This is a genomic window from Enterobacter sp. DN (assembly GCF_046054285.1).
Taxonomy (GTDB): domain Bacteria; phylum Pseudomonadota; class Gammaproteobacteria; order Enterobacterales; family Enterobacteriaceae; genus Enterobacter; species Enterobacter hormaechei_C.
In genome coordinates, this window is sequence record NZ_JBJJTG010000013.1 from 57,672 (window position 1) to 112,498 (window position 54,827).

A 54,827-nucleotide genomic window follows, 5' to 3' on the forward strand; every position below is an offset into this window, starting at 1 on the left:
GATATCAAAAATGGGCCGCTGCGTTGAGCGTAACGCCTGCGCCGCCAGCAGGAGCCTGCGCTGGCGAATGTAATCACCCAGCGTTTGATGCATTACGGTGCGGAACATTCTCTGTAAATACCATTTCGAATAGCCCGACTTCTTAGCGACCACATCAATGTTCAACGGCTGGTCGATATGTTCATCAATCCATTCAATAAGTGTCTGAATAATTTGCTGATGCGACATAAGGTTACCCCTCTGTGGAGACATCTGTCCTGGTTGATTCGTCGTTTTCTCTGCGGGGGAGTATAATTCCTCAAGTTAACTTGAGGTAAAGAGGTTTTATGGAAAAGAGATTACCGCGCATCAAAGCGCTGTTAACCCCCGGTGAAGTGGCTAAGCGAAGCGGTGTGGCGGTGTCGGCGCTCCACTTCTATGAAAGCAAAGGGTTAATAAAAAGTATCCGTAACGCCGGAAACCAGCGGCGCTATACCCGCGATGTGCTCCGCTACGTGGCGATCATCAAAATTGCGCAACGTATCGGCATTCCTCTGGCCACCATCGGTGACGCGTTCGGCGTATTGCCGGAAGGGCACTCGCTGAGCGCGAAGGAGTGGAAGCAGCTGTCGTCCCAGTGGCGAGAAGAGCTGGATCGTCGTATTCACACGCTGGTGGCCCTGCGCGATGAGCTGGACGGCTGCATTGGTTGCGGGTGTTTATCACGCAGCGATTGTCCGCTGCGTAACCCGGGTGACAGGCTGGGCGAGCAGGGAACGGGGGCGCGGTTGCTGGAGGAGGATTGAGAGGTGTTTGCCGGATGGCGCTTCGCTTACCCGGCCTACGCTCTCGGTTTTGCAGGTCGGGTAAGGCGCAGCCGCCACCCGGCAACAAGCATAAAGAACTAAAGCGCCACTAAGGGCGCTTTAGTTTTTTCCGGTCTTTGTCTTTCTCTCTATCCCGCTGGCTCACGGGAGGGTTTCCCCCGACATCAGTACCCCTCGTGTCGAGCTTGTGGAGGAGGTTCCGGTTTGTACTGACACTTTAATTCTATGCCCGGCCGCCGTTTTTGCCACCGGAGACGGTGAGATTTTAGCCAAATTTTTTTCGTGAAGTTGTTCAGTTTTCTATAGTTAAAAAGTATGAATCACCGGAGAACATCATGCTAACGGTCCACCACCTTAATCAGTCTCGTTCACATCGCGTCCTCTGGGCGCTGGAAGAGCTGGGTCTGACGTATGAGATTGTGCGCTACCAGCGCGAGAAATCCATGCTTGCACCGGATTCGCTCAAAAAAGTGCATCCGCTGGGGAAATCCCCGGTACTGGAAGATAACGGACTGGTGCTGGCCGAATCAGGCGCGATTCTGGAATATCTTCAGGAAACGTACGATTCGGCGTCACGATTCAAACCGTTAGATCCCGCCCATAAAGTGCAGTATCGCTTCTGGCTGCATTACGCCGAAGGGTCTTTGATGCCGCTCCTGTTAATGAAGCTGGTGTTTAACAGCCTCGGCAAACCACCCGTCCCGTTTGGCCTGCGCACGCTGGGTAAGGCGCTGGGGCAGGGGGTGCAAAAAGCGTATCTCAACCGCCAGCTGGAAACGCATGCGCGCTTTATTAACGATCATCTTGCCGAAAACAGCTGGTTTGCCGGCGACACGCTGACCATGGCTGATATCCAGATGAGTTTTCCCCTCTTCGCCCTGCTGGCGAGAGGCGGCATCGACAATCTCGACCACATAGCGGCGTGGAAACAGAGAGTGGAGGCACGTCCGGGCTGGCAGACAACGCTTGCGAAAGGCGGCCCGCTGACAATCCCCGGCGAGGGATGAAATGTAACGAAATTGCGCATGGACGATAACGTTTGCGCATCCTCTGCTTAATTCTTCATCGCCATGAGGCAATTTTAGCGAAAAACGAGAAAGTTCAGTTGAAAAGGGCGGGTATTAGGCTAGATAATCGTTTGCCTACATTTGACCACCCGTTTTGTAAGCGCGGAGCTAAACGTTTGCTTTTTTTGTGACGCCCCTTTCGTCGCAAACGCAGCACAAGGATTTGACGTTTCGCTGGCAGTGGAGTCTCCACCACGCTTACGGACTTTCAATAAAAATTTTCAGGGGATGTTTTCTATGTCTACGCCATCTGCGCGTACCGGCGGTTCACTTGACGCCATGTTTAAAATTTCTGCTCGCGGCAGCACCGTGCGCCAGGAAGTTGTTGCCGGTCTGACCACGTTTCTGGCGATGGTGTACTCCGTCATCGTGGTGCCAGGCATGCTCGGCAAAGCGGGCTTCCCGCCAGCGGCGGTCTTCGTTGCCACCTGCCTGGTTGCGGGTGTGGGTTCGATTGTGATGGGCCTGTGGGCGAACCTGCCGCTGGCGATCGGGTGCGCCATCTCCCTGACCGCGTTCACCGCTTTCAGCCTGGTGCTGGGCCAGCATATCAGCGTCCCGGTAGCGCTCGGCGCCGTGTTCCTCATGGGCGTGCTGTTCACCGTAATTTCAGCAACCGGTATTCGTAGCTGGATTTTGCGCAACCTGCCGCAGGGCGTGGCGCACGGCACCGGCATCGGTATTGGCCTGTTCCTGCTGCTGATCGCTGCCAACGGCGTGGGTCTGGTCATCAAGAACCCGCTGGACGGCCTGCCGGTTGCGCTGGGTAACTTCGCGAGCTTCCCGGTGATCATGTCGCTGGTGGGTCTGGCGGTGATCATTGGCCTGGAAAAACTGAAAGTGCCGGGCGGCATTCTGCTGACCATTATCGGCGTGTCCATCGTCGGCCTAATCTTCGACCCGACCGTTCATTTCTCCGGGATTTTCGCCATGCCGTCGCTGAGCGATGACAAAGGTAACTCCCTGATTGGCAGCCTGGATATTGTGGGCGCGCTGAACCCGGTGATCCTGCCAAGCGTGCTGGCGCTGGTAATGACCGCGGTGTTTGACGCCACGGGCACCATCCGCGCGGTGGCCGGTCAGGCCAACCTGCTGGATAAAGACGGACAGATTATTGACGGCGGCAAAGCGCTGACCACCGACTCCCTGAGCAGCGTTTTCTCTGGCCTGGTAGGTGCGGCGCCTGCGGCGGTGTACATTGAGTCCGCAGCGGGTACGGCGGCAGGCGGTAAAACCGGCCTGACGGCCATCACCGCTGGCGTGCTGTTCCTGCTGATCCTGTTCCTCTCTCCGCTCTCTTATCTGGTGCCGGCTTACGCGACCGCACCTGCGCTGATGTACGTCGGCCTGCTGATGCTGAGCAACGTGGCGAAAATCGATTTCGCGGATTTTGTTGATGCCATGTCAGGCCTGATCACTGCGGTATTCATCGTGCTGACCTGTAACATCGTGACTGGCATTATGATCGGTTTCGCCTCGCTGGTGATTGGGCGTCTGGTCTCCGGTGAGTGGCGTAAGCTGAACATCGGTACCGTGGTCATCGCCGTTGCGCTGGTTGCGTTCTACGCGGGTGGCTGGGCCATCTGAATTGACTTTTTATGCGAAAACGGGTGGCTCAGGCCGCCCGTTTTTATTTTCAGGACTCATCCTGTTGCCTTTTACGTTACTCTGGAGAGGATAGAATAAGAGGCACGACGCCTCAGGTTTGGCATATAAGAAACACAGCAAACAGGGAACGCATGGAAATTTTCTTCACAATACTCATCATGACCCTTGTGGTCTCATTATCCGGGGTGGTTACACGCGTACTGCCCTTCCAGGTCCCCCTGCCTTTAATGCAAATAGCTATCGGTGCGCTGCTGGCGTGGCCGACGTTCGGTCTGCACGTGGAGTTCGATCCGGAACTGTTCCTCGTGCTGTTCATCCCGCCGCTGCTGTTTGCCGATGGCTGGAAAACGCCGACGCGCGAATTTCTGGAGCACGGGCGAGAGATCTTCGGCCTGGCGCTGGCGCTGGTGGTGGTCACCGTGGTCGGGATTGGTTTTCTGATCTACTGGGCCGTACCGGGGATCCCGCTCATACCCGCCTTTGCGCTGGCCGCCGTGCTGTCGCCTACCGACGCCGTGGCGCTGTCCGGCATTGTGGGCGAAGGGCGCATTCCAAAGAAAATCATGGGCATTTTGCAGGGCGAGGCGCTGATGAACGACGCCTCTGGCCTGGTCGCCCTGAAGTTTGCCGTGGCGGTTGCCATGGGCACCATGGTCTTTACCGTCGGCGGCGCGACCCTGGAATTCTTCAAGGTGGCGATTGGCGGTATCCTCGCGGGCTTCGTAGTGAGCTGGCTGTACGGACGCTCGCTGCGCTTCCTTAGCCGCTGGGGTGGTGATGAACCGGCGACGCAGATCGTCCTGCTGTTCCTGCTGCCGTTTGCCTCTTACCTGATTGCCGAACACATCGGCGTGTCGGGCATTCTGGCGGCGGTAGCCGCGGGGATGACCATCACCCGCTCCGGCGTTATGCGGCGCGCGCCGCTGGCGATGCGCCTGCGCGCGAACAGTACCTGGGCCATGCTCGAGTTTGTGTTTAACGGCATGGTGTTCCTGCTGTTGGGTCTGCAACTGCCGGGCATTATGGAATCCTCGCTGATTGCGGCCGAAGCGGATCCAAACGTTGAAGTCTGGATGCTGTTTACCGATATCGTGCTCATCTACCTTGCGCTGATGCTGGTGCGTTTCGGCTGGCTGTGGACGATGAAGAAATTCAGCGTTCGCTTCCTGACCAAAAAGCCGATGGAGTTCGGCTCGTGGACCACGCGCGAGCTGCTGATTGCCTCTTTCGCGGGCGTGCGCGGGGCGATCACCCTTGCTGGTGTGCTCTCCATTCCTCTGCTGCTGCCGACGGGTGACGTCTTCCCGGCGCGCTACGAGCTGGTGTTCCTGGCGGCGGGCGTGATCCTCTTCTCCCTGTTTGTCGGCGTGATTATGCTGCCGATTCTGCTGCAACATATTGACGCAGGGGACTCCTCGCAACAGCACAAAGAAGAGCGGATTGCCCGTGCGGCGACGGCGGAAGTGGCGATTGTCGCCATCGAGAAGATGGAGGAGCGTCTGGCCGCCGATGCCGAAGAGAACATTGATAACCAGCTGCTGAAGGAAGTCAGTTCACGCGTGATCGGTAATTTGCGTCGCCGTGCTGACGGACGTAACGACGTGGAAAGTTCGTTGCAGGAAGAGAACCTCGAACGCCGTTTCCGCCTGGCGGCGCTGCGCTCCGAGCGTGCCGAGCTGTATCACCTGCGCGCCACGCGGCAGATCAGCAACGAGACGCTGCAAAAGCTGCTGCACGATCTGGATCTGCTGGAAGCGTTGTTGATAGAGAATCAGTAGCGCTGTAATTGCCCGGTGGCGCTGCGCTTACCGGGCCTACGTGCTCGATCGGTTCCCTCTCCCTGTGGGAGAGGGTTAGGGTGAGGGTACCCAAAACCCCTCACAGCATTGCAACCACGCCTGCGCGCTGTGCGACAGATAGACCCCTTCACGCCAGATCATCCCCAGCTGCCAGTGCAGGTCGCTCTCCAGCGGGATCCAGCGCAGCGTATTTTTATCCAGCCGCTCGCAGATCGGCTGCGGCAGAATGGCAATCCCCACGCCCGCCTGTACCATCGCCGCCAGAAAATCCCACTGGCCGCTGCGCACCGCAATGCGCGGCTTCACGTTATGCTGGTTAAACAGCGCCATCAGCTGGCGGCTTAAGGCAAAATCTTCGTTGTAAATCAGCAGCGGGTGTTCGCCGAGCAGCTCGGGTTTTACTGACTCAATCTTCAGCCAGTCGCCGGAGCGCGGCACCAGCACGCACAGCGGGTGGCTGAACAGAGGCAGCGTCGCCAGGCCGCTTTCCTCCTCCACGGGAAGGGCCGTCATGGCCACGTCCAGTTCACCGTTCATCACCGCCTGCTGCACGGTCAGGCCGCCAAATTCAGAAATTTTTAGCTCAACGCCGGGATAGCGCTGACGAAACAGGCTTATCGGACCGGCCATCATCATGCCGACCATCGGCGGAATACCGAGCCGCAGCAGCCCTTTTGTCAGATGGTTGATGTCCCCAAGCTCGGCCTCCAGCTGGCGGAACTCCGCCAGAATTGCCAGCCCGCGCTCGAACACCACGCGACCGGTATCGGTCAGCAGCAGCTTGCGCCCGTCGCGGATCAGCAGGGTACAGTTCAGCTCATCTTCGAGGTTTTTCAGCATCTTGCTGATGGTTGGCTGGGTTACGAATAACTTCTCCGCTGCGCGGGTAAAACTTTGCTGGCGAACCACCTCGACAAAATAGCGCAGCGTTCTTATGTCCATGATTATTCCTCGAAACTATACCTTCGATGATTTTAATTCATTTCAGTCGATACCGTACGCTCACTATACTGGCGCCTCGTCTCATTTCTGAGGAAAACCCCCATGGCCGTGGCGTTAAGCCGTGTTACGCCTGCCGTTGTTCAACGACTCCAGGTACCGGTTCAGGTACTGCTTTACGCGGGACTGTTTGTTTTCGCGGAATATCTTGTCGACTGGCTGCATCTGCCTTTACCCGCCAACCTGGTGGGGATGGTGCTGTTGCTGACGCTGATCCTCTGTCGCGCGTTGCCCCTTAGCTGGGTGCGGGCCGGCGCACGCTGGTTGCTGGCGGAGATGCTGCTGTTCTTTGTGCCGGCCGTGGTGGCGGTGGTGAACTATGCCCAGCTGCTGATGGTCGACGGCTGGCGCATCTTTGCGGTTATCGCCCTGAGCACGATGATGGTGCTGGGCGCCACCGCCTGGGTGGTGGATAAAGTGTATCGCTTTGAAATCAGCAGGCAGAAGCATGACTAACTTTCAGATAAGCGTGCTGTGCCTGATTGCGACAGTCGTCATCTACTTTGCCAACAAGCGCCTGTATCGCCGCTTTCGCGCGCTGCCGCTGATGCCGCTGGTATTTACGCCGATCCTGCTGGTGCTGATGCTGGTCTTCGGCCATATCTCCTGGCAGAACTACATTGGCGAATCCCACTGGCTGCTGTGGCTGCTCGGCCCGGCGACCATTGCCTTCGCCGTACCCGTTTATGACAACCTCGCCATTATCAAACGCCACTGGATGTCGCTCAGCGCGGGCGTCGTCACCGCGACGGTGGTGGCGGTGTGCAGCTCGGTCTGGCTGGCGCGGCTGTTTACGCTGCCTGATGAAATCCAGCGCAGCCTGGCGGTGCGTTCGGTGACCACGCCGTTTGCGCTGGCAGCCGCCAAACCGCTCGGTGGCCAGCCGGATCTGGTGGCGCTGTTTGTGGTGGTGACAGGCGTCTTCGGCATGGCTGTGGGGGATGTGCTGTTTCTGCGGCTTTCCATTCGCGAAGGGATGGCGAAAGGGGCGGGGTTTGGCGCGGCGTCGCACGGGGCGGGGACGGCACGTTCGTATGAGCTGGGACAGCAGGAGGGCGTTGTTGCGAGCCTGGTGATGATGCTTTCGGGCGTCACGATGGTGCTGATTGCGCCGCTGGTGGCGTGGGTGATGTTTTAAGCTCCCCGGCCAGAGCGACCGGGGAGAAAAGGCTTAGTGCGCGCGGCCCTGCTCAACGCCCAGGCCGGTTTGCGAGCGGATAAACTGGGCGCGGAATTTTTCACGCTCCAGGTTACCCTCCGGTGAATTATCGGTGGCAGAGAAGATCCAGATCCCGATAAACGCCACGGCAATGGAGAACAGCGCCGGGTATTCATACGGGAAGATAGCGCTTTCGTGACCGAGGATCTGCACCCAGATGGTCGGGCCGAGGATCATCAGAATCACCGCCGTCAGCAGGCCCAGCCAGCCGCCGATCATCGCCCCACGGGTGGTCAGTTTTGACCAGTACATGGAGAGCAGAATGATCGGGAAGTTACAGCTTGCCGCAATCGAGAAGGCCAGCCCGACCATAAAGGCGATGTTCTGTTTCTCGAACAAAATCCCCAGCAGGATGGCGACGACGCCCAGCACCAGCACGGTGATTTTGGAGACTTTCAGCTCATCGCGCTCGCTTGCGCCTTTGCGGAAGACGTTGGCGTAGAGGTCATGCGAAACCGCCGACGCGCCGGCCAGCGTCAGCCCTGCAACCACCGCGAGGATGGTGGCAAAGGCCACGGCAGAGATAAAGCCGAGGAACAGGTTGCCGCCCACCGCGTCGGCCAGATGCACCGCCGCCATGTTGTTACCGCCGATAAGCGCGCCCGCCGCGTCTTTAAACGCCGGGTTTGCCCCCACCAGCATGATTGCGCCGAAGCCGATGATAAAGGTCAGAATGTAGAAGTAGCCCATAAACCCGGTAGCGTAGAACACGCTTTTACGCGCTTCACGCGCATCTGACACCGTGAAGAAACGCATCAGGATATGCGGCAGGCCAGCGGTACCGAACATCAGGCCGAGACCGAGCGAGAGCGCGGATATCGGATCTTTCACCAGCCCGCCCGGGCTCATGATCGCTTCCCCTTTCGGGTGGACCGCCATCGCTTCGGTAAACAGATTATTGAAGCTGAACCCGACGTGCTTCATCACCATAAAGGCCATAAAGCTGGCGCCGAACAGCAGCAGTACCGCTTTGATGATCTGTACCCAGGTGGTGGCCAGCATGCCGCCGAACAGGACGTACATCACCATCAGCACGCCGACCAGCACCACCGCGACGTGGTAGTTCAGGCCGAACAGCAGCTCGATCAGTTTGCCCGCGCCGACCATCTGGGCGATCAGATAGAGTGCCACCACCACCAGCGAACCGCAGGCGGAGAGGGTACGAATCGGCCCCTGCTTCAGGCGATAGGAAGCGACGTCAGCAAAGGTATAGCGTCCCAGGTTACGCAGGCGCTCGGCAATCAGGAACAGAATGATTGGCCAGCCCACCAGGAACCCGAGGGAGTAGATCAGGCCGTCATACCCTGAGGTATACACCAGCGCGGAGATCCCAAGGAACGAGGCGGCGGACATAAAGTCCCCCGCTATCGCCAGCCCGTTCTGGAAGCCGGTAATGTTGCCGCCCGCGGTGTAGTAATCGTTACGGGAGCGTACGCGTTTCGACGCCCAGTAGGTGATGTACAGCGTCAGCACCACGAAAATCAGGAACATGATAATCGCCTGCCAGTTGGTTGGCTGGCGCTGAACCTCGCCGGTAAGGGCATCTGCCGCATGGGCAGCAAAGGGAAGTGTGGCGGCTAGCGCCGTCAGGACTCGCTTCATGATGCTTTTACCTCGCGCAGAACTTCTCTGTTAAGACGATCGAATTCACCGTTCGCACGCCAGACGTACACACCCGTGAGCACAAACGAAATGATGATCACGCCAATCCCAATCGGAATACCGCGCGTGACGCTTGTACCCTCATGCAGCGGGGTGCCCAGCCAGTGCGGCGCAAAGGCGATCAGCAGAATAAAGCCGACGTAGATAATCAGCATGATGATGGAAAGGATGAAGGCAAACCGTTGCCGTTTTTCGACGAGCTCCCTGTAGTGCGCACTATTCTCTATCTGCTGACAAATATCGTTATTCATCACAGAGTCTCCAGAAGTAAGGTTGGTTTGTTTTTATCCCCTCTCCCCTGTGGGGAGAGGGTGAGGGGAGGAAGGTGCGGTCTGATGCCCTCACCCCGGCCCTCTCCCACGGGGAGAGGGAGAAAACACTAGGAAGGCATTGCGATGGCCTGCTTCTCTTCGAGCAGTTTGTCCACCACGCCAGGATCGGCCAGCGTTGAGGTATCACCGAGGTTACTGGTGTCGCCCGCCGCGATTTTGCGCAGGATACGGCGCATAATCTTGCCGGAACGGGTTTTCGGCAGCGAGTCGGTCCAGTGCAGCACGTCCGGCGTGGCAAGCGGGCCGATCTCTTTACGCACCCAGTTGCGCACCTCGGTATACAGCTCTGGCGACGGCTCTTCGCCGTGGTTCAGAGTGACGTAGGCGTAGATCGCCTGGCCTTTGATGTTGTGAGGAATGCCGACAACCGCCGCTTCGGCAATTTTCGGATGCGACACCAGCGCAGACTCAATCTCCGCCGTGCCCAGACGGTGGCCGGAGACGTTCAGCACGTCGTCCACGCGTCCGGTGATCCAGTAATAACCGTCTTCATCCCGGCGCGCGCCGTCGCCGCTGAAGTACATGTTTTTGAAGGTCGAGAAGTAGGTCTGCTCGAAGCGCTCATGGTCGCCGAACAGGGTACGCGCCTGGCCAGGCCAGGAATCGACGATCACCAGGTTGCCCTCGGTAGCGCCTTCCTGCGGATTGCCTTCGTTGTCCACCAGCGCAGGCTGCACGCCGAAGAACGGACGGGTGGCCGAACCGGCTTTCAGCTGCGTGGCACCCGGCATCGGGGTGATCATGAAGCCGCCGGTTTCGGTCTGCCACCAGGTATCCATCACCGGGCACTTCTCGTTGCCGATCTTCTTCCAGTACCACTCCCAGGCTTCGGGGTTGATCGGCTCGCCCACGGAGCCGAGGATACGCAGGGAAGAGCGGTCGGTCCCTTCGATGGCTTTATCGCCTTCCGCCATCAGCGCGCGGATCGCCGTTGGCGCGGTGTAGAGAATGTTGACCTGATGCTTATCAACCACCTGGCACATACGCGCCGGGGTCGGCCAGTTCGGTACGCCTTCAAACATCAGCGTCGTTGCGCCGCAGGCCAGCGGGCCGTACAGCAGGTAGCTATGACCGGTCACCCAGCCCACGTCGGCGGTACACCAGTAGATGTCGCCCGGATGGTAGTCGAAAACGTATTTAAAGGTGGTGGCCGCGTAAACCAGATAGCCGCCGGTGGTATGCAGCACGCCTTTCGGCTTACCGGTGGAGCCGGAGGTATAAAGAATAAACAGCGGATCTTCCGCGTTCATCTCTTCAGGCTGATGCTGGTCGCTCGCGTTTTCAATCAGATCGCTCCACCACAGGTCGCGCCCCTCGTGCCAGTCGATTTTGCCGCCCGTGCGTTTGAAGACAATGACGTTACTGATGGATTTCACGTTCGGGTTTTTCAGCGCTTCATCAACGTTTTTCTTCAGCGGAATACCGCGCCCGGCGCGCACGCCCTCGTCAGCGGTGATCACCAGCTTCGAATTTGAGTCGACAATACGCCCGGCAACCGCCTCCGGCGAGAAACCGCCGAAGATAACGGAGTGGATCGCACCGATGCGCGCGCAGGCCAGCATAGCCACGGCGGCTTCCGGCACCATTGGCATATAGATCGCCACCACATCGCCTTTTTTAATGCCCTGGGCCAGCAGCACGTTGGCAAAGCGGCACACGTCGCGATGAAGTTCTTTATACGAGATGTGTTTACTCTGAGAGGCATCGTCGCCTTCCCAGATGATGGCCGTTTCGTTGCCGCGTTCAGCAAGATGGCGGTCCAGGCAGTTCGCCGCCAGGTTCAGCGTGCCGTCTTCATACCATTTAATGGAGACGTTGCCCGGCGCGAAAGAGGTGTTCTTTACCTTCTGATAAGGTTTGATCCAGTCGAGGATGTGACCCTGCTCACCCCAGAACGCGTCAGGGCTGGAAACGGACTGCTGGTATTTCTCCTGGTATTGCTCCGGGCTTATCAGGCAACGGTCCGCAATGTTTGCGGGAATGTCGTGTTTGTGTATTTGGCTCATGGCTTTTTTTCTCCTTGTAAGATGTTAATAATATGTCGCAAAAACGTTAATAGTAGGGGCTTTACAAGCTTTGTTTAGTATTTGGGCGACAGATCACGCAATGTCTGAAGAGTATGAAAATTGAGCGAATGAAACTTTGAAGGGAAATAATTCACCTGAAGAATTATTCACTTTTTTGAAGTGAAAATATTTTGTATAACAAATGGTTATTTATGCGAATTGCTATAAATTGCCGTCAATGACACTTTTTGCAGTGAAATGCCTTGTTCTTTAAGGCTTGCGCAGCATGCCGTGCAAATGATACTCATACGGCGCGTTAAAAAATCCCATAAACCAACGCAACACAATTCATACCCTTTCAGTATGTCTCCATATTCATGCAGTTTTGATGGTACGGAGATTTCATTGAGGAAGTCAGTTTCTATGAAAAATTTGAAAGTCAGCCTGGCCTGGCAGATCCTGCTGGCCCTTGTGCTGGGCATCTTGCTGGGCAGTTACCTCCATTATCATAGCGACAGCCGCGAGTGGCTGATTGCGAACCTTCTCTCCCCTGCGGGCGATATCTTTATTCATCTGATCAAGATGATTGTTGTGCCGATTGTGATCTCGACGCTGGTGGTCGGTATCGCGGGTGTCGGTGATGCGAAACAGTTAGGCCGCATCGGCGTTAAAACTATTCTCTATTTCGAAGTGATCACCACGGTTGCCATCGTTCTTGGCATCACCCTGGCGAATGTGTTCCAGCCTGGTGCCGGGATCGATATGTCGCAGCTGGCGACGGTGGATATTTCGAAATACCAAAGCACAACCGCCGATGTGCAGAGCCATTCGCATGGACTGATGGGGACTATTCTCTCGCTGGTGCCGACCAACATTATCGCGTCCATGGCGAAGGGCGAGATGCTGCCGATCATCTTCTTCTCGGTACTCTTTGGTCTGGGGCTTTCTTCCCTGCCCGCGACGCACCGTGAACCGCTGGTCACCGTGTTCCGATCTGTCTCCGAAACCATGTTCAAAGTCACCCACATGGTGATGCGTTATGCGCCGGTCGGGGTATTCGCGCTGATTGCGGTAACCGTAGCGAACTTCGGCTTTGCCTCCCTGTGGCCGCTGGCGAAGCTGGTGATTCTGGTGCACTTCGCGATTCTGTTCTTCGCGCTGGTGGTGCTGGGCATTGTGGCGCGCCTGTGCGGGCTCAGCATCTGGATCCTGATCCGCATCCTGAAGGATGAGCTGATTCTGGCCTACTCCACGGCAAGTTCCGAGAGCGTACTGCCGCGTATCATTGAGAAGATGGAGGCCTACGGTGCGCCGGCGTCCATTACCAGCTTCGTGGTGCCAACGGGCTACTCCTTCAACCTGGATGGTTCGACGCTGTATCAGAGTATTGCGGCAATCTTTATCGCGCAGCTGTACGGCATTGACCTGTCGCTGTGGCAGGAGATCGTGCTGGTTCTGACGCTGATGGTGACTTCAAAAGGCATCGCAGGCGTGCCGGGCGTTTCCTTCGTGGTGCTGCTGGCGACGCTGGGCAGCGTCGGTATTCCGCTGGAAGGCCTGGCGTTTATTGCCGGTGTGGACCGTATCCTCGACATGGCGCGTACTGCGCTGAACGTGGTGGGTAATGCGCTGGCGGTGCTGGTAATCTCCAAGTGGGAACACAAGTTCGACCGTAAAAAAGCGCTGGCGTATGAACGCGAGGTGCTGGGTCGTTTTGATAAAACGGCTGACCAGTAACATTCTAAGCCCGGTGGCGCTGCGCTTACCGGGCCTACAGGTTTTGTAGGCCGGGTAAGGCGAAGCCGCCACCCGGCACGTTATTCCCCGCTCAACGCATCAAACTCTTCACACCCGGTATCAAACCCTTCGGTACAGCTCAGGTTTAACCAGTAAAGCGCTTTCTGTTTATTCGGTGTGATAAAGCCTTTCTCACCCTGCCTGAACAGCATTCCTGCCCAGTACTCCGCATAGCCCGTCCGGGACAGAGCCGAACTCCGCTTGAACCACGATGCGGCCTGCACGTCATCCTGAGGAACTTCAACGCCGTTGGCATAGATCAGCCCCAGCAGCTGTTGCGCGTCTACCGCCGAGTCGCTATCGATGTCTTCGGTCGCCGATTGCAGCAGTGCGATGGCCTGCGGGTAGTCGGTTTTGCCCGCCTGCGTGTTCACCAGCACCCGCGCCAGCATGATCGCGCCGCGTTTGCTGCCCGCAATGTTTGCCTGCTGGGCCAGGGCTTTGGCCTGAGCATAGTCGCCCTGCGAAAAGTGGATTTGCGACAGCAGCGCCATGGCGTCGACATCACCGCCTTTTGCCGCTTTTTCCGCCCACAGCGCCGCCTGCGCGCTGTCGCCGGAACTGAACCAGGTATCGGCAAGATAATACTGCGCGCGCGCATCGCCCGCTTCAGCCTGCTTTTTATACTGGCTGCCTATCTCATCGGCATGGGCAAACGCGGTTAAAAATAACAACATCAGAAAAAGGGTTTTCATGGATTCTTATCATCTGGGTACACGCCGCGCAGTATAATCGCGGCGACAGAAGAAAAAAACGGGTGCGTTAAGACCTCAGCATCCCACAAGCCGGGCGGAACACGCGTTCCGCCCGAAGAGGTTAGCCTGCGTTACAGGCTAATTTCGCCGCCACCTCCTGATGTTCACTCTTTATTGAAAACTCACATAACTTATCGCGAGTAATAAAGGTAAAGATCACTATCGTCAGGCAAATAATAAAGACGATGCCTAACGTATTTTTTAATGGCGTCATGCCTTTTACTCCTTGTGAAAAAAAGAATAAGAGGCTACTCTCAACCTGTTGGTTGTTGAGGGGTAGCCTCGGGTAAATGCAAATTTCCCGGGGCTTTCCACTTTCTGTCCCTCAACAATGCTCAAGACAGAAAGTCTTAAGCACCCGCCGCATATCTTATCCCTCTGAATTAAAATGCAAAGATGTAATTAATTTTCGCGCAAATTACATTTTTTCTGCGAGACGTCTTCAGAAATATATATAGATGTAATTAATAGCGATGCCAGAAATAATAATGGGGTGAATATCTCACCCCATTTAGTCAGTGATTAATTTACGGCTTCATCCCATTGCGCTTTCACGCAGGCGGGCTTTCAGCTTGTTATATTCGTCGATCACATACTGTTCCGCAGCGTGTTGATCCGCAATGGGCTCCACGTTTACGGCGCAGTATTTATACTCCGGCGTTTTGGTTATCGGGCTTAAGTTCTCCGTCACCAGCTCGTTACAGGCGCCAATCCACCACTGGTAGGTCATATAGACTGCCCCTTTGTTCGGACGGTCGCTGACCTGCGCGCGGGTAATGATGCGGCCCTTACGCGAGTTCACCCACACCAGCGCTTCATCTTCAATACCGAGCCGTTCGGCATCGGCGGTGTTGATCTGCGCGTAGCCCGGTTCATCCGCCAGCGCCGCCAGCGCGGCGCAGTTACCGGTCATGGAACGGCAGGAGTAGTGGCCCACTTCACGCACGGTGGAGAGCACCATCGGATACTCGTCGGTGAGCTTATCGATCGGCGCGACCCAGTCGCAGGTGAAGAACTGCGCCAGCCCGTTCGGGGTGTCGAACTTCTCTTTAAAGAGGTACGACGTCCCCTGATCGGATTCTGACTCATCCCGGCACGGCCACTGGATGTAGCCCAGCTCACCCATTTTTTCATAGGTTGCCCCATAAAAGTCCGGACACAGATGCCGCAACTCGTCCCAGATCTCCTGGGTGTTGTTGTAGTGCATCGGGTAGCCCATGCGGGTGGCGATTTCGCTGATGATTTGCCAGTCTGTTTTCAGATCCCACTTCGGCTCGACGGCCTTGAAGAAGCGCTGGAAGCCGCGGTCTGCCGCCGTATAGACACCTTCATGCTCGCCCCAGGAGGTCGACGGCAGAATCACATCCGCCGCTGCCGCGGTTTTGGTCATAAAGATATCCTGAACAATCACCAGCTCCAGATCCTCAAAGCCTTTGCGCACCGCAGACAGTTCGGCGTCGGTCTGGAGCGGATCTTCACCCATGATGTAGGCCGCACGTACTTCACCGTGCGCCGCGCGGTGCGGCAGCTCGCTGATGCGGTATCCGGTGTGTGCCGGCAGACTTTCCACGCCCCAGGCCTTCGCAAACTTCTCGCGGTTTTCCGGGAACTTCACGTACTGGTAGCCCGGATAGGTGTCCGGCAGCGCGCCCATATCACACGCACCCTGCACGTTATTCTGACCACGCACCGGGTTCACGCCCACATGCGCTTTACCCAGATTGCCGGTCAGCATGGCGAGGCTGGTGAGCGAGCGCACGGTTTCCACGCCCTGGTAGAACTGGGTCACGCCCATGCCCCACAGAATGGCGGCGGTTTTCGCTCCGGCGTACATCCGCGCCGCCTGGCGGATCTCCTGCGCGCTGACGCCGGTTATCGCCTCTACTGACTCCGGCGTATAGCCTTCGACAATCTTGCGATACTCTTCAAACCCTTCCGTACGGCTCGCGACAAACGCCTGGTCGTAGAGGTTCTCCTCAATAATGACATGCCCCATCGCATTCAACAGCGCGATGTTCGAGCCGTTTTTCAGTGCGATGTGCATATCCGCAATGCGCGCGGTTTCAATTTTACGCGGATCGCAGACGATGATTTTCGCCCCGTTCTGTTTGGCGCGAATAACGTGATTCGCGACGATAGGGTGAGAATCCGCCGGGTTATAGCCGAAGATGAACACCAGATCGGTGTTATCTATCTCATTGATGGCATTACTCATTGCGCCGTTACCGACCGACTGGTGCAGACCTGCAACCGATGGGCCGTGTCAGACGCGAGCGCAGCAGTCGACGTTATTGGTACCAATAACGGCGCGCGCGAATTTTTGCATTACATAGTTAGTTTCGTTACCCGTCCCGCGTGAGGAGCCGGTGGTCTGAATCGCATCCGGGCCATACTTGGCCTTGATGGCGCTGAGGCGCGTGGCGACGTAATCCAGCGCTTCATTCCAGGAGACGGCTTCCAGCTTGCCGCCGCGCTCGCGGCGGATCATAGGGGTTTTCAGGCGCGGCGTGAGGATTTGGGTATCGTTAATAAAATCCCAGCCGTAGTACCCTTTCAGGCACAGCGTGCCCTGATTGGTTTTACCCTGCGCCGCTTCCGCCCGGACGATTTTGCCGTTATCGACCACCAGGTGGATCTTGCAACCTGAGGCACAATAAGGGCAAACCGTGACGACTTTTTTCATCACTTTGCTCCAGTTAAACAGTTCTTACCTGCCCAATATGCAGCTTCTATGCCATGTTTTTACTATGGGTATTTCCTGACTTTACGACCCTTTGCGGGGCAAAACCCTGACGAAAAACAGCCAATCGTCAAAATTGACGTGTCGAAAGGGCAGGGGATGTGACATGGATTGAATTTCCGTCACGTAAAAAACAATTCGGCTGGAGCCAGCGGCAGAATGGTTCAGACTTAACATAATTCCCTGACGGAAGCATGCGATGAAACCGGCGATTCTGGTGGTTGATGATGATGTCGCAGTCTGCGAACTGCTACAGGATGTGCTCAGCGAGCACGTCTTTACCGTGCTGACGTGTCACACCGGTCAGGACGCGGTGAACCGTGTCCAGCAGGACCCTGGCATTGCGCTGGTTCTGCTGGACATGATGCTGCCGGATATCAACGGATTACAGGTTTTGCTGCAACTGCAAAAGCAGCGACCATCGCTACCGGTGGTGATGCTGACGGGGCTGGGAAGTGAATCAGATGTGGTCGTCGGGCTGGAAATGGGCGCCGATGATTACATCGGAAAACCGTTCAATCCGCGCGTGGTGGTCGCCCGCGTTAAGGCGGTGCTGCGTCGAACCGGCGCGCTGGACGCGGAGCCTGCCGCGCCGCGCGTTGAAGGTATTACCTTTAACGGCTGGACGCTGGACACCACCCGCTGCGAGCTGAGCGATCCGCAGCGTAATACCGTGCCGTTAACCCAGGGCGAATACGGCCTGCTGCTGGCATTAACGCAAAACGCCCGCCGGGTACTGAGTCGTGAACAGCTGCTGGAGCTGACCCACAGCGAAAGCGCCGAGGTCTTTGACCGCACTATCGACGTGTTGATCATGCGGCTACGGCGAAAAATTGAGGTCAATCCGCACCAGCCTTTGCTGATCAAAACCATTCGCGGTCTGGGCTATGTTTTTGCCACGGACGTTTCCCATCATGAGAAAGCCGCCTGACCGTTCTCCTGAATAAACGCCTGAAGCTCGGCCAGCGTTTTCGCGCCGTCAATCGCATTGGCCGCCAGCAGGCTGGCCCGCGCGCAGGCGTGCGCCAGATAAATACTCTCGGTAAGCGACAGCGATTCATGGCAACCGTATAAAAAGCCTGCGCAAAACGCGTCGCCCGCACCGACGCTGCCGATAATCTCGTCCTGCGTCAGCTTCCACGACGGAACCCATTGCCCTTTTTCACCCGGCGCTTCACCCCATGCCCCTTCCGGACAGTGGATCACCACCCGCTGCCGCACGCCTGCCGCCAGCAACTGTGCGGCAGCGTCGGCGATATGGACCATGTTCAGCGCACCATGACCGTCGCGGATCTCAAGCCCGCTAAACTCACCGGCTTCCAGCTCGTTAATCACCAGATAATCAAGATGACGCAGGGCAGGGAGCACCAGCGGCTGATAGCGCGGATCGCCCTTGCGGGAGACCAGATCGAGCGAGGTTTCATACCCCTGATCGCGCATCTGTGCCAGTAACCGCGCGCTGCGGGTGCCAAACTCCTCGTCCGGCATGTCCAGGCTGTCGAGCAGCAGCAGATAGCCGAGATGGAAGATCTTCAGCGATCCGTCTAAACGATCGAAGGCGGGAAGATCCAGCAGGCGGTTGGCGCCCGGCGAGTGGAAAAAGGTGCGCTGTCCGCTGGGGTCGGTCATTACCTGCGACATCGACGTTGGGGCGAACGTCGTGCGCTGCACGCGCTGGCGATTGACGTGATACTGGTCGAGCATCGCCAGAATATAGTCTCCGTCGCTGTCTTCCCCAATCAGCCCCACCGCCTGTAACGGCAGGCCGACGTGCATTTTCGCCAGCGTCAGCAGAACGTTGAGCGGCGCACCGCCGGTTGAGCGCTCACTGTGGGTGATTTCCGCCAGCCAGCCGCGCTCCGGCCACTGCACGATCTGATGAACGTGATCCACCAGCATGTTGCCTGCGGCGATAATCCCTTTGCGTTCCATTATGCCTGCCCCGCGCTGCCGAAGATGCGCATCTGCTCCGCGACCGTATCGGTAATGGCCTCTTCAATGCCCAGCAGCAGTTCGGCAAACTCATCGTACAGCGGCTGGCGGTTTGCCATGCGCTGCTCAACGGCGGCGAGCGCGGCCTGCGACATGCCGGTATAGAAGTTGATTTTATGAATGCCCAGCTCGATGGCGCGGCGGAAGTCGGCATCGCTGATGCCAGAGCCGCCGTGTAACACCAGCGGCAGGCCCGTCTGCTGGCGAATGGCGTCCAGACGGGGGAAATCAAGCTTCGGCTCGCCCTTGTATTTCCCGTGCGCGTTGCCAATGGCGACCGCCAGCGCATCGATGCCGGTTGAATCAACAAACTCGCGCGCCAGCTGTGGGTCGGTAAAGAACGCTTCGTCCGCATGCCCGTACAGCGCGCCGCCTTCATCTCCGCCGACTGCGCCCAGCTCCGCCTCCACCGAGACGCCCACCGCGTGGCACATCTTCACCACTTCCCGGGTCTGGCGGATATTTTCCTCATAGCTCAGCGTCGAGCCGTCGAACATCACCGAGCTGAACCCTAAGCGCAGGGCGCGCACGACGGCCTCAAAATGCAGGCCATGGTCGAGGTTAAGCACCACGGGAATATTGTGACGGGCGGCTTCGAACTTCACCGCTTCCACCAGTGACTCCAGAGACACGTACTTAAAATGCACTTCCGCGATGTTGATGATAAACGGCGAACGTTCCTGCTTCGCGGCGGCAAACAGCGCGCGCAGAAAATGGGAGTCGAGAACGTTGAACGCGCCCAGGGCGTAGCGGTGTTCTCTGGCGTGTGCCAGACCGTCGGCAAGAGAAATCAATGGCATCATTCACTCCTTATATCCGAAACAGGGTGTACTCGTTGCACAGCACCAGCACCGCCGGTTCGTCTTCTTCGATGGTGTTATAGCGATCGATGGGCTGTAAAAAGTGGTTGTCGTGTTCATCGTCATTGACCGACGACACTTCGCCCACCAGCACGTCGCCAAAGCCGCGTTCACCCCAGAAACTGTGGTACAGGCCGGGCGTCAGGCAGATGCTCTCCCCTGGCGTGAGGCGCAGCTGGCTGCCGGGCGCGTGCGTCTGCCGACAGCCGTCTATCGTGACGATCACGTCGGTGTTTTCGGTCTCTTCATGCGCGCCCGCATTCCATAACTCAATAATCAGATTTCCGCCGCCGCGGTTGATGATGTCCTCCCGCTTGCGCCAGTGGAAATGCATCGGCGTCACCTGGCCGTCGCGGACGTGCATGATTTTTTCGGCATAGCACTTTTCATAAGGTACGCCGTTGGGGGAGCCGTTGCGCAGGGTGAACAGCGTCAGCCCCTGTGCGGCAAAATTGTTACCGCCAAACGCCGTCACGTCCCAGCCGAGCCTGAGGTCGAACACCTCCTGCCAGGTGGCCTGGTCAAGCTGCTGCCATTTTGTTGGCGGAAAGCTGGCAAACGGCGGGAGATGCACGTCGTGCATGGAGAAGAACTGCCGCGTGTGGCCGAGTATTTCATTGATGTCGGAGCGTTTCATGGGGACTCCTTAAGTTTTTTGCCGCCCCCTCACCCCGGCCCTCTCCCTTGAGGGGGAGTAAGTTCCCTCTCCCCGTGGGAGAGGGTTAGGGTGAGGGCATCAGGCCGCACCGGGTTTACTTAACCGTCCACCCCTTATACGTGCCGACGTTCTTTTTATCGATCATCGTCACCGGGATCAGCACAGGCTCTTTCGGCGCAGGTTTGCCCTGAAGAATGTCATAGCCGATCTCCACCGCCTTCGCCGCCATCACCTGCGGATCCTGCGCCGGCGTCGCCACAAACAGGGAGTTTTCGCGCTTCAGAGCTTCTTCACCGTCCGGGCTGCCATCCACGCCAACGATAAAGAACTCATTACGTTGAGCCTGTTTCGCCGCCAGATCGGCACCGATCGCCGTCGGATCGTTAATTGCGAATACGCCGTCGATCTTCGGATTGGCCGCCAGCAGGGAGGTCATGACCTCCAGTCCGCCTTCGCGGCTGCCTTTGGCGTTCTGATTATCCGAAAGCACTTTGATATCCGGGTGGCGCCTGAACTCGGTCTGGCAGCCCTCCACGCGGTTTTGTACCGCAGAAACCGGCGGCCCGTTGATGATCACCACGTTGCCTTTACCTTTCAGGCGGTCGGTTATGTACTTACAGGCCATCTCCCCCGCCTGGGTGTTATCGGAGGTGATGGTCGCATCAGCCCCTTCCGCCGCCACGTCAACCGCCACGACCACGATCCCTGCCTCTTTGGCGCGTTTTACCGCCGGGCCGATCCCTTTGGAATCCGCGGCGTTGAGGATGATCATGTCCACTTTCGCCGCAATGAAGTTATCGATCTGCGACACCTGCTGGCCCAGATCGTACCCGCTGGAGACCAGCGTCACCTTGACGTTATCTCCCGCCAGCTTGCGCGCTTCCAGCTCGGCACCTTTGGTGATCTGCACGAAGAACGGGTTAGCCAGGTCGCCCACCGTCACGCCGATGGACTTCAGATCTTTTGCCTGCGCAAACGGGGTTGCGGCCAGCAGCGCGCCAGCACAGAGCGCGGTCACTAAGGGCTTCAATCTCATGCTGTATTCCTCACGTAGGGTATTGTTGTTATGCACTTTGATGGTGTCGGGTACGGTATTTGTCGATCAGCACCGCTATGATGATCACCGCCCCTTTGATCACCAGCTGCCAGAAGTAGGAGACGCCCATCAGCGTCATGCCGTTGTTGAGGGTGGCGATGATCAATGCACCGACCAGCGTGCCGGTGATCGTGCCGATCCCGCCGACGAAGCTGGTTCCGCCGAGGATCACCGCCGCAATCGCATCCAGCTCGTACCCCGTGCCGAGGTTGCCGTTGGCGCTGTAGAGGCGCGAGGCGCTCATCACGCCGCCTAATCCCGAGAGCAGGCCGCTCATGCCGTAGACAAACAGCAGCACCAGCCAGACCTTGATGCCGGTTAAGCGTGCCGCCTGCATATTGCCGCCGACCGCATAGATGTGAACGCCGAGGGTTGTGCGACGCAGAATAAACCAGCACACCACAATCACCGCCAGGGCGATCACCACCAGCCACGGAATCGGGCCGAGGTAGTTGTTGCCGATCCACTCGAAGTTAATGTTGGAGTTAATGACCGTCGTGCCGTCCGCCAGCAGATACGCCGCGCCGCGCAGTGCCGTATAGGTGCCGAGGGTGACGATAAACGGCGGCAGCCCGGCAAAGGCCACCAGCGCGCCGTTGAACAGCCCCAGCACCATACCGAGCATCAGCGCCGCCGGAATGGAGAGCATCGCAAATTCAGGGATAAGCGAGACCACCATCGCCGCTACCGCCGTAGTACCCAGAATCGAGCCCACAGAGAGGTCAATCCCGCCGGTCAGGATGATGAAGGTCATCCCCGCCGCCAGCACGATGTTGATCGACGCCTGCCGGGTAATATTCAGCAGGTTGCTCTCGGTGAAAAAGTTCGGGGCGATAAAGCCAAATACCGCCACAATCAGGATAAGAATCGGCAGGATACCGACCGTTTGCATCAGATCGCTCATCAGCATTTTTTTGGCGGAGGCGGATTTCGCCACCTGCTGCGGATGGGTAGGAGTTGTCATGATTGCACCGCCTGATGATGAGTGTCGTTCACGCCGGTTGCCAGCGTCATAATGTTTTCCTGAGAGATGTCGCGCCCGTGCAGTTCACCCGCGATGCTGCCTTCGCGCATCACGTACACCCGGTCGCTCATGCCCACCACTTCCGGCAGCTCGCTGGAGATCATCAGAATCGCCACCCCTTTGCGCGCCATCTGGTTCATGATGCGGTAGATCTCGCTTTTCGCGCCGACGTCCACCCCGCGCGTGGGCTCGTCCAGAATCAGAATGCGCGGGCCAATCGCCACCCAGCGGGAGATCAGCAGCTTTTGCTGGTTGCCGCCGGAGAGCCCGCCCGCGCGCACCTGAGAATGCGGCACGCGGATATTGAGCAGGGCGATGGCGTCATCGGAAATAGACTGCGCTTTTTTGCGGTTCAGCCAGCCGAAGGTGGCGTCGCGCTCCAGCGTCGCCATGGTGATGTTCTCCTGCGCCGCCAGCTCCAGAAACAGCCCCTGCTCCTTGCGGTTCTCGGTAAGAAAACCGATGCCGTTTTCAATGGCCGCGCGCGGGGAGTGGATCACCACCGGCTCGCCGTCGACCTCGATCATGCCGCCGGTGGCTTTACGCACGCCGAAGATCAGCTGCGCCAGCTCGGAGCGTCCGGCCCCGACCAGCCCCGCCAGCCCGACGATTTCACCGGAGCGAACCTGCAAACTGCACGGCAGCACTTTTTTGCCATCTGTCAGGTGGTGCACGTTCAGACGCGGGCTGCCGAGCGGAATATCGCGCTCTTTGTTAAACAGATCGCTTAACGGACGGCCCACCATCATGCGCACCAGCTCAGAGGCATTCAGCTTGTCGCGCGTCAGGCTGCCGACGTACTGCCCGTCGCGCAGGACGCTGACGCGATCGGAAAGCTCATACACTTCCGCCATGCGGTGGCTGATGTAGATAATCGCCATCCCTTCATCGCGCAGGCGCAAAATCAGTTCGAACAGACGGTGGGTTTCGCGCGAGGAGAGGGCGGCGGTGGGTTCATCCATCACCAGAATACGGCTGTTGCGGTGCAGCGCGCGGGCGATCTCCACCTGCTGTTGCTCGGCGATGGTCAGCTTCATGACCAGGTCGGTGGCGCTGAACTGCGCGCCCAGACGGTCAATGACCGCCTGCGCCTGGGCTGCCATCTCTTTGCGCTGGACCAGCCCGCCGCGCGACAGCTCGCTGCCGAGAAAAATGTTTTCCGCCACGGTCAGGTTAGGAGCAAGCTGCATCTCCTGATAAATCAGGGTAATGCCTGCGGCCAGCGCATCCTTCGGACCTTTGATGTGAAACGGCTGACCGTCGATGAGGATGTCGCCGCTGCTGGCGGTATAAGCGCCTGCGAGGATCTTCATCAGCGTGCTTTTTCCGGCGCCGTTTTCCCCCATCAGCGCGTGGATCTCTCCGGGGAAAACCGTCAAATCCACACCCTTGAGCGCGTGGAAATTGCCAAACGTCTTGGCAATGTGGCGCATCTCTAAAACCGGGGTTCTGCTCATGGCGGATCTCCTGTGAATGTCGATATCTGCACTTCATCACAGGTGCGTAAATGCAAAATGTCAGAAGCTGTTCATATTTGTCATAGTTATGAATAGCTAATCGCCATCACATTTTCCTTTTCCCTCTCCCTGTGGGAGAGGGCCAGGGTGAGGGCACCAAACCGCAGAGGAGCCCAAACCCATGTCTTCACGCCCCCCGTTCTTCACCAGCGCCCGCGGTCGCCTGCTGATATTTAACCTGCTGGTGGTGGCGGTAACGCTGATGGTAAGCGGCGTGGCGGTGCTCGGCTTTCGTCATGCCAGCCAGATCCAGGAGCAGGTGCAGCAGCAAACGCTGGATGATATGACTGGCAGCATGAACCTCGCGCGTGATACCGCGAATGTGGCGACGGCGGCGGTGCGGCTGTCGCAGGTAGTCGGTGCGCTGGAGTACAAAGGCGAAGCTGAACGGCTGAAACAGACGCAGATGGCGCTGCGCCACTCGCTGGAGCAGCTTGCCGATGCGCCGCTGGCGCAGCAGGAACCGGCGCTGGTGGCGCGTATTATCCGCAGGAGCAATGAGTTACAGCAGAGCGTGACGGGAATGCTGGAGCGCGGGCAAAAACGGCATCTGGAGCGTAACGCGCTGCTCAGCGCGCTGTATCAAAGCCAAAGCTACCTGCGTCATTTGCAGGATATCAACCGCCGTTACGCGAGCAATGTGCCAGACGCCCGGCAGCTTGCAGAGATGGACAGGCTGATCGTTGCCGCCATTGATACCCCTTCACCGCGCGCCACGGTGCAGCAGCTGGATGCAGTAACCGCGATGTTACCCGCGAGCGCCCTGCAACCGGTGGTCAACCTGGTGCTCCCGGATTTTAATGATGAGCTGCGCAAGCTCGCGCCACTGTCAAAGCAGCTGGAGGAGAGCGATCTGTCCATCAGCTGGTACATGTTCCACATCAAGGCGCTGGTGGCGATATTAAACCGCGACATCAATCAGTACGTTGAACAGGTGGCGCAGGCCTCCCGGCTGCGTACCGCCCAAAGCCACCAGGAGCTGCGCTCCATCAGCGTGTTTATCAGCGTCTTCGCGGTGCTGGCGCTGATCATCACCGGCTGCGCCTGCTGGTATATTTACCGCAATCTGGGCTCCAACCTGACGGCTATCTCAAGGGCAATGTCGCGCCTCGCTCACGGCGAGCAGGATGTGTCGGTGCCCGCGCTACAGCGGCGTGATGAGCTGGGGGAACTGGCGCGCGCGTTTAACGTTTTTGCCCGCAATACCGCTTCGCTGGAGCACACCACGCGGCTACTGAAGGAGAAGACCTCGCAGATGGAGGTCGACCGCATCGAACGTCAGGGGCTGGAGGAGGCGCTGCTGCACAGCCAGAAAATGAAGGCGGTTGGGCAACTGACGGGCGGGCTGGCGCATGATTTTAATAACCTGCTGGCGGTGATTATCGGCAGTCTGGAGCTGACCGATTCAGCGTCACCGGACGCGCCGCGCATCACTCGTGCGCTCAAAGCCGCGGAACGCGGGGCCATGCTCACCCAGCGTCTGCTGGCCTTCTCGCGCAAGCAATCCCTGCAACCTCATGCGGTAGAGATGAAGCCGCTGCTGGAGAACCTGAGCGAGCTGATGCGGCACTCGCTTCCCGCCACGCTGACGCTGGATATTGAAGCGCAAACCCCGGCCTGGCCCGCATGGATTGACGTCAGCCAGCTGGAAAACGCCATTATCAACCTGGTAATGAACGCCCGTGATGCAATGGAGGGGCAAAATGGTGTAATCAAAATCCGCACCTGGAACCAGCGTGTGACCCGCAGCGACGGGCGCAGGCAGGATATGGTCGCGCTGGAGGTGATTGACCACGGCTGCGGGATGTCGCAGGAGGTGAAATCGCAGGTCTTTGAACCGTTCTTCACCACCAAACAGACCGGCAGCGGCAGCGGGTTAGGGCTGTCGATGGTGTACGGCTTTGTGCGTCAGTCCGGGGGGCGCGTTGAGATCGAAAGCGCGCCGGGGCAGGGAACCACCGTGCGGCTCCAGCTGCCGCGTTCGACGCTGCCCGCGTTCTCCGATGATGCCGCGCTGGCGACCACGGCCCCGGCAGAGAGTGAGCTGCTTGTGCTGGTCCTGGAAGATGAGGCGGGCGTGCGGCAGACCCTGTGCGAGCAACTGCACCAGCTTGGCTACCTGACGCTTGAAGCCGAAAACGGCGAGCAGGCGCTGAACATGCTGGACGCATCGCCGGATATCGGCATGTTTATCAGCGACCTGATGTTGCCGGGCGGCCTGAGCGGCGCGGAGGTGATCGGCCATGTACGCAGCCACTATCCGCAGTTGCCGGTGCTGCTGATCAGCGGGCAGGATTTGCGCCCGGCGCATAACCCGCAGCTGCCGGACGTTCAGTTACTGCGAAAACCGTTCACCCGCGCACAGCTGGCGCAGGCGCTGCGCAAGGTGATGGCAGGAACCGGCAGCGAGCCAGGGTAGCGGCCCCCTGAGCGCCGTTAAAAGACGACGACGAGGCAGGGATAAATTTCACGGACTCATGCGGCAGCGGGCGGCGCAAATGCTGCTTTATCCCGACAATCAGCGCTTCGCGCGGAAAGCCAGGCATATCCATTACGCCGCCTCCGAGGATCACCGCATCCGGATCGAACAGATTTACACTGGTGGCAATGGCGCGGGCTGCATGATTCAGGAGTTGCTGTACGAAGGGGTCATCGGGTACGGCTGAAAAGATATCTCCCATCGCATACTCGCGGGGCTGCTGTTCGTACCACTGTTTCAATGCGATACCGGAACAAACCGTTTCCAGACATCCCGGGTTGCCACAACCACAGTGCCGCGTCATATCCCCCTGTGGAATATGCCCGAGCTCGCCCGCTACGCCGTGCGCGCCCGTCCATGGAGCACCGTTTAGCCAGATGGCAAATCCCATGCCGGTGCCAAGATAGGCCGCCAGAACCTCTTGCTGCTGGAGATTGTGTTGCACCACGTCAAACGAAAGCTGAAGGTTAACGTCGCGGGAAAATTCGACCGGGCAGCCTAGCGCATCTTCAAGTTTTCCCGCCAGATCGCGGAGCTCATTCGCCTGCAAAGGCAGATTTGGCGTCGAGATAATGGTGCGTTTGTCTTTGCCGACCAGTGCCGGAAAGCCCATGACCAGACCGCGACAGTGAACCTGTAAATGACGCAGCTGAGCCGTGATCATTTCCGTCACGCCGCACACCACACCAGAGCGGATAACCTCCGCGGTGCGCTGTTTTTCACAATGCAACACCGCACCGTCGGCCGTTTGCAGGCAAAAACGGATATGAGTGGCCCCCATATCCACTGCGGCGACGACATCAGGCTGTTTTTGCATGAGGAACAACCTCGTTTCGTGCCGACAGGATCTGCCCGGCCATAAGCTGCCATGCATCCCCGATATTCTCTGCATGGTTGAACAGACCAGACGTTCCGACGATAAAGACATCTGCGCCGGCGGCCATCAGTTTTTTATAGGTGGCCTGATTGCATGAGCCATCGATCTCAATCTCATAGCTCAGCCCTTCGCGTTCGCGCCAGGCTTTCAGCTCGGCAATTTTCTCCAGCATTTCCGGAATGAACGGCTGCCCGGCAAAGCCTGGATCGACGGTCATCACGGTGATTTTGTCCGCCTTATGAATATAGTATTTCATTGCCTCAACCGGGGTTTCCGGGTTGAGGATGAGTCCCACCTTCATACCGTGACGACGGATCTCTTCAATCAGGCGGAAAGCCTGACCGTTGATGGTCTCCGGGTGCAGTGTGATGAAGTCTGCTCCGGCCTGCGCCAGCTGGCTTATGTAGTCCTGCGGGCGAGTCACCATCAGGTGACAGTCCAGTGGTTTGGTGGCGAGCTTCTTCACCTGGCCGACAAAGAACGGAGACAGCGTCAGATTAGGCACAAAGTGGCCGTCCATGATGTCGATATGGAAGTAGTCCGCGTGCTGGTCAATAAATTCGATCTGTTCTTTGAATTTCAGCAGATCCATACACATCAGGGAGGGTGAAATTTTCATAGTGATTTCCTTACTTACTGATCAATCTGTCGAGGGCAACAGCGGCGATAATCAACCCGCCCATTACCACCAGCTGGTAGTAGGTTTGTACCTGTAAGATATTGAGTCCGTTATTGATGGTGCCGATGATGAGACCACCAATCACGACCGAGAAGATGCGGCCTTTACCGCCGAAGAAGCTGGTTCCGCCGATGATGGCGCTGGCGATGGCGTATGTTTCAAATCCCATCCCGGCCAGCGGCTCCGCTGCGCCCAGACGCGCAGTCGACACCACGCCCGCCAGCCCGGCGCATACGCCAGAAATAATGAACACCACCAGAATATGAAACTTCACGTCGATGCCGGAGTAGAACGCCGAGTTTTTGTTACCGCCCAGGGCGTAGATATTGCGCCCTAGCCGCATACGGGTGGTGAGGAACCAGAGGATCACCGCGACGATCAGCGAGAAGATGACCGGTACGGGTATCCCGAGGACGCTGGCAGCGAAGAAGTTTACAAAGTCGAACGAGAAGCCATAGACGGAATTAGCGTCGGAAATCACCAGCGTGATGCCGCGAAAAATGGCGTTAGTACCGAGAGTGATAATGAACGGATGTAGCCCGGTCCAGTTGACCAGACAGCCATTGATCGCCCCCAGCGCGCCGCCGACCAGTACGCCGCCAATCAGTGCTGCAAAAAACGGGTCGACACCAGCCAGCATCAGTTTGGCAGTCACCATGCCGGAGAGTGCCAGAATGGCTCCGACGGACAGATCAATACCCGCGACAAGGATGGCAAAGAATTCGCCCATCCCGATCAGCACCGTTACCGAGCTCTGGACAAAAATCTGCGTGATGTTGTTGGTGGTGAGGAAGTACTCCGATGACAGCGTGCCAAAGATGGCGACTATAATCGCGAGGATAAAAAAGGTACCGTACTTGTCCCAGAACAGCGCGAAGTTAAATGGCTTTTTCTCCGCCATATCGCCTTTCACTCTTGTGGTAATGCCCATGCCATGATCTCCTCTTCGCTCATGTCGTCGCGATTGGTCAGGATTTGCGTCAGCCGCCCTTCGCAGAACACGGCGATGCGGTCGCAGACGGCGATAATTTCAGGTAATTCAGATGACACCATCAGGATGACCTTGCCTTCGTCAGCCAGCTGGCGCATCACCTTGTAGATTTCGGCCTTTGCGCCGACGTCGATGCCTCGCGTGGGTTCATCAAAAATGATGACGTCCGGGTTGCAACACAGCCATTTAGAAATCAGCACCTTTTGCTGATTGCCGCCGGAGAGTTCGGTGATGTTTTGCTCTACGCTTTGGCACTTCAACGCCAGCAACTGGCGCTGTGCTTCGGCGGTCTTGCGTTCTTCATGCTCGCGAAAGAGCCCCATGGCCCCTTTATAGCCACCGTTTTTCAGGCTCTGGCTGACGGCCATGTTTTGGGCGATAGAGAAATTAGGGAAAAAGCCATTTTCGCGGCGGCTTTCGGTGATGTAGGCCATCCCTTTTTTCAACGCATCCAGAGGCGAACGCGGGGAGATGGTTTTGCCGTTGAGGCGAATTTCACCGCTCGCGCGTTTATCCACGCCGAAGAGACAGTCCATCAGTTCGGTACGTCCCGAGCCGACCAGACCCGCAAAACCCAGTATTTCGCCGCGGTTCACGCTGAACGAAATATCTCGCACTTTTTTCTTGTCCCGGCTGGTGACGTTGTTCACCTCAAACACCGTGTCGCGTTCGATGTTGCCGGTGCTCTCTTTCATGGCGTTAAAGCGGTTTTGCAGTTCGCGGCCGACCATCAGGCGCACAATGTCGTCGTTTGAAACGTCACTCACCAGGCCACTGCATACGCTGGAACCGTCTTTCATTACCGTGTAGCGGTCGCAGATGCGGCGGATTTCCGCTAGCTTATGCGAGATATAGACAATGGCGGTGCCTTCTTTACGCAGCTGATTCATGATCAAGAAAAGATAATCCACCTCTTTATTGGTTAATGAAGATGTGGGTTCATCCATAATGATCACTTTGGCATCGAGCATTAAGGTTTTCGCGATTTCCAGCATCTGTTTATGGCTGATGGATAAATTCGCTACTTTTTCATCTAAATCGACTTTTAATCCGACGCGTAAGAGCATCATCGCACCGCGAATGCGCATCTCTTTCCAGTCAATAATCCTGATGCCACAAACCTTTTTAGTCAGGTGACGGCCTATATATAGATTTTCCAGCACGGTTAATTCATCAATAACGCTGAGTTCCTGATATATAATGCCGATGCCCAGTCTTGCTGCCAGTTTATGATCCAATTTGTCGTAATTCTTTTCATTAATAATAATGGAGCCTTTGGTCGGTTCATGAATTCCCGACAATACTTTCATTAAGGTTGATTTACCGGCACCATTTTCCCCTAATAACGCGTGGATCTCATGAGGGTATATAGTTAAATCAACCGATTTTAATGCGTGAACCGGACCAAAGGATTTGCCGATCCCCGCCATCGAGATATATGGCGTGACCATGTTTATTTCCTTCTCTGTTCACCCTCTCCCTGTGGGAGAGGGCCGGAGTGAGGGCATCAAGCCGCACAGTTCTGCGTTATTTTGTCACCAGAATCGAATCCACCAACTTGAATTCAGGCGTTTTTTCCAGCGGGATGACTTTCCCGGTTTTCGCGGCATCCACCATTAATTTCAGGCCGGTCGCCCCGATGTCCGCCGGGTTTTGTGCGACGGTTGCCGTCATCTGACCGGCTTCGACCATCTTACGCGCCTCTGGGATACCATCGGTGCCGACCACCAGCACTTTGCCGATTTTACCGGCGTTTGCCACCGCCTGCGCCACGCCCATCGCCATGGTATCGTTCGCGCAGTAGAAGGCTTTCAGATTCGGGTTTCGTTGCAGCACGTTGGTTGCCACATCCAGAGCTTTAATGCGATCCCAGTCGGCGGGCTGGCTGGCAACCAGCTTAATTTGGTTTGCTTTTTTGAAGGCTTCTGTTGCGCCATTGCGGCGCGCCTCGCCCGATGCGTTACCGGCTTTACCCTCAATGATTGCGACTTCGCCCCCCTCCGCACCAAGTTTATTGATAATAAAATCGGCCCCTTTTGCGCCGACGGCCACGTTGTCCGTTGTGACAAACCCCTCTACATTGCCACCTGCTTTTTTCAGGTTATCCATATCGATTTTTTCATCGAGATTCACCAGATAGAGACCTTTCTGCCAGGCGCGCGCGACGGGCATGACCAGATTCACGGAGGAGAGTGGGGCAAAAGCGATACCCTTGTATTTTTTATTACTCAGATCTTCGAACAGCTGTAGCTGGGACTGAAAATCCCCTTCTGACGGCGAGGCAAAAATATCAACGCTTACTCCCAGGGTTTTGGCTTCATCTTCAATCCCTTTCTTCATATCCACCCAGAATGGATTGGAGAGCGTTTTTAATACCACCGCATATTCCGCAGCAGCAAACGCGCTGGTGGATAACATTAAGCCCATAGCGGCGCCGCTGAAATATTTCAGATATTTATTCATAGCAGTGTTCTCAATGTAGGGTATGTTGTTGTTAATCCCGCCTGAGCAGGATTAACCTTTTAATTTACTTCAGTGCGCCAGGAGAGAAGAAATCCACAATAGCGCCGGTTTTTTGCATATTAAGTGTGGCCTGTTCGATATTTTGTTGTGCAACGGAAACAAATAACGCATCTAATAATGTAAGCTGTAATATACGCGCGGAGGCGTTGCGCCCTAATAACGGGGTCTCTGGTGCTGGCGAACAAATAATATAATCAGCAAGTTTAGCAATCGGCGAATGGTAGCTATGGGTAATACAGATAATTTTGGCGCCGTTCTTTTTTGCTAACTCAACTGCTGCTTTCACATCACTGGTGCGGCCGGAATGGGAGACCACCAGTACCACATCCCCTTCCTTCAGCAGCGATGCCGACATCATCATAATGTGCGCGTCCTGATACGACTGGCAGCGCACGCCGATGCGTAGAAACTTATGCTGGATGTCGGCGCAAATAGCGTTAGAACCACCCACACCGTACAGATCGCGCTGGTTGGCCTGGGCGAAGAAACGTGCCGCGCGGTGAATTTCATCCACGTTCACTATCGACTGGCCTTCCATAATGGTGCGCAGCGTAATATTGAACACTTTGTTAACCACATCCTGTGGTGCTTCATCAAAAGCGAGTTCCGCAGGTAATACTTGTTCGGATTGCGAGAAGTAGTCGACCAGCGCCGCACGCAGGTTACGGAAACCGCTAAAGCCGAGCAGTTTGGCCACTTTCACGATCATCGCTTCCGACACCATCAGCGTTTCGGCAACGTCTTTAATCGCAGGCGCGCCGCTCAGGTTACCCGGCTGGAGCAGCCAGTCGACGATACGGCTTTCGTTGTCGGTCATGCCTTCCTGCTTCATGCGCAGGTACGGTGCAAGGCCAATGCCGTTAGGCAGCTCTTTTTTAAATTCTGACTGACTCATCGCTCTCTTTTGTCCTTAAAAATGAAGACGACACTATATCACCACACTCTGGCATGAAAATATGCTGGCAACTTCACAATGTTTGAAAATTCATAAAGTTTTATTGTCTGTGAAGTTTCGATGGGCGGTTGCTTTAGGATGACCTTAAAAATCAATAATATAATTATGACACGTTAACGGATTTTAATGCATGCCGTAAGAAATATACCGTCATGAGAGAGTTGAAATGTCAAAGTCAGGGGTGTAGAACACGCGCAGAACTCGATGGTTTTGAGGTTTTATTGCACAACTGACCGGTCTTAAATCACAACTCCATCGAGTTCGTAAAGTTAACCCACGATGAGGTTTATTATGAAAAAGATTGCATTTGGCTGCGATCACGTAGGTTTTATGCTGAAAGAGGATATTCTGGCCCATCTGCGCGCGCGTGGCATCGACGTGGTGGATAAAGGCACCTGTTCCCCGGAGCGTACTGACTACCCGTATTATGCCAGCGCGGTTGCACAGGCTATTATCGATAAGGAGGTGGATGGCGGCATCCTGATCTGCGGAACGGGGGTAGGGATCTCCATTACGGCCAATAAGTTCCCGGGCATCCGCGCAGTGGTCTGTAGCGAACCTTATTCAGCTCAGCTTTCAAGGCAGCATAACAACACGAATGTGCTGGCATTTGGTTCGCGCGTGGTCGGACTGGAGCTGGCAAAAATGATCGTCGATGCCTGGCTAAATGCACCGTTTGAAGGGGGACGACATCAGGCGCGAGTCGATGCGATAGGGGCGATTGAACAGGCCAGGAATTGAGATTCCTCCGCTACCCCGGTTCCCTGCCATTCATTACCGTAAGGCCAGTTCACCTGCGAGTCTGGCCTTATGAAACGTTACTCTACCGCTCTGTTATTGGGTCTGCTGACTTTAACCAGCCAACTGGCGCATGCCGATGTGATTGATGATGCCATTGGCAATATTCAGCAGGCGATCAACGACGCCTATAACCCCGGCAGCAGCCGTAATGATGATGACGACGATCGTTACGATCGCAGCCATCAAACCGACAGCCGCCAGTACGACGATCGTCGTCGACAGTTAGAAGATCGACGCCAGCGTTTAGACGAGCGTCAGCAGCAGCTGGATGACGATCGGCGTCGGTTAGAAGAGGATGAGCGCCGGTTGGAGGATGATTACGATCGGTGGTAACCCCGGTATTGCAACGCGTAGGCCGGGTAAGGCGCAGCCGCCACCCGGCAAAACCTAATCCAGTACCAGCATCATCCCGTCATACCCCGCTTCAATGCCGGACGGCAGCGGGTTATCCATCATCCACACGTCAAACTGATGGCTGATATGCGTCAGGATCACCTGCGGACAGCCAATCACCTCGTTCAGCGCAATCACCGTATTCAAATCACAATGGTTGCGCGGCGTCTCCGGGCGCGGTTCATGGCTACAGTCGATAATCATCGCCTGCGGCTGATTGTTTAGCAGAAACGTCACCGTTTTATCCGGTAGCCCGGCGGTATCAGAAAGCCACGCCACGCGGCTGTGGGCGGACTCCAGCAGATAGCCAAACGTGAGTTTTGAATGGTTGAGCGGCAGCGGCGTGACCCGCAAGCCCTGAAGTTCAAACATCACAAACGGCTCCACCGTGTGGCTGAAATCGAGAAGGCCCGGATGCCTGAACAGGTCGTCACAGCCTGCGTCGTCCGGCGGACCGTAAACCGGAATGGTCGCTCCCACGCCCCAGCGCAGAGGAAAAAGCCCCTGAACGTGATCCATATGATAATGGGTAAGCAAAATCTGCCTGAAACTCCCCGCGGGCCAGTCGTCCATCAGGTGTGGAATACCCGCGTCCAGCAAGGTGACCGAATCGTTGAATTTCACCGCCGCGCTACAGGGGCGACGGCGATAATTTTCCTGTAAACGCGCCCGTCGGCACGCCGCGCAGTCGCAGCCAAACACCGGCACCAGCTGCGCCCCTCCGGTTCCTGTCAGCGTGATCGTCAGACTCATAACGCACCTCTACAGCGGTTTGGTGAAGCGGAAATGGCTTTGCGTATATCCTTCACGAACATAAAAACGGTGCGCGTCCACGCGCTTCACGCTGGTGGAAAGCTCGGTCAGCTCGGCGCCTGCCTGTCGCGCGACGTCCTCTGCCCAGGCCAGCAGCTGGCTGCCCACTTTTAATCCGCGCGCCTGCGGCATCACCACCAGCTCCTGGATCTCGCCGATCCAGCGGGCGTGATGCAGGTGAAACTGCATATGCAGGCCGATCATACCGATGATCTGCCCGTCCAGCTCGGCCAGCTGGTAACGCATATTGTGATCCTGCAAGTTGGCCAGATACCCGGCGTGAAACGCCTGATGATCGAACTCGGCCTGCTTAAGTTCGCAGATCAGCGCGTAAACGATCGGCGCATCGTCGGCGGTGGCGGGGCGAAGCTGGCAGTCAGGCATGCTGTTTCTCCTTCTGGCGAATAAGCGATAGCAAGGTCTCGACTGACTGTAGCAAACTTCCGTCGTTATTGAGGAGATGGCAACCCGACGGGGTGTAGCGCGCCGCCCGTTCCAGCCGCTGGTCGATCTCGCGCGCGTTTTCGCGCCCCCGCTTTTGCAGCCGGCTACGGAGAACGTCCGGGGAAACCTGCAAACAGACCGGGAGCAGCGCCGCTTCGTACCGGGCGCGAGCCTGCGGGAGATGCGCCCGCGAGCCGTTAACCAGTACGTCGAACCCCGCATGCAGCCAGAGGTCAATCTCAATACCGACGCCATAGTAGTAACCGTTGGCATGCCAGCTCAGCGCCAGCAGGTTTTGTCCGGCGCGGGTAAAAAACTCCTGCTCGCTCAGGGCGATATGGTTCTCGCTTCCGGCGTTGGCATCGCGCGTGATATAGCGGTGCGCGACCAGCAGCTGTGAATGTTCCCGCTGCCGTAACGCCGACAGCAGGCTGTCCTTCCCGGAGCCGGACGGGCCCATTAACCAGATGAGTCTTCCCATCAGAACACCCTTTTTCCCTGACGCCAGACGTGGTCGATATGAATGTGCTCGCCCTTACGGTGGGCGAGCACCAGATCGGCCCGTTTCCCCTCGGCAATTTCACCGCGATCGTGAAGATTAAGCGCGCTGGCCGGGTTTTTCGTCACCAGGCGAATCGCCTGTGGCAGCGTGAAGCTGTTGTTCTCGTCGTCCGCGACGCGGAAGGCCGCGTCCAGCAGGCTGGCGGGGTAATAGTCAGAGGAGAGGATATCCAGCAGGCCGAGCGAGGCGAGCCTGCTTGCCGCCACGTTGCCGGAGTGCGATCCGCCGCGCACGATATTTGGCGCGCCCATCAGGACGTTCATGCCGTGCTTACGCGATGCCTCTGCCGCTTCAAACGTGGTGGGAAATTCAGCTATCACGCTGCCAAGCTGGTGGGATTCGCGCACGTGATCGTGCGTGGCGTCGTCATGGCTGGCCAGGGCAATATTCCGGTCCCGGCACATCGCGGCAATGGAGAGGCGATTCGGCTGCGACCACTGGGCCGCAAGCTGGAGCTGCTCTTCTTCGTAGCGCGCCATCTCCGCGTCGTTGAGCGAATATTTGCCCTGATAGTATTCGCGATACTTTTCAATGTTGGCGAACTGGCGCTGCCCCGGCGAGTGATCCATCAGGGAAACCAGCGAGACCGGCTCGCGGCCCACCAGCTTCTCAAACAGCGGCAGGGTGGTGTGGTGCGGCAGCTCGCAGCGCAGGTGCAGGCGGTGCTCGGCGCGGTTGAGGCCGCGCTTTTGCGTCTCCTCCACGGCGTTGATCATCTTCTCCAGGTTCTCCAGGCGATCGCCGCCGTCGCGCACGTCGCCAATCGCCACCGCGTCCAGCACCGTGGTGATGCCGCTGGCGACCATCAGCGCGTCGTGGCTGCTCATCGCTGAATGAGCAGGCCAGTCCACCTTTGGGCGCGGGGTGAAGAATTTATCGAGATTATCGGTATGCAGCTCAATCAGCCCCGGCAGCAGCCAGCCGCCTTCGCCGTCCATCGCTTCAGGAGTGCGGCTCCGGGTTTCGGCAAAGGCGCGGATGACACCGTCCCGCACCTCAACCGAGCCGTTCACGACCTCATTTTCCAGCACCAGCCTGACATTATTGATAATCATACGTTTGTCCCCATCGGGTGCAGTCTGTCCGCCACGCGTTGGCGTACGGCGTCGTCGTGGAAGATCCCGACGATCGCCGCGCCGCGCGCTTTGGCCTGTTCGATCAGTTCCATCACCGCTGCGCTGTTCTTACTGTCGAGCGAGGCGGTGGGTTCATCCAGGAGTAAAATCGGGTAATCGACGATAAAGCCGCGGGCGATGTTGACGCGCTGCTGCTCGCCGCCGGAAAAGGTCGACGGGGCGAGGTGCCACAGACGCTCCGGTACGTTGAGGCGCGTCAGCAGGCTGGCGGCTTTAGCGGCGCAGGTTTCGCGCGGCACGCCGAGATCCAGCAGGGGTTGCATGACCACGTCCAGGGCGGAGATCCGCGGGATCACCCGCAGGAACTGGCTGACCCAGCCGATCGTCGAGCGGCGCACTTCCAGCACTTTGCGCGCGGGAGCCTGAACCAGATCGACCCATTCATTGTTATGGCGAATATGAATATGGCCTTCGTCCGGCAGGTAGTTGGCATACAGGGAGCGCAGCAGGGTGGATTTTCCGCTGCCGGAATGGCCATGCAGCACCACGCATTCGCCGTTGCTGACCTCTAACGAGGCATTTTGCAGTACCGGCAGGCGGACGCCGTTTTGCTGGTGGAGCACAAAGGTTTTACTGACATTTTCAACGTGGATCATTTTGGCCTCGCGATTCGTTTTGCCGGGTGGCGGCTTCGCCTTACCCGGCCTACGGGTGCGGTGTTCGTTTTGCCGGGTGGCGGCTTCGCCTTACCCGGCCTACGGGTGCGGTGTTCGTTTTGCCGGGTGGCGGCTTCGCCTTACCCGGCCTACGGGTGCGGTGTTCGTTTTGCCGGGTGGCGGCTTCGCCTTACCCGGCCTACGGGTGCGGTGTTCGTTTTGCCGGGTGGCGGCTTCGCCTTACCCGGCCTACGGGTGCGGTGTTCGTTTTGCCGGGTGGCGGCTTCGCCTTACCCGGCCTACGGGTGCGGTGTTCGTTTTGCCGGGTGGCGGCTTCGCCTTACCCGGCCTACGGGTGCGGTGTTCGTTTTGCCGGGTGGCGGCTTCGCCTTACCCGGCCTACGGGTGCGGTGTTCGTTTTGCCGGGTGGCGGCTTCGCCTTACCCGGCCTACGGGTGCGGTGTTCGTTTTGCCGGGTGGCGGCTTCGCCTTACCCGGCCTACGGGTGCGGTGTTCGTTTTGCCGGGTGGCGGCTTCGCCTTACCCGGCCTACGGGTGCGGTGTTCGTTTTGCCGGGTGGCGGCTTCGCCTTACCCGGCCTACGGGTGCGGTGTTCGTTTTGCCGGGTGGCGGCTTCGCCTTACCCGGCCTACGGGTGCGGTGTTCGTTTTGCCGGGTGGCGGCTTCGCCTTACCCGGCCTACGGGTGCGGTGTTCGTTTTGCCGGGTGGCGGCTTCGCCTTACCCGGCCTACGGGTGCGGTGTTCGTTTTGCCGGGTGGCGGCTTCGCCTTACCCGGCCTACGGGTGCGGTGTTCGTTTTGCCGGGTGGCGGCTTCGCCTTACCCGGCCTACGGGTGCGGTGTTCGTTTTGCCGGGTGGCGGCTTCGCCTTACCCGGCCTACAAGGTGCGGTGTTCGTAGGCCGGGTAAGCGCAGCGCCACCCGGCAACCGCGCCCTCAGTTCTGCAATACGGACGACACCAGCAGCTGGGTATACGGATGATGGGGATCGTCGAGCACGCGGTCGGTTAACCCACTTTCCACCACCTGACCCTGCTTCATCACCAGCAAGCGGTCTGCCAGCAGGCGCGCGACGCCTAAATCGTGGGTGACAATCACCACCGCCAGGTTTAGCTCCACCACCAGGCCGCGCAGCAGGTCGAGCAGGCGAGCCTGTACAGAGACGTCCAGCCCGCCGGTCGGTTCATCCATAAACACCAGCTTCGGATGGGTGACGAGATTGCGGGCAATCTGTAAACGCTGCTGCATGCCGCCGGAGAAGGTGGTCGGCAGGTCGTCGATGCGCGAGGCGGGAATTTCAACCTCTTCCAGCCAGTGCTGCGCCGTGGCGCGGATGTTGCCGTAGTGGCGCGCGCCGGTGGCCATCAGCCGTTCGCCGATGTTGCCCCCCGCCGACACCTGGCGGCGCAGGCCATCCATCGGGTGCTGGTGCACCACGCCCCACTCGGTGCGCAGCAGGCGGCGGCGATCGGCTTCACTCATGCCATACAGCGACACGCCCTCATACAAAATGTCGCCATTCTGCGGCGTCAGGCGCGCGGAGATGGACTTCAGCAGGGTGGTTTTACCGGAGCCGGACTCGCCGACAATGCCCAGCACTTCGCCCGGCCACAGCTCAAACGACACGTCGCTAAAGCCTTTGCCCGGCGCATAAAGGTGAGTCAGGTTATTAACCGAAAGCAGCGGTTTCATTGGCTGTTCGCCTCGCTCTGTTGGCGGCAGTAATCGGTGTCGGAGCAGACAAACATCCGTTTGCCCGTGTCGTCCAGCACCACTTCATCCAGATAGCTATGCTTCGAACCGCAGATGGCGCACGGCTCGTCCCACTCCTGCACCGTAAACGGGTGATCGTCAAAATCCAGGCTCTCCACACGGGTGTACGGCGGTACGGCGTAGATGCGTTTTTCACGTCCGGCGCCAAAAAGTTGCAGGGCGGGCATCATGTCCATCTTCGGGTTATCGAATTTCGGGATCGGCGACGGGTCCATCACGTAGCGGCCGTTCACCTTCACCGGGTAGGCGTAGGTGGTGGCGATATGGCCGAAGCGGGCGATGTCCTCATACAGTTTGACCTGCATGATCCCGTACTCTTCCAGGGCGTGCATGGTGCGGGTTTCGGTTTCCCGCGGCTCAATAAAACGCAGCGGCTCCGGGATCGGCACCTGGAAAATCAAAATCTGATCTTCAGTCAGCGGGGTCTCCGGAATGCGGTGACGGGTCTGGATCAGCGTCGCGTCTTCGGTTTTTTCGGTAGTATTAACGCCCGTTACGCGCTTAAAGAAGTTGCGGATCGACACGGCGTTGGTGGTGTCGTCTGCCCCCTGGTCGATGACCTTAAGCACGTCCGCTTCGCCGATCACGCTGGCGGTGATCTGAATACCGCCCGTGCCCCAGCCGTAGGGCATTGGCATTTCGCGGCCGCCGAATGGCACCTGGTAGCCGGGGATCGCCACTGCCTTAAGGATGGCGCGGCGGATCATGCGTTTAGTTTGTTCGTCCAGATAGGCAAAGTTGTAGCCGCTTAAGTTAGCCATTGGCGCGCTCCCGTTGCAGGCGTTTCAGCAGTTCCAGTTCGGCCTGGAAATCGACGTAGTGCGGCAGCTTGAGGTGCGAGACAAAGCCGGCGGCCTCAACGTTATCCGCGTGGGCCAGCACGAACTCTTCGTCCTGTGCCGGGCCTGCAATATGCTCGCCGTAGTCCGGCGCCTGGAGCGCACGGTCAACCAGCGCCATCGCCATCGCCTTGCGCTCGCTCAGGCCATACACCAGCCCGTAGCCGCGGGTAAAGTGCGGATCTTCATTCTCTGGCGCGACAAAACCGTTGACCATTTCGCACTCGGTCATCAGCAGTTCGCCGATGTTCACCGCAAAACCCAGCTCTTCCGGCACGATTTCAATGTCGATATAACCGCTGCGGATCTCTGCCGCGAAGGGGTGGTTGCGCCCATAGCCGCGCTGAGTGGAGTAGGCCAGCGCCAGCAGATACCCTTCGTCACCGCGCATCAGCTGTTGCAGGCGGGACGAGCGCGAACAGGGATAGACCGGCGGCGTGCGGGTGATGTCATCCGGTGTGCTGCCGGTGTCCTCCTCCGCCTTCGCCAGCCCCTGGTTTGCCAGCAGGCTAAAGACGTGCGGGGAGGCGTCTTGTTCAGCGTCAGAGACGCTGAGCTGCGGTGTTTCACCGTTCGCCAGCAGAGTGAAGTCCAGCAGGCGATGGGTGTAGTCGTAGGTCGGACCAAGCAGCTGGCCGCCAGGAATATCTTTGTACACCGCAGAAATACGGCGCTCTAATCGCATTTCCGCCGTATTCACCGGCTCGCTAACCGCCAGCTTCGCAAGCGTAGTGCGGTAAGCGCGCAGCAGGAAGATGGCTTCCACGTTATCGCCGCTGGCCTGTTTCAGCGCCAGCGCCGCCAGTTCGCGGTCCGCGATGCCGCCTTCGGTCATCACGCGGTCGACGGCCAGGTTTAACTGCTGTTCAATCTGGGCGACGCTCAGCTCGGGAAGGGCGTCATCCCCCCGGCGTCTGTGCGCCTGCAAGGCATGGGCGGCGGCGATCGCCTTCTCGCCCCCTTTGACGGCAACGTACATCAGCACACCTCCACGTGAGTGGTTCTCGGGATCGCCAGCAGGCGCTCGCCGCAGGTCAGGATCAGGTCGATACCGAGCGGGAACGGATGCGGGCGCTCGGTCAGCTCATGAATGATGCACTCCGGCAGCTGGGGGGCGACCATCCGCTCGTCGGCAATCCCTGCACCCGTCAGGCGCAGCATGCGGCCACCGCTCAGGCTGGAGACCTGCAAAATCAGCGTAGCGCTGGTTTCTGGTGCGACGGCGCTGCCTTCGCTCAGGGCGTTAAGCTGTTCGTGGCTGATTTGCTCGTCGGCCACGGCGAAGACCGCCTGCTGGGGCTGCTCGACCAGCGGCGCGTTGGTGTGAAAGCGCAGGTTCTGGCTGGCGATATCGTTCAGCAATGCGCCTGACAGCCATACCGGGGTGTCGTTGTCCGCCAGGGTCAGCAGCACGCTGGTCGAGGCGAGGTTCAGCGGCAGCCAGCCCTGGGAGAGCTGGTGCAGCGAGACAATGACGCCCGGCTCGCTCATGGCTTTCAGCAGGCGACGGAAACTCTGTTGGGCATCCTGGACGGCCAGGGTAAAAGCAGGTTGAAGCGTCATGCGTTGTCTCCGCGAACGAGCGTAAAGAAGTCGACCCGGCTGGTATTCACTTCGGCCTGACGCGCGGCAAGGCGTGCGGCGCGGTCGGCTTCCAGCGGGGCAATAAGGGTTTCCATTAACGTCTGAAAATGCGGCTGTTCCTGTAAAAGCGCGTCGATCGCTGCGCAGCGCTCGGCGTGCGTTTTGTCGCGCCCAAGTACGTAGCTGTAGCCCAGCGTGCCGCTTTTCAGGCGGATCACCGCGCGGGTGAGGGTGGCATCGCCGGCGAAGAAGCGCTCGCCGGTGCCGCCCATGCGTGCCTGGATCTGCACCAGGCCGATCTCCGGCGCGCGGATCGTGTCGTAGTCCGGCGTCAGGCCGAGCGTGCTCATGCGGGCAGCCAGCGCATTAGGCTGGCTGTGGGCCAGCACGCGCATCCAGCGCTGACGAGTGGAGGTGTCGAAGTGCATTCAGTGCTCCATGGTAAATTCAATCATGTCGGCGCGGGTCAGGCTGACGGAGTATTCCGTTGCGTTGACGTCGCCGTCACGGTGGTTGAGGGTGCGCACGCAGAGCAGCGGGGCCATGTTGGGGATCTCCAGCACCTTGCTCTCTTTCGCCTGCGCGCGGCGGGCGCTGATGCGCGTCTGGGTGCGTTTGAGCGCGATACCCGTCGCGTCCTGAAGAAAATCATGCAGGGAACCGCTGGCGAAATGTTGCAGCACGGGCCAGAGGGTGAGGTCCGCGAAGTAGTGGTCGATCTGACAGACCGCCACGCCGTTCACCCGGCGCAACGTGCGCAGGTGAACGACGTTGTCGCCCTCCTGAATCCCCAGCGCGTCCGCCACGTGGCGGGAGGCGGGGCGCAGGACTGACAGCAGCTTTTCGCTGGTGGGGTGGCTGCCCTGATCGAGCAGGTTCTGGCTAAAACGCGCCTGGGCATTGAGCGGGTAGTCGAACGGACGCATCAGCACCAGCACGCCGACGCCCTGACGGCGCTGGACCCAGCCGCGCTCCACCAGTTGATCGATGGCGCGACGCAGGGTGTGGCGATTCACTTCGTAGCGGTCGGCAAGCTGCTGCTCGGCGGGCAGGTAGTCTCCGCAGCGGTAGTGCGTGCGCAGCTCCACTTCGAGCTTTGCCGCAATCTCTTGCCAGCGGGTGGGGTAACTGGTCGGATGTCTGGATAAGTGCATACAAATCAAAGCCTCGCTTCTCAGATGAAGTGCTTACGCAAACGTTGAGAGAGGAAATCCAGCAGGCTGACGGTGACGATGATGAGCACCATCAGGGCGCAGGTTTGCTGGAACTGGAAACCACGAATGGCTTCCCACAGGGTGACGCCAATGCCGCCTGCGCCCACCATGCCGACCACGGTGGCGGAGCGAACGTTGGACTCGAAGCGGTACAGGGAGTAGGAGATGAGCAGCGGCATCACCTGCGGCAGGACGCCGTACAGGATCTCTTCGATTTTGTTCGCTCCGGTTGCGCGGATGCCTTCCACCGGGCCGGGCTCGATGGCTTCAACCGCTTCGGAGAGCAGCTTGGAGAGCACGCCGGTGGTGTGGATGAACAGCGCCATCACGCCCGCGAACGGACCCAGGCCGACGGCGACCACGAACAGCATCGCAAAGACCATTTCGTTGATGGCGCGACAGGCGTCCATCAGGCGACGCATCGGCTGGTAAACCCACCACGGCACGATGTTTTCGGCGCTCATCAGGCCAAACGGAATGGAGAGGATCACGGCGAGGGCGGTGCCCCAGACGGCAATTTGCAGGGTGATCGCCATTTCACCGAGGTAGTCCTGCCACTGGCTGAAGTCCGGCGGGAAGAAGTCGGCGGCGAAGGTCGCCATGTTGCCGGAATCTTTGAAGAGCAGCAGCGGATCCATCTCCGCGCCCTTCCAGGAGATAACGAGCACCGCCAGCAGAACGGCCCAGCTTATGAGCGAGAACCAGCTGCGCTTTGGCGGCGGGAGGGTGATGGTTTGCATGTTTTACTCCGTGGCTCTTTGTGTGCCGGATGGCGCTACGCTTATCCGGCCTACGATCTGTTCTCCCTCTCCCTGTGGGAGAGGGCCGGGGTGAGGGCATCAGCGTGCTCATTTCCCCCTCACCCTAACCCTCTCCCTCAAGGGAGAGGGGACGTAAGTTACTGCACCGCTTTATTCACGCTGGTCATGGCGCCGAGCGCGGCGGTCAGGCGGTCGAGATCGTCCAGTTGCGCCTGAATTTCCGACACTTTGCTGGTCTTCTCTTCTTCCTTCAGACCCTTGTTATCCTTCACGCCCTGCATCTGNGGCGGTCAGGCGGTCGAGATCGTCCAGTTGCGCCTGAATTTCCGACACTTTGCTGGTCTTCTCTTCTTCCTTCAGACCCTTGTTATCCTTCACGCCCTGCATCTGCTTGAACAGCGCCAGCTGGCGAATCGGCACCAGCTGCAAATCGCTGGACGCGCGGAACGGCGCCCAGCCCAGACGCGCCAGAACCGCTTTCTCTTCCGGCGTTTTGCCGTAGTTCATAAAGAAGTCGTAGACCTTGTCCTTGGTGCTCTCGGAGAGGTTTTTGCGCCACACGATCGGGTCGCCCGGGATCAGCGGCGATTTCCAGATAACCTTGATTTCCTTCAGCTTGTCCGGCGCGGAGGTCTTCAGCTTGTCGAGGTTTTCAGTGTTGTTGGTGGCGACGTCAACCTGCTTATTCGCCACGGCCAGGGCGTTGGTTTCGTGGCTGGCGTTGACCGTGCGCTTAAAGTCGCTGGCGGAGACGTTGTTTTTCGCGAAGACGTAGTAGCCAGGGACGAGGAAGCCGGAAGTGGAGTTCGGGTCGCCGTTACCAAAGGTCAGCTCTTTGCGTTTGGCGAGCATGTCGTTGAGATTGTTGATCGGGCTGTCTTTGTTAACGATGAGCACGCTCCAGTAGCCCGGGGAGCCGTCTGCCGCAACGGTCTGGGCGAAGACCTGGCCGTTCGCGCGATCTACCGCTTCCATAGCAGAGAGGTTGCCATACCAGGCGATGTCGACTTTGTTGAAGCGCATTCCCTGAATGATGCCCGCGTAGTCCGGGGCGAAGAAGGCGTTTACTTTGATCCCCAGTTTGGTTTCCATATCTTTCAGGAACGGTTCCCACTGCGGCTTCAGGTTTTGCTGTGATTCCGTTGAAATGATGCCAAAGTTCAGCGCTTTTTCTTGTTCCTCAGCGTAAGCAGGGCTTAGCAGGGTGCTGATGCTGAACATGCTGGTGAAGGCCAGCGCGGCAACGGCTTTGTAGTTCATGTCCATTCCTCGTTATGGGGACGTTAAGCAGCCTGCGCGCGTTCTTCGACGCGGTTTACGCTGCGGTAGAGATGATCGAAACGTTCGTTATCAAACTGGTGGCTTGCGCCATCGAAGAACACATGGCCCTGACGCAGGGCGACGATGCGCTCGCAGTAGCGCAGGGCGTAATCCACCTGATGCAGCGTCACCACCACGGTGATGCCGTCGTTCTGGTTGATGTCGCGCAGGGTTTCCATCACGATGCGGGCCGATTCCGGGTCCAGCGAGGCGATAGGTTCATCGGCCAGAATGATTTTGGCTTTCTGCATCAGGGCGCGGGCGATGGCGACGCGCTGCTGCTGTCCGCCGGAGAGCGTGGAGACGCGCTGGTGGGCGAAATGCGCCATGCCGACGCGGGTCAGCGCCTGTAGGGCTTCTTGCTTCTGGGATGGGGAGAACCAGCGCAGGCAGGTGCGCCAGAACGGGGTGCTGCCGAGCGCGCCAATCAGCACGTTCTCGAGCACGGTCAGGCGGTTCACCAGGTTGAACTGCTGAAAGATATAGCCCGTCTGAGCGCGGCTTTTGCGGATATCGCTTGCCAGACGCCCCGCGCGCTGCACGGTGTTACCCAGCAGCTCGACGTGGCTTTCCGGCGTTTTGTCACAGGTAATCAGGCCGCTCAAGTGACGAAGAAGGGTGGATTTACCTGAACCAGACGGCCCCAACAGCGCCACCATTTCGCCCTGCTGGACGGTCAGATCAACGGCATGCAGCGCCTTGTTGTGATGGAAGGTTTTGCTCAGTTTCTCGACGCGAATGACAGTTTGCATGTGCCGGGCCTCACGATAAATGTGGCCTCATGCTGGCGCATCAATATGACATTCAGGTTAAGTGTTGGTTGCGGGAGTTTGAAGAGTTGAGGGGAGTTTGATGACAATCACCGCAGGCCCGGTCAGCGCAGCGTCTCCGGGCGCTGTTGCCGGATGCGCTGCGCTTATGTGGCCTACGATTTAACGACGTTAATCATCCACGGCACGCCGTATTTATCGGTGACTTTCCCGAATCCGTGCGCCCAGAAAGTCTCCTGCCAGGCCATTTCGACATTGCCGCCATCAGAGAGGTTGTCGAACCAGCGTTTGCCTTCATCCACGTCCTGCGTGTCGAGCACCAGCGTAAATCCGGCGTACTGCGTGCTGCTACCGGGTGGCAGACCATCGCTCATCATGATATCGCTGCCGGCAATGCGGACATTAGAGTGGGCGATGGCGGTATCCGGGAAGTTCATGCCTGACGGACAGCCTTCTTCGCTGTTTTCGTCTTTGGGCATTTCGCCGAAGGTGATTTTGTAGAGGAGTTCTGCGCCGACGGCCTGCTGATAGAAGGCGGTCGCCTCCGCACAGTTGCCGGCGAAAGAGATGTAGGGACTTAACGGCATAATCTTTACCTCACGTAAGAAAAGCCCATTAAGTGTAGTTGCGGGTGGCCCGGTAAGCGAAGCGCCACCGGGCAGGTCAATCAGTTCTTTTTCACGAACTCAGATTTCAGTTTCATCGGACCGAAGCCGTCAATTTTGCAGTCGATATTATGATCGCCTTCAACCAGACGGATATTTTTGACTTTAGTGCCGATCTTCAGCATGGAGGAACTGCCTTTTACCTTCAGATCTTTCACAACGGTAACGCTGTCGCCGTCTGCCAGCAGGTTGCCGTTCGCGTCTTTCACGATCAGCGCATCGCTGTCCTGTGCAGGCTCCGCATCGTTCCATTCATGGGCGCATTCCGGGCAAACGAACATGCCATTGTCTTCATAGGTGTATTCAGAATTGCATTTCGGGCAGTGTGGAAGTTGCATGTTGGTATCCTCAAAAGTGTTAACACGCTGGAAAACGCCAGCTAAATGACGGCATTGTGCCGAAAAAGGCAGCGAGTATAACGCAAATCCCCACTTTTGTCGGTGATATTGTTTTATAAAAATAGCGCATAAATGCGTAAGCGATGACACGAACTGTCAGTGAATTAAGGGAAGCTTAAGCCCTGAACGGCAGAGATCGTAATCATGCTAAATGTATCGAATATTTTATTACAGCAAATTGCTACGCTGTGCCATTTCGGATAAGGTGAAGGAACAAGCCGTTATTTATCTATCCTCTTCTGACGCCATACATCTTTTGGCGCCAGGGAATACCTCTCTTTTTTGGTGGGTAAATAACGATGATATATCCTGATGTTTCCTGAAAATGCGTTTTGTCTATTCACTTTTGGCTTTCTGGCCAGGGGATGTTTTACACGTATTACGAGGGTGGTTTTTAAATTCTCATTATCTTCAGTTAGTTGTATTAAATGAACATGTTTTCCATACGTGATCATATAAGCCTGAAAAGTATAATTAAAACATCGTGGCTTAATAAAAGTAATAAATTTGCGTTAAGGGAAGGCTTTTATCATGCACACACAGACCATATTTGAATTAAGCCAGGAAGCTGAACGATTGTTACAGCTCGCTCTGAACAATCTTGATTCATTAAAATCTATGCCGATTGCAAAGCTGGATAGCACAGCCGCTGCGATGAGCGGCGTTAATAACAACGTTTTGCCGTTACATTTTAGCGCACGGGGTGTCGACGCTCAGCAGGCGATGCTGAATAACGAATTACGCAAAATAACCCGCCTCGAAATGGTGCTGGCGATTGTGGGTACCATGAAAGCGGGAAAATCGACCACCATTAATGCGATTGTGGGCACGGAAGTGCTGCCGAACCGCAATCGTCCGATGACGGCACTTCCCACGCTGATCCGCCATACGCCGGGCCAGAAGGAGCCGGTGCTGCATTTTTTGCACGTTTCGCCCATCGATACCCTGATTACCCAGTTGCAGAAAAAACTGTGCGATAAAGATCGCGGCAAGCTGGCGCGGCGTCTGGAAATCGACAAGGACATGAATACGCTGCTGGAGCGCATAGAAAGAGGTGAGGCGTTTGAAAAACATCACCTGGGCGCGGAGCCCATCTTTCATTGTCTGAAAAGCCTGAACGATCTGGTGCGGCTGTCTCAGGCGCTGGGCGTGGAGTTTCCGTTCTCTGAGTATGCCGCGATAGAACATATTCCGGTGATTGAGGTGGAGTTTGTGCATCTCGCCGGTCTGGATGCGCACCTGGGGCAACTGACGCTGCTCGACACGCCGGGGCCGAACGAGGCCGGTCAGCCGCACCTGCAAAAAATGCTCAGCGAGCAGCTGGCGCGCGCCTCCGCCGTGCTGGCGGTGATGGACTATACACAGCTTAAATCTATTTCTGATGCGGAGGTTCGTCAGGCAATTTCGGCTGCCGGGAAATCCGTGCCGCTTTACGCCCTGGTCAACAAATTCGATCAGAAAGATCGTAACAGCGACGATGAAGAGCAGGTGCGGGCGATGATTTCCGGCACGCTGATGAAAGGAAATATTTCTCCGGGGCAAATTTATCCGGTCTCTTCCATGTGGGCCTATCTGGCAAACCGCGCCCGCTATGAGATGAACGTTCATGGGCGCCTTCCCGATCATCAGGATCAGCGTTGGGTACAGGATTTTGCCGAGGCCGCGCTGGGCCGCCGCTGGCGAACGGCCGACCTGGACGATATTGACCATATTCGCCATGCGGCGGATCTGCTGTGGGAGGATTCGCTGTTCGAACAGCCCATCCGCAAACTGATTTACGCGGCTTACGCCAACGCCTCGCTGTTCGCTTTGCGGTCGGCATCGCATAAGCTGCTGAACTATGCGCAAAATGCCAGAGAATACCTGGATTTTCGCCATCAGGGACTGACGGTCGCTTTTGATGAGCTGGAGCTGAATATTGCGCGTCTGGAAGAGGATATGACGTTGCTGCGTCAGCGGCAGAGCGTGGTGAGCGATGAGGTCCAGCATGAAGTTGAAGAGGCGCTCAACACAACGGATGCATTCCTGCTTCGCCAGAAAGGTGAACTTCACCAGGCGCTGGGCGACATTTTTAGCCGCCCGTCTATTCTTGATTTAGCAGGGCGCGAGCCATCCAGTTTGCGTGCAGACGACGCGGATGCGATCCAGCAGCTGGTGCTTGACGATGAAGGGCAGGCGCAGATTGTCCTGAGCAAGATCCGATCGTCATGCGAGCAGATTATGCTGAATGCGCAGAGCAGAATTGGCCGGGAGCTGGCGTTACGCTTCGATCAGCTGGAGTCTACGCTCGCCCGATCGTTGAATGAGGCGATGCGACCCATCGAGACGCGAATTAAGGAGCAGCTCAGTCATGCCGGATTTCGGGCGCGGATTAGCTTCCCGGCGTTTCAGGCAAACCAGCTTAATTTCAATACGCGCGGCTTATTTAATGATGCCATTGTGCAGGACACCCCTCCCGCCAGTCAGCCAGCAGGGGCAGGCAGCGTACGTAATACCGTCTCGCGCTGGCTCAATAATCCCGGCTGGGGCTGGGAAGAGTATGTCGTGACGCGCACACGCTATGTCATCGACATCGTTCAGCTTCATGGCAAATTTACGCAACATATCGATCAGTTTTGCGATCAAATACGTAAAGCTTTGGCCGCGCAGGTCGATGTCTCTGTTACGGCAGGTATGGCAACGTTCTTTGCAGAGTTTTCGTTGTGCCTGACCGGGTTACAGGAAAGCTTGCGTGATAGCCTTGCCGTGCGGCAGCAGAATGAACATTCAACCCGGGCGCTTAGCCAGTTGTTGAAGCAAAGTATGACTACTGCGGCGTGGATTCAGGAAGATACCCGACTGTTACGCGATGATATTCAAACCTTATTCGCGGCAGAGCAACCATGACAACACAGCTACTGGACGGTCCCGGGCGGACGCTGGAGTGTATTCATCCAAAATTTATGGTCGATTTGGTCCAGGGGGCGGACGCTGCACGTCACTCCCTCCTGGGGCCACAGCAACTGCAATTTCGTGAGCGTTTGACGCAGGAGATCATTACGCAGACCCGGCTGCGGCCGTGGGCAATGGCGGGAATGCTCAACGAAAATGCAGCGCTGCGGCTGGGTCTGGCGGAGAAACTGGCCGGTATGCTCGACCCCGGACACCTTGCGCTGACCCGTATGTCCGACAGGCTGGTAGCCCTGCGCCAGCAGGTGAATCCACGCCTCCCTCAACCGCCCGGATTGTTGCAACAGTACGAAGAGCTCTCCTCACATTTCAACCAGCGTGCCGCCTATAAAGAGAAAGCGCTCGCGCAGCGCGGCCTTACGGTTCAGGCGGGTGAGCACAGCGAGCAAATTTTTACCCGCTGGCGAGCCGGGCAGTATGACGGCTGGTCGCTGGCTGGCCGCTGCTTTATCGTGCTGGAAGAGTTGCGCTGGGGGGCGTTTGGCGATGCCTGTCGTCTGGCGAATAGCGATGTGGCGGCCATGCTGAAAGATAATCTGCGCAGCATGGCTGCAAACTATCTGGCACAGGGAATTAATGCTTCTCCCACCACCCGGCATTTTTACCATCAGTGGCTGACGACGCCCGCTTCTCCCGGTCTGATTGATTATAAAGATATGCTGGGGTGGCTGGGGGACTGGTGTCAGGCGGATAAACATCCGGTGAGCTGGTCAGTGACGCAGAGCTGGCAAACGGTCGCGCTGGGAATGCCGAGACTCTGTTCGGCAAAACGGCTGGTGGATGGCATGGTGGAAGAGATATTTGGTACGTGATTGCCCCCTCTTTTTAAGGAGGGGGCGAAAGGGTTAGTGGTGCATTTCTACCGCTTCAGGTTCTGTTTGGGACTCAGGCACATGCCCAAAGCGTCTGGCATACAGTGCCGTGATGACAGGGACCAGAATTGCCGTCACAATCACGCTGGCGGCAACCAGAGCCGTGGCGGAAGCGGCCACGGGTTCAAAGGCCGGGTTAATCTGGGCGATAATCACCGGGTTGGCTACCGCAGCGCCTGCGGCCGAAGAGGCGGCCACGCCCGCGGTTCCGTTGCCGCCCCCGATGACGCGGTCTGCAATAATCAGTGGAATACCCGTGATGACGATGACGGCAACACCCAGCACAATGCCCAGCAGGCCGGTTTCCAGAATCACGTTCAGGTTGATGGTATTGCCCAACGCGAAGCCGAAGAACGGGATCAGTACCGGGGTGGCTTTGCTGAAGAAATCACGCAGATCGTGATCGAGGTTGCCCAGCGCAAAACCAATCAGGAACGGCAGGATCGCCCCGACAAAATGGTGTGGTTCAAAAGAGGCAAGGCCGGCAGAACCCAGAATCAACATCGTCATCAGCGGACCCGACTCCAGGGACATCAGCACGAACGCGCCCGATTCTTCTTTGGTGCCATATTGATTCATCAGGCTGGCATAGAGACCGCCGTTGGTCATATCCATTGCTGAGACTATGGCCAGAACGGATAATCCGGCGAAGAAGCCGGTCTGAATTCCATTCTCCGGAATGAACATTGCACAGATCATGGCAACAACCCAGGCGACCGCAATTTTAGTAATGACCAGCGTCCCTGATTTACGTAATACCGTACCTGTTGCACGCAAGTTAATAGATGCGCCGATGCAAAAGAACCAGACTGCCAGAATCGGTACCGTTCCGGTAATCATACCTTTTGTAAAACCGCCAAAATAAGCACCGGTATTCGGGGCTAGCGTATTTAATATCGCGCCAAGTACCAGCGGGACCAGCATCATCCCGCCCGGGATGCGTTCTATTGTTGCTTTAATCTTCATCATTAACCCTCACATCTCGTCCGCGTGGCTGGCGGAAAGCTCAAAAAATAGATCAACAAATTCAAACGATTGCCTTTTTTAGGGCCAATCGATTCGTTATTTATGCTGTAGAGCGAAATTCAGGTGTTCAGCATTCCTTCATTTGAAAGCTGCTGGGATATCGTGTTCGGATTTATCATGCGATCTTTGGAATTATGATTCAACGAAAATAAAACGCTGTTTTAGTTATCTTCGTCACATATTGAATGTAAACAGGATTGCCCACTGTTAATAATTGAATTTTGTGTAAATTCGCTGTGAAGAAATGTGCTTGCATTTTGTTTGGGGAGGAATAATAACGGGCGTTAAGATCTGTTTGATAAGGGGGTTTAGAATGACCTTATTTATCGTGAATTGACAAAAGCTGAAGGCAACTTACGAACAGGAAAAATAAGTGTGAAGTTGATCACATATATAAACGCTGGTAGGGTAAAAAGGTCTTTAACTGCCCAGACAGGCGTCAACAGGTTCGGTTGTATTGAGGTAAAACGTCAATGTAAGTAAACCTGCTACGCTTGAATAAGGAGATTCGCATGGAGCGGGTCTCTGGTTCACAGCTTGTAAAATGCGCTGTGAAACGGACAGGGCTGAGTCTACGAGGAAAGCTATGCTTAGAAGGAAAAAAGTAAAACCCATCACGCTGCGCGATGTCACCATTATTGATGACGCGAAACTGCGCAAAGCGATTACAGCGGCCTCGCTCGGTAATGCGATGGAGTGGTTCGATTTTGGTGTTTACGGCTTTGTGGCCTATGCACTTGGTAAAGTGTTCTTCCCTGGTGCCGATCCCAGCTTGCAGATGATTGCTGCGCTGGGTACGTTCTCCGTTCCCTTCCTGATTCGTCCTCTCGGTGGCCTTTTCTTCGGCATGCTGGGTGATAAATATGGTCGCCAGAAGATCCTGGCTATTACCATTGTCATCATGTCGATAAGTACATTCTGTATCGGCCTTATTCCGTCGTATGCAACTATTGGTATATGGGCGCCGATTCTGCTGTTGATCTGTAAGATGGCGCAGGGCTTCTCCGTTGGTGGCGAATATACCGGCGCATCGATTTTTGTCGCTGAATATTCTCCGGACCGTAAACGTGGCTTTATGGGCAGCTGGCTGGACTTTGGTTCGATTGCCGGTTTTGTCATGGGCGCGGGGGTTGTGGTTCTGATCTCAACCGTAGTGGGTGAAGAGAACTTCCTTGACTGGGGCTGGCGTATTCCGTTCTTCCTGGCGCTGCCGCTGGGCATCATTGGGCTTTATCTGCGTCACGCCCTGGAAGAGACGCCTGCGTTCCAGCAGCACGTTGAAAAGCTGGAGCAGGGTGACCGTGAAGGGTTACAGGATGGCCCGAAAGTGTCGTTCAAGGAGATTGCGACCAAACACTGGCGCAGCCTGCTGACCTGTATTGGTCTGGTGATTTCCACCAACGTGACCTATTACATGCTGTTGACCTACATGCCGAGCTACCTGTCGCATAACCTGCACTACTCGGAAGACCACGGTGTGCTGATTATTATCGCCATCATGGTGGGTATGCTGTTTGTGCAGCCGATTATGGGTCTGCTGAGCGACCGCTTTGGCCGTAAGCCATTCATTATTCTCGGCAGCGTCGCCCTGTTCGCACTGGCAATCCCGGCCTTTATTCTGATTAACAGCAATGTGCTGGGGCTGATTTTCGCCGGTCTGCTGATGCTGGCGGTGATCCTCAACTGCTTCATCGGGGTGATGGCTTCTACGCTGCCGGCAATGTTCCCGACGCATATTCGCTACAGTGCGCTGGCGGCAGCCTTTAATATCTCCGTTCTGATTGCGGGCCTGACGCCGACGCTTGCTGCTTCACTGGTGGAGAGCACGCAGAACCTGATGATGCCTGCTTACTATCTGATGGTCATTGCGGTGATCGGCCTGATTACCGGTATTACCATGAAGGAGACGGCGAATCGTCCGTTGAAAGGGGCAACGCCTGCGGCGTCTGATATTCAGGAAGCGAAAGAGATCCTGCGTGAGCACTACGATAATGTAGAGCAGAAGATTGAAGATATTGACGCAGAGATTGAGGCGCTCCAGACAAAACGCTCTCGCCTTGTCGATCAGCATCCGCGAATTAACGAGTGATAAAAAAACCCGCCGCTGGCGGGTTTTCTTTTATTAGCATCCTGCGGCAATATAGTCGCCGCCGGCGCTGACGGGGATCACCGTCAGGAACAGGATCGTCGCGAACAGTATCAGAACAACCCCTCCGGCAATTTTGACCATCGGCATTACCCAGTTCAGGGACGTGCCGCCGCCAAACCAGGTTACTGTGCGTTCACGCGCGTAACGTACTGCCAGCGACAGCCCCATAATCGACAGCGCCGTGCCCAGCGACATTGTCATCACAGCAGCAATCCCCCAGCTAATAATACCGAGCGCATTCGAGAACATCAGGATCATAATTGCCCCGCTGCACGGGCGTGCGCCAATGGCCAGCACCACGCCCAGACGGGTTTTCCAGTCGCTTTTAGTCAGATCCACCCCTACGCCGTGATGGCAGCAGCCACAGCGTTCATTATGCTGGTGAAGCGGCTTGATGGCGCTAATCGCCATTTTGCGCGGACGCAGGCTGCTGAGCGCCTGATAAATGATAAACGCGCCGAAGACGGCAATCAGCACGGCGCTGATTTTCTCGACGTACCAACGGCTGGTGCTGATATCTCCTGACGCGAGGTTCAATCCAACCGCCAGGATAAAGACAAAGACGATCGCGCTGACGCCCTGCATCATGCTACCGATAAACGGTACGACGCGCGCCGCGAGCTGGCTCTCTTTATTGGTGGTGAGATACGTGGTGACGATAAATTTGCCGTGCCCAGGTCCAACGGCATGGAGTACACCATAAAGAAACGCACCGGTTAACAACCATAGCCCACCGCTGTACTGATGATTATTAAGTTGCAGCAGATACATCACCAGATATCGGTGCAGGGTGATCTGGGTGGCGAGGCACCACTGAATAAAAGCATTCCAGTGCGTATGCAGTGCAAAACCTGCCATAAGTAACACCAGCACGGCGAGCCCGGCGGTTGGGATACGCCAGTCACGTTGAAGTCGTTGTGTCGTCATGAGGTTGGCCCGCGAGAGAAATATTTGCCGCTAGTATAGTGTTCAAATCGCTGGATCACACCGGGATCATCAATAGATTGTGGATAAGTCTGTGCGTAAAAAGGTATAAGGCGGGGTTTTGCTGGGGAATACAGCAGTCAGTCATTTTTTTGCAACTTTTCTGTTGCGGTCGCTCGGGAACTCCCTATAATGCGCCTCCATCGACACGGCGGATGTGAATCACTTCACAGATAACCCGGTCGGCTGAAGAGAAAAAATCCTGAAATAACGGGTTGACTCTGAAAGAGGAAAGCGTAATATACGCCACCTCGCGACAGAGCGCTGAAGCGCGTCGCAACTGCTCTTTAACAATTTATCAGACAATCTGTGTGGG

The 54,827-nt window shown here is 57.1% G+C and carries 53 protein-coding genes (1 of these 53 only partly in view); 14 read left to right on the forward strand and 39 right to left on the reverse strand.

All coding sequences use genetic code 11. The features are described from left to right. A protein-coding gene (gene soxS, locus ACJTMZ_RS21220) for a superoxide response transcriptional regulator SoxS (RefSeq protein WP_003860277.1) crosses the window boundary here: on the reverse strand, positions 1–228 show its 5' portion. The gene continues 99 nt to the left of window position 1, outside the view; 228 of the gene's 327 nt are visible here — the first part of the coding sequence; the start codon lies at positions 226–228; the stop codon falls past the left edge of the window. A gap of 98 nt (positions 229–326) precedes the next feature. Here soxS and soxR point away from each other — a divergent pair, with 98 nt between their 5' ends. The 4 genes from soxR (at position 327) to ACJTMZ_RS21240 (ending at position 5,259) form a co-directional block, all read left to right on the forward strand. Next, on the forward strand, positions 327–785 hold the full coding sequence (gene soxR, locus ACJTMZ_RS21225; RefSeq protein WP_003860275.1) for a redox-sensitive transcriptional activator SoxR: 459 nt from the start codon (positions 327–329) through the stop codon (positions 783–785). A gap of 356 nt (positions 786–1,141) precedes the next feature. Beyond that, on the forward strand, positions 1,142–1,813 hold the full coding sequence (locus tag ACJTMZ_RS21230; protein WP_017694715.1) for a glutathione S-transferase family protein: 672 nt from the start codon (positions 1,142–1,144) through the stop codon (positions 1,811–1,813). Between the two features lie 297 nt (positions 1,814–2,110). Further along, complete coding sequence (gene ghxP, locus ACJTMZ_RS21235; RefSeq protein ID WP_408626974.1) at positions 2,111–3,460, forward strand: guanine/hypoxanthine transporter GhxP; 1,350 nt, start codon at positions 2,111–2,113, stop codon at positions 3,458–3,460. Positions 3,461–3,612: 152 nt separating this feature from the next. Continuing rightward, the gene (locus ACJTMZ_RS21240; RefSeq protein WP_003860270.1) at positions 3,613–5,259 is read left to right on the forward strand and encodes a Na+/H+ antiporter; all 1,647 of its coding nucleotides are present in this window, start codon (positions 3,613–3,615) and stop codon (positions 5,257–5,259) included. Positions 5,260–5,334: 75 nt separating this feature from the next. Here ACJTMZ_RS21240 and ACJTMZ_RS21245 read toward each other — a convergent pair whose 3' ends face one another. Continuing rightward, positions 5,335–6,222 (reverse strand): LysR family transcriptional regulator, encoded by an 888-nt coding sequence (locus ACJTMZ_RS21245; RefSeq protein ID WP_022646759.1) that lies wholly within the window; start codon positions 6,220–6,222, stop codon positions 5,335–5,337. A 102-nt stretch (positions 6,223–6,324) separates the two neighbouring features. Between ACJTMZ_RS21245 and ACJTMZ_RS21250 the strand changes: the two genes are divergently transcribed. Both ACJTMZ_RS21250 and ACJTMZ_RS21255 read left to right on the forward strand, forming a co-directional pair. Then, the gene (locus ACJTMZ_RS21250) at positions 6,325–6,735 is read left to right on the forward strand and encodes a CidA/LrgA family protein (RefSeq protein ID WP_017382632.1); all 411 of its coding nucleotides are present in this window, start codon (positions 6,325–6,327) and stop codon (positions 6,733–6,735) included. After that, positions 6,728–7,417, forward strand: coding sequence for an LrgB family protein (locus ACJTMZ_RS21255; RefSeq protein ID WP_023295768.1), 690 nt, complete (start codon positions 6,728–6,730; stop codon positions 7,415–7,417). The genes ACJTMZ_RS21250 and ACJTMZ_RS21255 overlap by 8 nt, the downstream gene beginning before the upstream one ends. Before the next feature lie 33 nt (positions 7,418–7,450). Here ACJTMZ_RS21255 and actP read toward each other — a convergent pair whose 3' ends face one another. The 3 genes from actP to acs all read right to left on the reverse strand — a co-directional run bounded on the left by actP (position 7,451) and on the right by acs (position 11,498). Continuing rightward, positions 7,451–9,100, reverse strand: a complete 1,650-nt coding sequence (gene actP, locus ACJTMZ_RS21260; RefSeq protein ID WP_017382634.1) for a cation/acetate symporter ActP — start codon at positions 9,098–9,100, stop codon at positions 7,451–7,453. Then, the gene (locus tag ACJTMZ_RS21265; RefSeq protein WP_017382635.1) at positions 9,097–9,411 is read right to left on the reverse strand and encodes a DUF485 domain-containing protein; all 315 of its coding nucleotides are present in this window, start codon (positions 9,409–9,411) and stop codon (positions 9,097–9,099) included. Before ACJTMZ_RS21265 ends, actP begins: the two co-directional genes overlap by 4 nt. Positions 9,412–9,539: 128 nt before the next feature. Continuing rightward, entirely contained in the window at positions 9,540–11,498 is a 1,959-nt protein-coding gene (acs, locus tag ACJTMZ_RS21270; protein ID WP_015570198.1) for an acetate--CoA ligase, read from the reverse strand. Positions 11,499–11,921: 423 nt separating this feature from the next. Here acs and gltP point away from each other — a divergent pair, with 423 nt between their 5' ends. After that, a complete protein-coding gene (gene gltP, locus ACJTMZ_RS21275; RefSeq protein WP_015570199.1) occupies positions 11,922–13,235 on the forward strand; it encodes a glutamate/aspartate:proton symporter GltP in 1,314 nt (437 codons plus the stop codon). An 80-nt stretch (positions 13,236–13,315) separates the two neighbouring features. On the opposite strand, the gene ACJTMZ_RS21280 is transcribed toward gltP, so the two are convergent. From ACJTMZ_RS21280 to fdhF, 3 genes are all read right to left on the reverse strand, one after another. After that, entirely contained in the window at positions 13,316–13,990 is a 675-nt protein-coding gene (locus ACJTMZ_RS21280) for a tetratricopeptide repeat protein (protein WP_015570200.1), read from the reverse strand. Positions 13,991–14,111: 121 nt separating this feature from the next. Continuing rightward, positions 14,112–14,264: a Hok/Gef family protein gene (locus tag ACJTMZ_RS21285; protein WP_017694713.1), complete on the reverse strand. Its 153-nt coding sequence runs from the start codon at positions 14,262–14,264 to the stop codon at positions 14,112–14,114. Between the two features lie 321 nt (positions 14,265–14,585). Next, positions 14,586–16,733, reverse strand: a complete 2,148-nt coding sequence (gene fdhF, locus ACJTMZ_RS21290; RefSeq protein ID WP_080024796.1) for a formate dehydrogenase subunit alpha — start codon at positions 16,731–16,733, stop codon at positions 14,586–14,588. Positions 16,734–16,989: 256 nt separating this feature from the next. On the opposite strand from fdhF, the gene ACJTMZ_RS21295 reads away from it, so the two are divergent. Next, entirely contained in the window at positions 16,990–17,721 is a 732-nt protein-coding gene (locus ACJTMZ_RS21295) for a response regulator (RefSeq protein WP_015570202.1), read from the forward strand. Here the strand turns inward: ACJTMZ_RS21295 and ACJTMZ_RS21300 are convergent. The 6 genes from ACJTMZ_RS21300 to ACJTMZ_RS21325 all read right to left on the reverse strand — a co-directional run bounded on the left by ACJTMZ_RS21300 (position 17,703) and on the right by ACJTMZ_RS21325 (position 23,877). Further along, positions 17,703–18,722: a carbohydrate kinase family protein gene (locus ACJTMZ_RS21300; protein ID WP_023295771.1), complete on the reverse strand. Its 1,020-nt coding sequence runs from the start codon at positions 18,720–18,722 to the stop codon at positions 17,703–17,705. The genes ACJTMZ_RS21295 and ACJTMZ_RS21300 overlap by 19 nt on opposite strands. Next, positions 18,722–19,582 carry a ketose 1,6-bisphosphate aldolase gene (locus tag ACJTMZ_RS21305; protein ID WP_045911460.1) on the reverse strand — a complete coding sequence of 287 codons (861 nt, stop codon included), beginning with the start codon at positions 19,580–19,582 and terminating at the stop codon, positions 18,722–18,724. Before ACJTMZ_RS21305 ends, ACJTMZ_RS21300 begins: the two co-directional genes overlap by 1 nt. A 10-nt stretch (positions 19,583–19,592) precedes the next feature. Next, positions 19,593–20,279: a D-lyxose/D-mannose family sugar isomerase gene (locus tag ACJTMZ_RS21310; protein WP_015570205.1), complete on the reverse strand. Its 687-nt coding sequence runs from the start codon at positions 20,277–20,279 to the stop codon at positions 19,593–19,595. Positions 20,280–20,394: 115 nt separating this feature from the next. Further along, the gene (locus tag ACJTMZ_RS21315; RefSeq protein WP_003860240.1) at positions 20,395–21,336 is read right to left on the reverse strand and encodes an ABC transporter substrate-binding protein; all 942 of its coding nucleotides are present in this window, start codon (positions 21,334–21,336) and stop codon (positions 20,395–20,397) included. Between the two features lie 28 nt (positions 21,337–21,364). After that, positions 21,365–22,360: an ABC transporter permease subunit gene (locus tag ACJTMZ_RS21320; protein WP_015570206.1), complete on the reverse strand. Its 996-nt coding sequence runs from the start codon at positions 22,358–22,360 to the stop codon at positions 21,365–21,367. After that, the gene (locus ACJTMZ_RS21325) at positions 22,357–23,877 is read right to left on the reverse strand and encodes a sugar ABC transporter ATP-binding protein (protein ID WP_032104464.1); all 1,521 of its coding nucleotides are present in this window, start codon (positions 23,875–23,877) and stop codon (positions 22,357–22,359) included. The genes ACJTMZ_RS21320 and ACJTMZ_RS21325 overlap by 4 nt, the downstream gene beginning before the upstream one ends. A 181-nt stretch (positions 23,878–24,058) precedes the next feature. Here ACJTMZ_RS21325 and ACJTMZ_RS21330 point away from each other — a divergent pair, with 181 nt between their 5' ends. Beyond that, a complete protein-coding gene (locus tag ACJTMZ_RS21330) occupies positions 24,059–26,356 on the forward strand; it encodes a hybrid sensor histidine kinase/response regulator (protein ID WP_015570208.1) in 2,298 nt (765 codons plus the stop codon). On the opposite strand, the gene alsK is transcribed toward ACJTMZ_RS21330, so the two are convergent. The 6 genes from alsK to alsR all read right to left on the reverse strand — a co-directional run bounded on the left by alsK (position 26,289) and on the right by alsR (position 32,381). Next, positions 26,289–27,233: an allose kinase gene (alsK, locus tag ACJTMZ_RS21335; protein ID WP_408626975.1), complete on the reverse strand. Its 945-nt coding sequence runs from the start codon at positions 27,231–27,233 to the stop codon at positions 26,289–26,291. The genes ACJTMZ_RS21330 and alsK overlap by 68 nt on opposite strands. Further along, positions 27,217–27,912, reverse strand: a complete 696-nt coding sequence (gene alsE, locus ACJTMZ_RS21340; protein ID WP_015570210.1) for a D-allulose 6-phosphate 3-epimerase — start codon at positions 27,910–27,912, stop codon at positions 27,217–27,219. Before alsE ends, alsK begins: the two co-directional genes overlap by 17 nt. A gap of 10 nt (positions 27,913–27,922) precedes the next feature. Continuing rightward, positions 27,923–28,903: a D-allose ABC transporter permease gene (alsC, locus tag ACJTMZ_RS21345; RefSeq protein ID WP_017382644.1), complete on the reverse strand. Its 981-nt coding sequence runs from the start codon at positions 28,901–28,903 to the stop codon at positions 27,923–27,925. Next, positions 28,882–30,414 (reverse strand): D-allose ABC transporter ATP-binding protein AlsA, encoded by a 1,533-nt coding sequence (alsA, locus tag ACJTMZ_RS21350; RefSeq protein WP_015570211.1) that lies wholly within the window; start codon positions 30,412–30,414, stop codon positions 28,882–28,884. Before alsA ends, alsC begins: the two co-directional genes overlap by 22 nt. A gap of 76 nt (positions 30,415–30,490) precedes the next feature. Then, positions 30,491–31,426 carry a D-allose transporter substrate-binding protein gene (gene alsB / locus ACJTMZ_RS21355; protein ID WP_015570212.1) on the reverse strand — a complete coding sequence of 312 codons (936 nt, stop codon included), beginning with the start codon at positions 31,424–31,426 and terminating at the stop codon, positions 30,491–30,493. Between the two features lie 64 nt (positions 31,427–31,490). After that, entirely contained in the window at positions 31,491–32,381 is an 891-nt protein-coding gene (gene alsR / locus ACJTMZ_RS21360; protein ID WP_015570213.1) for a D-allose utilization transcriptional regulator AlsR, read from the reverse strand. A gap of 351 nt (positions 32,382–32,732) precedes the next feature. Between alsR and rpiB the strand changes: the two genes are divergently transcribed. After that, positions 32,733–33,182: a bifunctional allose-6-phosphate isomerase/ribose-5-phosphate isomerase RpiB gene (gene rpiB / locus ACJTMZ_RS21365; protein ID WP_023295775.1), complete on the forward strand. Its 450-nt coding sequence runs from the start codon at positions 32,733–32,735 to the stop codon at positions 33,180–33,182. A gap of 69 nt (positions 33,183–33,251) precedes the next feature. Then, on the forward strand, positions 33,252–33,575 hold the full coding sequence (gene yjdP, locus ACJTMZ_RS21370) for a DDRRRQL repeat protein YjdP (protein WP_015570215.1): 324 nt from the start codon (positions 33,252–33,254) through the stop codon (positions 33,573–33,575). A gap of 54 nt (positions 33,576–33,629) precedes the next feature. On the opposite strand, the gene phnP is transcribed toward yjdP, so the two are convergent. From phnP to ACJTMZ_RS21455, 17 genes are all read right to left on the reverse strand, one after another. Beyond that, positions 33,630–34,388 carry a phosphonate metabolism protein PhnP gene (gene phnP, locus ACJTMZ_RS21375; protein WP_015570216.1) on the reverse strand — a complete coding sequence of 253 codons (759 nt, stop codon included), beginning with the start codon at positions 34,386–34,388 and terminating at the stop codon, positions 33,630–33,632. 9 nt (positions 34,389–34,397) lie between these two features. Further along, positions 34,398–34,832: an aminoalkylphosphonate N-acetyltransferase gene (phnO, locus tag ACJTMZ_RS21380; RefSeq protein ID WP_015570217.1), complete on the reverse strand. Its 435-nt coding sequence runs from the start codon at positions 34,830–34,832 to the stop codon at positions 34,398–34,400. Beyond that, positions 34,825–35,376: a ribose 1,5-bisphosphokinase gene (gene phnN / locus ACJTMZ_RS21385; RefSeq protein ID WP_032104477.1), complete on the reverse strand. Its 552-nt coding sequence runs from the start codon at positions 35,374–35,376 to the stop codon at positions 34,825–34,827. The genes phnO and phnN overlap by 8 nt, the downstream gene beginning before the upstream one ends. After that, positions 35,373–36,509, reverse strand: coding sequence for an alpha-D-ribose 1-methylphosphonate 5-triphosphate diphosphatase (gene phnM, locus ACJTMZ_RS21390; protein ID WP_015570219.1), 1,137 nt, complete (start codon positions 36,507–36,509; stop codon positions 35,373–35,375). Before phnM ends, phnN begins: the two co-directional genes overlap by 4 nt. Then, positions 36,506–37,186 (reverse strand): phosphonate C-P lyase system protein PhnL, encoded by a 681-nt coding sequence (phnL, locus tag ACJTMZ_RS21395; protein ID WP_015570220.1) that lies wholly within the window; start codon positions 37,184–37,186, stop codon positions 36,506–36,508. The genes phnM and phnL overlap by 4 nt, the downstream gene beginning before the upstream one ends. 957 nt (positions 37,187–38,143) lie before the next feature. Continuing rightward, the gene (gene phnK, locus ACJTMZ_RS21400; protein WP_015570221.1) at positions 38,144–38,899 is read right to left on the reverse strand and encodes a phosphonate C-P lyase system protein PhnK; all 756 of its coding nucleotides are present in this window, start codon (positions 38,897–38,899) and stop codon (positions 38,144–38,146) included. Then, the gene (phnJ, locus tag ACJTMZ_RS21405) at positions 38,896–39,741 is read right to left on the reverse strand and encodes an alpha-D-ribose 1-methylphosphonate 5-phosphate C-P-lyase PhnJ (RefSeq protein WP_006810438.1); all 846 of its coding nucleotides are present in this window, start codon (positions 39,739–39,741) and stop codon (positions 38,896–38,898) included. Before phnJ ends, phnK begins: the two co-directional genes overlap by 4 nt. Then, on the reverse strand, positions 39,734–40,798 hold the full coding sequence (locus tag ACJTMZ_RS21410; RefSeq protein ID WP_015570222.1) for a carbon-phosphorus lyase complex subunit PhnI: 1,065 nt from the start codon (positions 40,796–40,798) through the stop codon (positions 39,734–39,736). Before ACJTMZ_RS21410 ends, phnJ begins: the two co-directional genes overlap by 8 nt. After that, on the reverse strand, positions 40,798–41,382 hold the full coding sequence (phnH, locus tag ACJTMZ_RS21415; protein ID WP_003860219.1) for a phosphonate C-P lyase system protein PhnH: 585 nt from the start codon (positions 41,380–41,382) through the stop codon (positions 40,798–40,800). Before phnH ends, ACJTMZ_RS21410 begins: the two co-directional genes overlap by 1 nt. Further along, a complete protein-coding gene (gene phnG, locus ACJTMZ_RS21420) occupies positions 41,379–41,831 on the reverse strand; it encodes a phosphonate C-P lyase system protein PhnG (protein WP_252011153.1) in 453 nt (150 codons plus the stop codon). The genes phnH and phnG overlap by 4 nt, the downstream gene beginning before the upstream one ends. Next, a complete protein-coding gene (gene phnF, locus ACJTMZ_RS21425; RefSeq protein WP_006810434.1) occupies positions 41,832–42,557 on the reverse strand; it encodes a phosphonate metabolism transcriptional regulator PhnF in 726 nt (241 codons plus the stop codon). Positions 42,558–42,577: 20 nt separating this feature from the next. Next, positions 42,578–43,357, reverse strand: coding sequence for a phosphonate ABC transporter, permease protein PhnE (gene phnE, locus ACJTMZ_RS21430; RefSeq protein ID WP_032620758.1), 780 nt, complete (start codon positions 43,355–43,357; stop codon positions 42,578–42,580). 158 nt (positions 43,358–43,515) lie between these two features. Next, positions 43,516–43,650, reverse strand: coding sequence for a hypothetical protein (locus ACJTMZ_RS21435; protein WP_408626976.1), 135 nt, complete (start codon positions 43,648–43,650; stop codon positions 43,516–43,518). Beyond that, entirely contained in the window at positions 43,640–44,638 is a 999-nt protein-coding gene (phnD, locus tag ACJTMZ_RS21440) for a phosphonate ABC transporter substrate-binding protein (RefSeq protein WP_408626977.1), read from the reverse strand. The genes ACJTMZ_RS21435 and phnD overlap by 11 nt, the downstream gene beginning before the upstream one ends. 23 nt (positions 44,639–44,661) lie before the next feature. Beyond that, on the reverse strand, positions 44,662–45,450 hold the full coding sequence (gene phnC, locus ACJTMZ_RS21445) for a phosphonate ABC transporter ATP-binding protein (protein WP_015570226.1): 789 nt from the start codon (positions 45,448–45,450) through the stop codon (positions 44,662–44,664). 173 nt (positions 45,451–45,623) lie between these two features. Further along, a complete protein-coding gene (yjdN, locus tag ACJTMZ_RS21450; RefSeq protein ID WP_003860208.1) occupies positions 45,624–46,055 on the reverse strand; it encodes a VOC family metalloprotein YjdN in 432 nt (143 codons plus the stop codon). Positions 46,056–46,135: 80 nt separating this feature from the next. Then, complete coding sequence (locus tag ACJTMZ_RS21455) at positions 46,136–46,471, reverse strand: zinc ribbon domain-containing protein YjdM (RefSeq protein WP_003860206.1); 336 nt, start codon at positions 46,469–46,471, stop codon at positions 46,136–46,138. Positions 46,472–47,062: 591 nt separating this feature from the next. On the opposite strand from ACJTMZ_RS21455, the gene crfC reads away from it, so the two are divergent. Beyond that, positions 47,063–49,417, forward strand: a complete 2,355-nt coding sequence (crfC, locus tag ACJTMZ_RS21460; protein WP_015570228.1) for a clamp-binding protein CrfC — start codon at positions 47,063–47,065, stop codon at positions 49,415–49,417. Next, positions 49,414–50,292, forward strand: a complete 879-nt coding sequence (locus ACJTMZ_RS21465; RefSeq protein WP_015570229.1) for a diguanylate cyclase regulator RdcB family protein — start codon at positions 49,414–49,416, stop codon at positions 50,290–50,292. The genes crfC and ACJTMZ_RS21465 overlap by 4 nt, the downstream gene beginning before the upstream one ends. Before the next feature lie 33 nt (positions 50,293–50,325). On the opposite strand, the gene kdgT is transcribed toward ACJTMZ_RS21465, so the two are convergent. Then, positions 50,326–51,318: a 2-keto-3-deoxygluconate transporter gene (gene kdgT, locus ACJTMZ_RS21470; protein WP_017694692.1), complete on the reverse strand. Its 993-nt coding sequence runs from the start codon at positions 51,316–51,318 to the stop codon at positions 50,326–50,328. 646 nt (positions 51,319–51,964) lie between these two features. On the opposite strand from kdgT, the gene proP reads away from it, so the two are divergent. Further along, complete coding sequence (proP, locus tag ACJTMZ_RS21475; RefSeq protein WP_015570231.1) at positions 51,965–53,467, forward strand: glycine betaine/L-proline transporter ProP; 1,503 nt, start codon at positions 51,965–51,967, stop codon at positions 53,465–53,467. A 33-nt stretch (positions 53,468–53,500) separates the two neighbouring features. On the opposite strand, the gene ACJTMZ_RS21480 is transcribed toward proP, so the two are convergent. Beyond that, the gene (locus tag ACJTMZ_RS21480; protein ID WP_015570232.1) at positions 53,501–54,454 is read right to left on the reverse strand and encodes a nickel/cobalt transporter; all 954 of its coding nucleotides are present in this window, start codon (positions 54,452–54,454) and stop codon (positions 53,501–53,503) included. Between the last annotated feature and the right edge of the window lie 373 nt (positions 54,455–54,827).

Excerpts from the sequence above, each read along its gene's own strand:
- ACJTMZ_RS21330 (WP_015570208.1), top strand. The coding sequence starts at position 24,059 with ATGTCTTCACGCCCCCCGTTCTTCACCAGCGCCCGCGGTCGCCTGCTG.
- alsC (WP_017382644.1), bottom strand. The coding sequence starts at position 28,903 with ATGGGCATTACCACAAGAGTGAAAGGCGATATGGCGGAGAAAAAGCCA.
- phnP (WP_015570216.1), bottom strand. The coding sequence starts at position 34,388 with ATGAGTCTGACGATCACGCTGACAGGAACCGGAGGGGCGCAGCTGGTG.
- phnE (WP_032620758.1), bottom strand. The coding sequence starts at position 43,357 with ATGCAAACCATCACCCTCCCGCCGCCAAAGCGCAGCTGGTTCTCGCTC.
- phnL (WP_015570220.1), bottom strand. The coding sequence starts at position 37,186 with ATGATCCACGTTGAAAATGTCAGTAAAACCTTTGTGCTCCACCAGCAA.
- ACJTMZ_RS21250 (WP_017382632.1), top strand. The coding sequence starts at position 6,325 with ATGGCCGTGGCGTTAAGCCGTGTTACGCCTGCCGTTGTTCAACGACTC.
- phnM (WP_015570219.1), bottom strand. The coding sequence starts at position 36,509 with ATGATTATCAATAATGTCAGGCTGGTGCTGGAAAATGAGGTCGTGAAC.
- kdgT (WP_017694692.1), bottom strand. The coding sequence starts at position 51,318 with ATGAAGATTAAAGCAACAATAGAACGCATCCCGGGCGGGATGATGCTG.
- yjdP (WP_015570215.1), top strand. The coding sequence starts at position 33,252 with ATGAAACGTTACTCTACCGCTCTGTTATTGGGTCTGCTGACTTTAACC.
- yjdN (WP_003860208.1), bottom strand. The coding sequence starts at position 46,055 with ATGCCGTTAAGTCCCTACATCTCTTTCGCCGGCAACTGTGCGGAGGCG.
- ACJTMZ_RS21320 (WP_015570206.1), bottom strand. The coding sequence starts at position 22,360 with ATGACAACTCCTACCCATCCGCAGCAGGTGGCGAAATCCGCCTCCGCC.
- ACJTMZ_RS21230 (WP_017694715.1), top strand. The coding sequence starts at position 1,142 with ATGCTAACGGTCCACCACCTTAATCAGTCTCGTTCACATCGCGTCCTC.
- alsR (WP_015570213.1), bottom strand. The coding sequence starts at position 32,381 with ATGAGTCAGTCAGAATTTAAAAAAGAGCTGCCTAACGGCATTGGCCTT.
- ACJTMZ_RS21280 (WP_015570200.1), bottom strand. The coding sequence starts at position 13,990 with ATGAAAACCCTTTTTCTGATGTTGTTATTTTTAACCGCGTTTGCCCAT.
- soxR (WP_003860275.1), top strand. The coding sequence starts at position 327 with ATGGAAAAGAGATTACCGCGCATCAAAGCGCTGTTAACCCCCGGTGAA.
- ACJTMZ_RS21315 (WP_003860240.1), bottom strand. The coding sequence starts at position 21,336 with ATGAGATTGAAGCCCTTAGTGACCGCGCTCTGTGCTGGCGCGCTGCTG.
- actP (WP_017382634.1), bottom strand. The coding sequence starts at position 9,100 with ATGAAGCGAGTCCTGACGGCGCTAGCCGCCACACTTCCCTTTGCTGCC.
- ACJTMZ_RS21325 (WP_032104464.1), bottom strand. The coding sequence starts at position 23,877 with ATGAGCAGAACCCCGGTTTTAGAGATGCGCCACATTGCCAAGACGTTT.
- ACJTMZ_RS21295 (WP_015570202.1), top strand. The coding sequence starts at position 16,990 with ATGAAACCGGCGATTCTGGTGGTTGATGATGATGTCGCAGTCTGCGAA.
- ACJTMZ_RS21265 (WP_017382635.1), bottom strand. The coding sequence starts at position 9,411 with ATGAATAACGATATTTGTCAGCAGATAGAGAATAGTGCGCACTACAGG.
- ACJTMZ_RS21310 (WP_015570205.1), bottom strand. The coding sequence starts at position 20,279 with ATGAAACGCTCCGACATCAATGAAATACTCGGCCACACGCGGCAGTTC.
- ACJTMZ_RS21245 (WP_022646759.1), bottom strand. The coding sequence starts at position 6,222 with ATGGACATAAGAACGCTGCGCTATTTTGTCGAGGTGGTTCGCCAGCAA.
- phnF (WP_006810434.1), bottom strand. The coding sequence starts at position 42,557 with ATGCACTTATCCAGACATCCGACCAGTTACCCCACCCGCTGGCAAGAG.
- phnK (WP_015570221.1), bottom strand. The coding sequence starts at position 38,899 with ATGAAACCGCTGCTTTCGGTTAATAACCTGACTCACCTTTATGCGCCG.
- acs (WP_015570198.1), bottom strand. The coding sequence starts at position 11,498 with ATGAGCCAAATACACAAACACGACATTCCCGCAAACATTGCGGACCGT.
- ACJTMZ_RS21300 (WP_023295771.1), bottom strand. The coding sequence starts at position 18,722 with ATGGAACGCAAAGGGATTATCGCCGCAGGCAACATGCTGGTGGATCAC.
- rpiB (WP_023295775.1), top strand. The coding sequence starts at position 32,733 with ATGAAAAAGATTGCATTTGGCTGCGATCACGTAGGTTTTATGCTGAAA.
- crfC (WP_015570228.1), top strand. The coding sequence starts at position 47,063 with ATGCACACACAGACCATATTTGAATTAAGCCAGGAAGCTGAACGATTG.
- proP (WP_015570231.1), top strand. The coding sequence starts at position 51,965 with ATGCTTAGAAGGAAAAAAGTAAAACCCATCACGCTGCGCGATGTCACC.
- alsK (WP_408626975.1), bottom strand. The coding sequence starts at position 27,233 with ATGCAAAAACAGCCTGATGTCGTCGCCGCAGTGGATATGGGGGCCACT.
- phnJ (WP_006810438.1), bottom strand. The coding sequence starts at position 39,741 with ATGGCTAACTTAAGCGGCTACAACTTTGCCTATCTGGACGAACAAACT.
- ghxP (WP_408626974.1), top strand. The coding sequence starts at position 2,111 with ATGTCTACGCCATCTGCGCGTACCGGCGGTTCACTTGACGCCATGTTT.
- phnH (WP_003860219.1), bottom strand. The coding sequence starts at position 41,382 with ATGACGCTTCAACCTGCTTTTACCCTGGCCGTCCAGGATGCCCAACAG.
- phnG (WP_252011153.1), bottom strand. The coding sequence starts at position 41,831 with ATGCACTTCGACACCTCCACTCGTCAGCGCTGGATGCGCGTGCTGGCC.
- ACJTMZ_RS21305 (WP_045911460.1), bottom strand. The coding sequence starts at position 19,582 with ATGCCATTGATTTCTCTTGCCGACGGTCTGGCACACGCCAGAGAACAC.
- ACJTMZ_RS21480 (WP_015570232.1), bottom strand. The coding sequence starts at position 54,454 with ATGACGACACAACGACTTCAACGTGACTGGCGTATCCCAACCGCCGGG.
- alsE (WP_015570210.1), bottom strand. The coding sequence starts at position 27,912 with ATGAAAATTTCACCCTCCCTGATGTGTATGGATCTGCTGAAATTCAAA.
- gltP (WP_015570199.1), top strand. The coding sequence starts at position 11,922 with ATGAAAAATTTGAAAGTCAGCCTGGCCTGGCAGATCCTGCTGGCCCTT.
- ACJTMZ_RS21255 (WP_023295768.1), top strand. The coding sequence starts at position 6,728 with ATGACTAACTTTCAGATAAGCGTGCTGTGCCTGATTGCGACAGTCGTC.
- phnC (WP_015570226.1), bottom strand. The coding sequence starts at position 45,450 with ATGCAAACTGTCATTCGCGTCGAGAAACTGAGCAAAACCTTCCATCAC.
- ACJTMZ_RS21410 (WP_015570222.1), bottom strand. The coding sequence starts at position 40,798 with ATGTACGTTGCCGTCAAAGGGGGCGAGAAGGCGATCGCCGCCGCCCAT.
- phnO (WP_015570217.1), bottom strand. The coding sequence starts at position 34,832 with ATGCCTGACTGCCAGCTTCGCCCCGCCACCGCCGACGATGCGCCGATC.
- ACJTMZ_RS21455 (WP_003860206.1), bottom strand. The coding sequence starts at position 46,471 with ATGCAACTTCCACACTGCCCGAAATGCAATTCTGAATACACCTATGAA.
- ACJTMZ_RS21285 (WP_017694713.1), bottom strand. The coding sequence starts at position 14,264 with ATGACGCCATTAAAAAATACGTTAGGCATCGTCTTTATTATTTGCCTG.
- ACJTMZ_RS21240 (WP_003860270.1), top strand. The coding sequence starts at position 3,613 with ATGGAAATTTTCTTCACAATACTCATCATGACCCTTGTGGTCTCATTA.
- alsA (WP_015570211.1), bottom strand. The coding sequence starts at position 30,414 with ATGGTCACGCCATATATCTCGATGGCGGGGATCGGCAAATCCTTTGGT.
- alsB (WP_015570212.1), bottom strand. The coding sequence starts at position 31,426 with ATGAATAAATATCTGAAATATTTCAGCGGCGCCGCTATGGGCTTAATG.
- ACJTMZ_RS21465 (WP_015570229.1), top strand. The coding sequence starts at position 49,414 with ATGACAACACAGCTACTGGACGGTCCCGGGCGGACGCTGGAGTGTATT.